At 63.1% G+C, this 55379-nt stretch carries 60 protein-coding genes (2 of these 60 only partly in view); 31 read left to right on the forward strand and 29 right to left on the reverse strand.

The features are described 5' to 3' along the window. Window positions 1–1112 carry the 5' portion of a flavin-containing monooxygenase gene (locus tag NKH13_RS06600; RefSeq protein WP_352911464.1) on the reverse strand. 55 nt of this gene lie to the left of the window's left edge, so 1112 of the gene's 1167 nt are visible here — the first part of the coding sequence; it begins with the start codon at window positions 1110–1112; its stop codon lies off the left edge, out of view. A 354-nt stretch (window positions 1113–1466) separates the two neighbouring features. Here NKH13_RS06600 and lptF point away from each other — a divergent pair, with 354 nt between their 5' ends. The 7 genes from lptF to NKH13_RS06635 all read left to right on the forward strand — a co-directional run bounded on the left by lptF (window position 1467) and on the right by NKH13_RS06635 (window position 9508). Next, a complete protein-coding gene (gene lptF / locus NKH13_RS06605; protein ID WP_292664502.1) occupies window positions 1467–2669 on the forward strand; it encodes an LPS export ABC transporter permease LptF in 1203 nt (400 codons plus the stop codon). Further along, entirely contained in the window at window positions 2666–3751 is a 1086-nt protein-coding gene (gene lptG, locus NKH13_RS06610; protein WP_352911633.1) for an LPS export ABC transporter permease LptG, read from the forward strand. Before lptF ends, lptG begins: the two co-directional genes overlap by 4 nt. Further along, complete coding sequence (locus tag NKH13_RS06615; protein ID WP_352911467.1) at window positions 3751–6168, forward strand: LPS-assembly protein LptD; 2418 nt, start codon at window positions 3751–3753, stop codon at window positions 6166–6168. Before lptG ends, NKH13_RS06615 begins: the two co-directional genes overlap by 1 nt. A 117-nt stretch (window positions 6169–6285) precedes the next feature. After that, on the forward strand, window positions 6286–7212 hold the full coding sequence (locus NKH13_RS06620; protein WP_352911469.1) for a peptidylprolyl isomerase: 927 nt from the start codon (window positions 6286–6288) through the stop codon (window positions 7210–7212). 12 nt (window positions 7213–7224) lie between these two features. After that, on the forward strand, window positions 7225–8244 hold the full coding sequence (gene pdxA / locus NKH13_RS06625; protein ID WP_352911472.1) for a 4-hydroxythreonine-4-phosphate dehydrogenase PdxA: 1020 nt from the start codon (window positions 7225–7227) through the stop codon (window positions 8242–8244). 55 nt (window positions 8245–8299) lie between these two features. After that, a complete protein-coding gene (gene rsmA, locus NKH13_RS06630; protein WP_352911474.1) occupies window positions 8300–9139 on the forward strand; it encodes a 16S rRNA (adenine(1518)-N(6)/adenine(1519)-N(6))-dimethyltransferase RsmA in 840 nt (279 codons plus the stop codon). A gap of 75 nt (window positions 9140–9214) precedes the next feature. Beyond that, complete coding sequence (locus NKH13_RS06635) at window positions 9215–9508, forward strand: DUF1330 domain-containing protein (RefSeq protein WP_352467161.1); 294 nt, start codon at window positions 9215–9217, stop codon at window positions 9506–9508. On the opposite strand, the gene gmk is transcribed toward NKH13_RS06635, so the two are convergent. From gmk to fabD, 9 genes are all read right to left on the reverse strand, one after another. Beyond that, window positions 9509–10165 (reverse strand): guanylate kinase, encoded by a 657-nt coding sequence (gmk, locus tag NKH13_RS06640; protein WP_023677701.1) that lies wholly within the window; start codon window positions 10163–10165, stop codon window positions 9509–9511. Window positions 10166–10198: 33 nt separating this feature from the next. Beyond that, window positions 10199–11089 (reverse strand): YicC/YloC family endoribonuclease, encoded by an 891-nt coding sequence (locus NKH13_RS06645; protein WP_352911478.1) that lies wholly within the window; start codon window positions 11087–11089, stop codon window positions 10199–10201. 136 nt (window positions 11090–11225) lie between these two features. Then, window positions 11226–12446: an endolytic transglycosylase MltG gene (gene mltG / locus NKH13_RS06650; RefSeq protein WP_352911481.1), complete on the reverse strand. Its 1221-nt coding sequence runs from the start codon at window positions 12444–12446 to the stop codon at window positions 11226–11228. A 93-nt stretch (window positions 12447–12539) separates the two neighbouring features. Beyond that, window positions 12540–13802 carry a beta-ketoacyl-ACP synthase II gene (gene fabF, locus NKH13_RS06655; RefSeq protein ID WP_352911483.1) on the reverse strand — a complete coding sequence of 421 codons (1263 nt, stop codon included), beginning with the start codon at window positions 13800–13802 and terminating at the stop codon, window positions 12540–12542. Between the two features lie 34 nt (window positions 13803–13836). After that, window positions 13837–14073: an acyl carrier protein gene (locus NKH13_RS06660; protein WP_006203723.1), complete on the reverse strand. Its 237-nt coding sequence runs from the start codon at window positions 14071–14073 to the stop codon at window positions 13837–13839. A 187-nt stretch (window positions 14074–14260) separates the two neighbouring features. Next, window positions 14261–14998, reverse strand: coding sequence for a 3-oxoacyl-[acyl-carrier-protein] reductase (gene fabG, locus NKH13_RS06665; protein WP_292663869.1), 738 nt, complete (start codon window positions 14996–14998; stop codon window positions 14261–14263). Window positions 14999–15052: 54 nt separating this feature from the next. Continuing rightward, window positions 15053–15319: a type II toxin-antitoxin system RelE family toxin gene (locus tag NKH13_RS06670; RefSeq protein ID WP_352911486.1), complete on the reverse strand. Its 267-nt coding sequence runs from the start codon at window positions 15317–15319 to the stop codon at window positions 15053–15055. Further along, on the reverse strand, window positions 15303–15524 hold the full coding sequence (gene relB, locus NKH13_RS06675; protein WP_352467166.1) for a type II toxin-antitoxin system RelB family antitoxin: 222 nt from the start codon (window positions 15522–15524) through the stop codon (window positions 15303–15305). Before relB ends, NKH13_RS06670 begins: the two co-directional genes overlap by 17 nt. Window positions 15525–15589: 65 nt before the next feature. Beyond that, window positions 15590–16555 (reverse strand): ACP S-malonyltransferase, encoded by a 966-nt coding sequence (fabD, locus tag NKH13_RS06680; RefSeq protein WP_352911489.1) that lies wholly within the window; start codon window positions 16553–16555, stop codon window positions 15590–15592. Window positions 16556–16803: 248 nt separating this feature from the next. Here fabD and NKH13_RS06685 point away from each other — a divergent pair, with 248 nt between their 5' ends. The 15 genes from NKH13_RS06685 to NKH13_RS06755 all read left to right on the forward strand — a co-directional run bounded on the left by NKH13_RS06685 (window position 16804) and on the right by NKH13_RS06755 (window position 30645). Next, window positions 16804–18729, forward strand: coding sequence for an LTA synthase family protein (locus NKH13_RS06685; protein ID WP_352911492.1), 1926 nt, complete (start codon window positions 16804–16806; stop codon window positions 18727–18729). A 24-nt stretch (window positions 18730–18753) separates the two neighbouring features. Next, entirely contained in the window at window positions 18754–19035 is a 282-nt protein-coding gene (locus NKH13_RS06690) for a hypothetical protein (RefSeq protein WP_352911495.1), read from the forward strand. Between the two features lie 187 nt (window positions 19036–19222). Next, window positions 19223–19723, forward strand: a complete 501-nt coding sequence (gene rpsF / locus NKH13_RS06695) for a 30S ribosomal protein S6 (RefSeq protein WP_292663863.1) — start codon at window positions 19223–19225, stop codon at window positions 19721–19723. After that, on the forward strand, window positions 19723–19971 hold the full coding sequence (gene rpsR / locus NKH13_RS06700) for a 30S ribosomal protein S18 (protein ID WP_006203718.1): 249 nt from the start codon (window positions 19723–19725) through the stop codon (window positions 19969–19971). The genes rpsF and rpsR overlap by 1 nt, the downstream gene beginning before the upstream one ends. A gap of 215 nt (window positions 19972–20186) precedes the next feature. Next, window positions 20187–20771, forward strand: coding sequence for a 50S ribosomal protein L9 (rplI, locus tag NKH13_RS06705; RefSeq protein WP_254820243.1), 585 nt, complete (start codon window positions 20187–20189; stop codon window positions 20769–20771). A gap of 153 nt (window positions 20772–20924) precedes the next feature. Continuing rightward, window positions 20925–22214, forward strand: coding sequence for a cyclopropane fatty acid synthase (locus NKH13_RS06710; protein ID WP_352567445.1), 1290 nt, complete (start codon window positions 20925–20927; stop codon window positions 22212–22214). Between the two features lie 82 nt (window positions 22215–22296). After that, entirely contained in the window at window positions 22297–22620 is a 324-nt protein-coding gene (locus NKH13_RS06715) for a YnfA family protein (RefSeq protein ID WP_352911499.1), read from the forward strand. 3 nt (window positions 22621–22623) lie between these two features. Beyond that, window positions 22624–23592 carry a small ribosomal subunit Rsm22 family protein gene (locus NKH13_RS06720; protein WP_352911501.1) on the forward strand — a complete coding sequence of 323 codons (969 nt, stop codon included), beginning with the start codon at window positions 22624–22626 and terminating at the stop codon, window positions 23590–23592. A 206-nt stretch (window positions 23593–23798) separates the two neighbouring features. After that, complete coding sequence (locus tag NKH13_RS06725) at window positions 23799–25289, forward strand: replicative DNA helicase (RefSeq protein ID WP_023677714.1); 1491 nt, start codon at window positions 23799–23801, stop codon at window positions 25287–25289. 231 nt (window positions 25290–25520) lie between these two features. After that, the gene (radA, locus tag NKH13_RS06730) at window positions 25521–26939 is read left to right on the forward strand and encodes a DNA repair protein RadA (protein ID WP_352911504.1); all 1419 of its coding nucleotides are present in this window, start codon (window positions 25521–25523) and stop codon (window positions 26937–26939) included. A gap of 47 nt (window positions 26940–26986) precedes the next feature. Further along, window positions 26987–27658 (forward strand): CvpA family protein, encoded by a 672-nt coding sequence (locus NKH13_RS06735; protein WP_352911507.1) that lies wholly within the window; start codon window positions 26987–26989, stop codon window positions 27656–27658. A gap of 118 nt (window positions 27659–27776) precedes the next feature. Then, a complete protein-coding gene (purF, locus tag NKH13_RS06740; protein WP_352911510.1) occupies window positions 27777–29246 on the forward strand; it encodes an amidophosphoribosyltransferase in 1470 nt (489 codons plus the stop codon). Between the two features lie 14 nt (window positions 29247–29260). After that, window positions 29261–29530 carry a hypothetical protein gene (locus NKH13_RS06745; RefSeq protein WP_352911513.1) on the forward strand — a complete coding sequence of 90 codons (270 nt, stop codon included), beginning with the start codon at window positions 29261–29263 and terminating at the stop codon, window positions 29528–29530. A gap of 22 nt (window positions 29531–29552) precedes the next feature. After that, a complete protein-coding gene (locus NKH13_RS06750) occupies window positions 29553–30299 on the forward strand; it encodes an SDR family NAD(P)-dependent oxidoreductase (protein WP_352647445.1) in 747 nt (248 codons plus the stop codon). 124 nt (window positions 30300–30423) lie between these two features. Then, window positions 30424–30645 carry a hypothetical protein gene (locus NKH13_RS06755; RefSeq protein ID WP_292662211.1) on the forward strand — a complete coding sequence of 74 codons (222 nt, stop codon included), beginning with the start codon at window positions 30424–30426 and terminating at the stop codon, window positions 30643–30645. A 181-nt stretch (window positions 30646–30826) separates the two neighbouring features. Here the strand turns inward: NKH13_RS06755 and NKH13_RS06760 are convergent, their stop codons facing one another. Continuing rightward, window positions 30827–31342 (reverse strand): OsmC family protein, encoded by a 516-nt coding sequence (locus NKH13_RS06760; protein ID WP_352911517.1) that lies wholly within the window; start codon window positions 31340–31342, stop codon window positions 30827–30829. Window positions 31343–31663: 321 nt separating this feature from the next. Between NKH13_RS06760 and NKH13_RS06765 the strand changes: the two genes are divergently transcribed. Beyond that, window positions 31664–32572 (forward strand): DMT family transporter, encoded by a 909-nt coding sequence (locus tag NKH13_RS06765; RefSeq protein WP_502908320.1) that lies wholly within the window; start codon window positions 31664–31666, stop codon window positions 32570–32572. A gap of 196 nt (window positions 32573–32768) precedes the next feature. Here the strand turns inward: NKH13_RS06765 and NKH13_RS06770 are convergent, their stop codons facing one another. After that, a complete protein-coding gene (locus NKH13_RS06770; protein ID WP_352911520.1) occupies window positions 32769–33623 on the reverse strand; it encodes a LysR substrate-binding domain-containing protein in 855 nt (284 codons plus the stop codon). 114 nt (window positions 33624–33737) lie between these two features. Between NKH13_RS06770 and NKH13_RS06775 the strand changes: the two genes are divergently transcribed. Both NKH13_RS06775 and NKH13_RS06780 read left to right on the forward strand, forming a co-directional pair. Further along, entirely contained in the window at window positions 33738–34145 is a 408-nt protein-coding gene (locus NKH13_RS06775; RefSeq protein WP_352467176.1) for a tautomerase family protein, read from the forward strand. Between the two features lie 141 nt (window positions 34146–34286). After that, entirely contained in the window at window positions 34287–36509 is a 2223-nt protein-coding gene (locus NKH13_RS06780) for an AMP-binding protein (protein ID WP_352911523.1), read from the forward strand. A gap of 18 nt (window positions 36510–36527) precedes the next feature. Here the strand turns inward: NKH13_RS06780 and NKH13_RS06785 are convergent, their stop codons facing one another. From NKH13_RS06785 to NKH13_RS06800, 4 genes are all read right to left on the reverse strand, one after another. Then, entirely contained in the window at window positions 36528–36791 is a 264-nt protein-coding gene (locus NKH13_RS06785; RefSeq protein ID WP_352911525.1) for a hypothetical protein, read from the reverse strand. A 236-nt stretch (window positions 36792–37027) separates the two neighbouring features. Beyond that, entirely contained in the window at window positions 37028–37843 is an 816-nt protein-coding gene (locus NKH13_RS06790) for a CDP-alcohol phosphatidyltransferase family protein (protein ID WP_023719846.1), read from the reverse strand. Between the two features lie 3 nt (window positions 37844–37846). Further along, on the reverse strand, window positions 37847–38545 hold the full coding sequence (locus NKH13_RS06795; protein ID WP_352615861.1) for a phosphatidylserine decarboxylase: 699 nt from the start codon (window positions 38543–38545) through the stop codon (window positions 37847–37849). A 127-nt stretch (window positions 38546–38672) separates the two neighbouring features. Further along, on the reverse strand, window positions 38673–39248 hold the full coding sequence (locus NKH13_RS06800; RefSeq protein WP_352911527.1) for a DMP19 family protein: 576 nt from the start codon (window positions 39246–39248) through the stop codon (window positions 38673–38675). Window positions 39249–39648: 400 nt separating this feature from the next. Between NKH13_RS06800 and NKH13_RS06805 the strand changes: the two genes are divergently transcribed. Further along, entirely contained in the window at window positions 39649–40515 is an 867-nt protein-coding gene (locus NKH13_RS06805; RefSeq protein WP_352911529.1) for an SMP-30/gluconolactonase/LRE family protein, read from the forward strand. 5 nt (window positions 40516–40520) lie between these two features. Here NKH13_RS06805 and NKH13_RS06810 read toward each other — a convergent pair whose 3' ends face one another. From NKH13_RS06810 to NKH13_RS06825, 4 genes are all read right to left on the reverse strand, one after another. Beyond that, window positions 40521–40868 carry an antibiotic biosynthesis monooxygenase gene (locus NKH13_RS06810; protein ID WP_352717518.1) on the reverse strand — a complete coding sequence of 116 codons (348 nt, stop codon included), beginning with the start codon at window positions 40866–40868 and terminating at the stop codon, window positions 40521–40523. Window positions 40869–40956: 88 nt separating this feature from the next. After that, window positions 40957–42843: an ABCB family ABC transporter ATP-binding protein/permease gene (locus NKH13_RS06815; RefSeq protein ID WP_292662189.1), complete on the reverse strand. Its 1887-nt coding sequence runs from the start codon at window positions 42841–42843 to the stop codon at window positions 40957–40959. A gap of 20 nt (window positions 42844–42863) precedes the next feature. Continuing rightward, a complete protein-coding gene (locus NKH13_RS06820) occupies window positions 42864–43223 on the reverse strand; it encodes an ArsR/SmtB family transcription factor (RefSeq protein WP_352911533.1) in 360 nt (119 codons plus the stop codon). A 59-nt stretch (window positions 43224–43282) separates the two neighbouring features. Further along, complete coding sequence (locus NKH13_RS06825) at window positions 43283–44728, reverse strand: LysM peptidoglycan-binding domain-containing protein (protein WP_352911535.1); 1446 nt, start codon at window positions 44726–44728, stop codon at window positions 43283–43285. A gap of 114 nt (window positions 44729–44842) precedes the next feature. On the opposite strand from NKH13_RS06825, the gene NKH13_RS06830 reads away from it, so the two are divergent. Next, complete coding sequence (locus NKH13_RS06830; RefSeq protein WP_352911537.1) at window positions 44843–45454, forward strand: LOG family protein; 612 nt, start codon at window positions 44843–44845, stop codon at window positions 45452–45454. A gap of 122 nt (window positions 45455–45576) precedes the next feature. Here the strand turns inward: NKH13_RS06830 and NKH13_RS06835 are convergent, their stop codons facing one another. After that, window positions 45577–46464 carry a LysR family transcriptional regulator gene (locus NKH13_RS06835; protein WP_352911540.1) on the reverse strand — a complete coding sequence of 296 codons (888 nt, stop codon included), beginning with the start codon at window positions 46462–46464 and terminating at the stop codon, window positions 45577–45579. 118 nt (window positions 46465–46582) lie between these two features. Here NKH13_RS06835 and NKH13_RS06840 point away from each other — a divergent pair, with 118 nt between their 5' ends. After that, window positions 46583–46873: a muconolactone Delta-isomerase family protein gene (locus NKH13_RS06840; RefSeq protein WP_352490924.1), complete on the forward strand. Its 291-nt coding sequence runs from the start codon at window positions 46583–46585 to the stop codon at window positions 46871–46873. A gap of 56 nt (window positions 46874–46929) precedes the next feature. Here NKH13_RS06840 and rarD read toward each other — a convergent pair whose 3' ends face one another. From rarD to cysS, 7 genes are all read right to left on the reverse strand, one after another. After that, window positions 46930–47862, reverse strand: a complete 933-nt coding sequence (gene rarD, locus NKH13_RS06845; RefSeq protein ID WP_352911543.1) for an EamA family transporter RarD — start codon at window positions 47860–47862, stop codon at window positions 46930–46932. 83 nt (window positions 47863–47945) lie between these two features. Next, the gene (gene cimA / locus NKH13_RS06850; RefSeq protein ID WP_352911546.1) at window positions 47946–49568 is read right to left on the reverse strand and encodes a citramalate synthase; all 1623 of its coding nucleotides are present in this window, start codon (window positions 49566–49568) and stop codon (window positions 47946–47948) included. Continuing rightward, window positions 49565–50521 carry a prolyl aminopeptidase gene (gene pip / locus NKH13_RS06855; protein WP_352911548.1) on the reverse strand — a complete coding sequence of 319 codons (957 nt, stop codon included), beginning with the start codon at window positions 50519–50521 and terminating at the stop codon, window positions 49565–49567. The genes cimA and pip overlap by 4 nt, the downstream gene beginning before the upstream one ends. After that, complete coding sequence (locus NKH13_RS06860) at window positions 50518–50994, reverse strand: GFA family protein (protein ID WP_352911549.1); 477 nt, start codon at window positions 50992–50994, stop codon at window positions 50518–50520. Before NKH13_RS06860 ends, pip begins: the two co-directional genes overlap by 4 nt. Further along, window positions 50991–51482 carry a GFA family protein gene (locus NKH13_RS06865; protein ID WP_352911552.1) on the reverse strand — a complete coding sequence of 164 codons (492 nt, stop codon included), beginning with the start codon at window positions 51480–51482 and terminating at the stop codon, window positions 50991–50993. The genes NKH13_RS06860 and NKH13_RS06865 overlap by 4 nt, the downstream gene beginning before the upstream one ends. A 6-nt stretch (window positions 51483–51488) precedes the next feature. After that, entirely contained in the window at window positions 51489–51875 is a 387-nt protein-coding gene (locus tag NKH13_RS06870; RefSeq protein WP_352911555.1) for a VOC family protein, read from the reverse strand. Beyond that, window positions 51872–53341, reverse strand: a complete 1470-nt coding sequence (gene cysS, locus NKH13_RS06875) for a cysteine--tRNA ligase (protein WP_352911558.1) — start codon at window positions 53339–53341, stop codon at window positions 51872–51874. Before cysS ends, NKH13_RS06870 begins: the two co-directional genes overlap by 4 nt. Before the next feature lie 410 nt (window positions 53342–53751). Between cysS and NKH13_RS06880 the strand changes: the two genes are divergently transcribed. Next, on the forward strand, window positions 53752–53901 hold the full coding sequence (locus tag NKH13_RS06880; protein WP_352911561.1) for a hypothetical protein: 150 nt from the start codon (window positions 53752–53754) through the stop codon (window positions 53899–53901). A 54-nt stretch (window positions 53902–53955) separates the two neighbouring features. Here NKH13_RS06880 and NKH13_RS06885 read toward each other — a convergent pair whose 3' ends face one another. Further along, window positions 53956–54717 (reverse strand): SOS response-associated peptidase, encoded by a 762-nt coding sequence (locus NKH13_RS06885; protein ID WP_352911562.1) that lies wholly within the window; start codon window positions 54715–54717, stop codon window positions 53956–53958. A 123-nt stretch (window positions 54718–54840) separates the two neighbouring features. Between NKH13_RS06885 and NKH13_RS06890 the strand changes: the two genes are divergently transcribed. Next, entirely contained in the window at window positions 54841–55266 is a 426-nt protein-coding gene (locus NKH13_RS06890; protein ID WP_352911565.1) for an NUDIX hydrolase, read from the forward strand. A 48-nt stretch (window positions 55267–55314) separates the two neighbouring features. Continuing rightward, window positions 55315–55379, forward strand: partial view of a TIGR02301 family protein gene (locus NKH13_RS06895; RefSeq protein WP_352467197.1) — the 5' end (the start) only. The gene runs 313 nt beyond the window's last position; only the first 65 of its 378 coding nucleotides appear in the window; its start codon is at window positions 55315–55317; its stop codon lies off the right edge, out of view.

Here is a 55379-nt window from a genome sequence, read left to right on the forward strand (position 1 = left end):
GCGAAACAACCGCGAATGCTCGGCCGCATGCCGGCAAACCACAGGCCGGGTAATTTCGGATCGGCATCGCCGCCGTTGAAAAGCGGAACGCCCTTGCCGTCGAGAACGCCGAGCTTGCCGACCATCTGCTCCAGACCGGTGCGATAGCCGGTCGCTGCAATGACGATGTCGGGCGTGATCAACCTGCCGTCATTCAGTATGATGCCGTCTTGGGTAAATTCCCGCAATGGTGGCACCACCACGATCGTGCCTGCCTTGATGGCGCGAACCGCGCCGTCATCGGCTGCGATCGCGGTGTAGTCGGCGCTCAGACGGCTCGCACCGCCTATGGGAGCCGGCGGAAGCCCAAATTTCGTCAGGTCGCCGAAAACCAGGCGCTGGGTTGTCGTCATCACCGCATCGGCAATCCGCATCGGCAAACGCGCCATGACAGGCGAAAGCCTGTGGACGGCGATCTTGCCGATGCGTTTCGGCAGCAGCGACGGGCCGTTGCGGGCCGACAGCCAGATGCTTTGGGCGTCTGCATTCGCAAGATGATTGAGTGCGTCGAACCCCGAATTGCCGGCACCGACCACCAGCACCTTTTTGCCGGCATAGTCCTTCGCCTTGCCAAAATCGGCCGAATGGATAATTCGGCCGGCAAAATCGTTCATGCCTTTCCACGCGGGAATAAACGGCTGCCGGTCGCGCCCGGTGGCGACGACGACATGGCGCGCCAGACGACGTCCGGCGTTCGTCCGCACGGTCCAGTGATCGCCATCGAACGTGATCTCTTCAACGGCAGCGCCGAATGCGATCGGCAGACCATGCGCCTGGCTGAAATCGTTCAGATGGCGAATGACGGCCGATTTGTGCGGAAAAGCCGGGGTGCCTGCGGGATAGCCGACGCCGGGCAGCGTCGAGAGATCGCGATGTGTATTGAGGTGCAGCCGCTGGTGCCGCCGATGCCAGGGTTCGGCAAGCCGGCTCTCCTTTTCCAGGACGAGCGTCGGTACGCCGGCCTTCACCAAGGCGTGGGCGGCGGCAAGGCCGGCCGCGCCGGCGCCGACCACGATCGCGCCGTCAAAGACGGTTTCCCGACCGGTTTGACTGCGCAATTTTTCCGCTTCCATGCTGGGGCTCAACAGATCCTGACCCGTCTTATCACGCCGCGGCGGTCGCGACCGGCGCGACATTTGGTCGTTTTGCCGCATTTGACAAGACTTTGGCCGAAATCGCTCCCATATGCGATATCGAACCATCTACGATTCGTCGCGGCACGGCCCCGCTTCCCGCCGCAACCTGTTGTTAACCAACAATGTTCGCCCTTTCTTATCCATTGCCGCCGACACTCCGGCCCAGCGGAATTTGCGATACGGGACAGAACCCAGATCGAACCGCCAAACTGAGCCAGTTGTGCAGCCGGCGCCGGACGACTACCTTGTTCCAAGGCATGATGCCGTTCGAAATCGCCGAGAAAAGCCTTCATGAAGGTCGTTGAACGTTACATCATGCGCCGTGCTTTCGCGGTATTCGCGCTGGCGCTCGTCTGGACGCTGGCGATCGTCTGGACGACTCAGGTGCTCGCCCGCATCGACCTCGTCACCGATAGCGGTCAGTCGGCCCTCACCTTCTTCGAAGTCGCAGCGTTGATCATCCCGACGATTGTTCCGATCGTCGTGCCGTTCGCCCTGGTGGTCGCGGTCGCTCAGATACTCAGTGTGATGAATTCGGATTCGGAGCTCGCCGTCATCAATGCCGCCGGCGCTTCACGCTGGACCATCGTCAGGCCGATCATGCTTCTGGCGCTCGCAGCCAGCGTTTTTTCGTTCGCCGTCGACAATGGCGTCGACCCTTACGCACGCCAGAAGAACCGCGAGTTGATTGCGTCGTCGCGTGCCGATCTGTTGTCGTTGATCATCCAGGAAGGCACCTTCCGCAAGATCGATGACGGCCTGTTCCTGCAGGTTGGCGAACGGCTTCCCGACAATCGCCTCGGCGGCATCTTCGTCGCCGATTCGCGCGAAGAAGGCGTCAATCTCGTCTATTACGCCAAGACCGGCAGCATCATCGAACGCGGCGACGAGAAGGTGCTGATGATGAATGACGGCGTCATCCATCGCAAAACCATGACCGGCGACCTCTCGGTGATCCGGTTCACCTCCTATGCCTTCGACCTGTCCGCTTTCATGTCGGCCTCATCTGACATCCTGCTTTTGCCGAAGGACCGGACGACCCAGTATCTGCTCAATCCCAGTCCGAACGACAAGCTGTACCAGCAAAAGCCGAACAGGTACCTGGCCGAGCTCAACCAGCGTTTTTCCGAGTGGTCCTATTCGCTCGTCTTCGCGCTGATCGCGCTTGCGGTCGCCGGAGATGCGCGCTCGCATCGCGAGGCGCGTGTGCACCCGCTGATCACGGCAATCGCGATTGCGCTGTTCGTGCGCTGGCTCGGGTTCTTTGCCGCCGGCAAGGCCGACAAGGTGCCGCAATATGCCTATATGGTCTACGGCGTCCCGATCGTGGCATCGGCGATCGCCATCTGGTTCATCGTGTCCAACCGGACCATGGAATTGCCGGTTGCCTGGGCCGATTGGATAACCAATCTTGCCGGCCGCTTCAGTGACGGCTGGAGCGCCATCAAGCTCCGTTTTGCCAGGCGTGGCGCATCCGGACAGGGGGCCGGCTGATGGGCTGGACTCTGGGTCGGTACTTCTTCTTTCGCTATGTGACGATCACCATCTGGTTCTTCATCGGCCTCTTGGCGCTGGTGTTCCTGATCGATTTCACCGAGCTTTCCGGCCGCACGACCGGCGTGCCGGGCTTCACCTACGCAACTGCGTTCGCCATTTCGGGGCTCAGGATGCCGATGATCATGCTGCAGACGGTGCCGTTCGTCGGCTTGTTCTCGGCGATGGCGACGTTGGTGTCGCTCAACCGCAAATATGAATTGGTCATCGCCCGTTCCGCCGGCGTCTCTGCATGGCAGTTCCTGCTGCCATGCTGCATCGGGGCGCTGCTGTTTGGAGCCTTGTCGGTCGGCGTCATCAATCCGGTAGCCGCGCACGCCTATTCCTGGTCCGAGGAGATCGAGACCCAGCTCCGTTCGGGCAAGTCGAACAGCGTCTCGGCCGATGCCGCGCCCTGGATCAGGCAGAAAACCAACGCCGGCGACACCATCATCGGCGCGCGCGCCATTCTCAACCAAGGCCTCGAGATGGCCGACGCGGTCTTCTTCAGTTTCAGCCCGCAAGGCGACATCATCGAGCGCAAGGATGCGGCGCGCGCCTTTTTGCGGGACGGCTACTGGGAATTGCAGGACGTGAAGGTGTTCCGGGACGGCACCATCCAGTCGTTATCCAGCGATCGGCTGCCGACCAATCTCAAGCCGGAATTCGTGCAAGAGCGGTTGGCGCGCCCTGAGACCATTCCCTTCTACGATCTGCCCGGCAAGATCGAGGTGGCCCGCTCCTTCGGCCTCAAGGCAAATGCCTTCGCCATGCAATTCAATTCCCTGATTGCGCTGCCTTTCCTGCTTGTCGCGATGACGCTGATTGCGGCAACGGTATCAATGCGATTTGCGAGGATGGGGCAGTCGGCAACGATGATTCTGGGTGGCATCGCGGCCGGCTTTCTGCTTTATGTCGTTTCGGTGCTGGTCAAGGCATTCGGCGTAGCGGGATTCGTACCCACTGCCGTAGCGGCTTGGGTCCCGGTTGTCGTGGCTATGTTCTTCGGGGTGACATTCCTGCTATACAAGGAAGACGGCTAGTGAGGGAGGCGGTTTTGCGCAGCCATAGGCACGCCGGTTTGGCACGCCTCTCTGCGGCGAGCGCCTTGGCATGCCTGCTTGCCAGCGTCGCCCCGGTTGCTCCGGCTTTTGCCCAGGACATCAGTGACCTGGCAACGAAGGTTCCGAGCGGCACGCAGATGCTGCTGGCAGCCGATACGCTGGTCTACGACAACGACAAGCAGACCGTGACGGCCGTCGGCGGCGTCCAGATCGACTATGGCGGCAACCGTCTGGTCGCCCAGCGGGTCGAATACAACCGCAACACCAAACGCCTCGTCGCCAGCGGCAATGTCGAGCTCGTCAATAGCGACGGAACCAAAATCTATTCGCAGCATGCCGACATCACCGACGATTTTGCCGACGGCTTCGTCAATGCGCTGCGTGTCGAGACCATAGACAAGGCGTATTTCGCCGCCGAAAGCGCGGAGCGCATGGGCGGCGTGCTGACGACGTTCCACAATGGCGTCTACACCGCCTGCGAGCCGTGCGAGGACAAGCCCGACAAAGCGCCGACCTGGCGTATCAAGGCCAGGAAGATCATCTGGAACGGCGAGAAGAAGACGGTTCGCTTCGAGAACTCGAATTTCGAGTTCTTCGGCTTTCCGCTGGCCTATCTGCCGGCTTTCGAGATCGCCGACCCAACGGTCAAGCGCAAGAGCGGCTTCCTGATCCCCGGCGTCGCCTACAAGAGCGATCTCGGCGTCGGTGTTAAAGTTCCCTATTATTTCGCGCTCTCGCCGACCTACGATCTCACTGTCACCGGCAGCGGCTATACCAAGCAAGGTTTCCTCGGTGAGGCCGAGTGGAGGCAGCGCTTCAACAACGGTCAGTACAGCCTGAAGATTGCGGGCATCCGGCAGGAGAATCCCGACGCCTTCATCGACGACAATGGCCACAACGTGAATTCGGGTACCGAAGGCGACCCGAACAGATTCCGCGGCATGATGGGCACCCAGGGCCAGTTCGCCATCAACCCGCGCTGGGACTTCGGCTGGGACATCCTGCTGCAGAGCGACAAGAATTTCGCGCGCACCTACGACATCGATGGCTTCAACGATAGCGTGCACCGCTCCGAGGTGTACCTGACGGGGCTCAACGATCGCAATTACTTCGATGTGCGCGCCATGCACTTCGACGTTCAGGAAGACACGCTCGCCAGCGATCCGACCGCACGCGCCGCCAAGCAGCCCTGGGTGCTGCCCTCGCTCGACTACGCCTATATCCCCGACATGCCGGTGGCCGGCGGGCAGCTGTCGTTCGACGTCAACGCGCGGGTCATTGACCGCGACAGGCTCGATACGGCTCTTGCAAATTCGGGCATCCCTTCGTCCGTCAACAACGTCCGCGGCATCGACGGTCAATCCGGCCGCCTTACCGCGGAAGCCGAATGGAAGCGCACCTTCACCACCGATGGCGGGCTGCTGCTGACACCGCTCCTGGCGCTGCGCGGCGACGCCGGCTACGTCAACGCCTCCTCGGCCTCGCTCGACGCCATCAACCAGATGGCGACCAATCTCGGCGTCGAGGACGATATGCGTTCATCGCTTGCCCGCTACATGGCGACCGCCGGCCTTGAGATGCGCTGGCCGGTACTGTTCTCGATGACCAGTTCCAGCCATGTCTTCGAACCGATGGCGCAAGTATTCATGCGTCCGAACGAGCAATATGTCGGCGGGCTGGCGGTCCCCAACGAGGACGCCCAGAGCTTCGTCTTCGACGCCACGACGCTGTTCGAGCGCGACAAATTCTCGGGCTATGACCGCATGGAAGGCGGCACACGCGCCAATGTCGGGCTGCGCTATTCCGGCGCATACGACAATGGCTGGGGCACTAATGCGGTGTTCGGCCAATCCTACCAGCTCGGCGGCCAGAACTCGTTCGGCACGCCGGACCTGGTCAATGTCGGCGCCTATTCGGGTCTTGAAACTGCAACCTCCGACTATGTCGGCCTTGTCGGCTTCAACAGCCCCAGCGGGTTTTCCGGCTCGGTCAGTGGCCGTTTCGACGAGCAAAGCTTCGAAATCCGCCGCGCTGAGGTAAAGGCCGCCTTTTCAGGCCTGCCGGTATCGCTGAGCGCCAAATACGCCTTCATCCAGGCGCAGCCGCTCTATGGGTTCTCGACCGATCGCCATGAAGTTACGCTCGGCGCCTCGACACATCTTGCCGAGAATTGGCGCGTCTTTGGCACCGGCACGTACGATCTGGAGCAGAGCGTTCTGGTCAAGGACGGGGTCGGCTTTGCCTATAGTGATTCGTGCTTTACCTATTTGATGACGTTTTCGGAAAGACGTGACCTGAACACCAAGGAAGTATCGCAGAACGTCGGCTTCAACCTGTCGTTCCGCACGCTCGGCGATTTCGGCTCGTCGCAACGCTCCATCGACACCATTCAATAACGGGCAGCGGTCGGCAACGGGGCGGCTGGCGGACGACATTGTTTCGCCGCATAGAGCAGGCACGAATTTCAGCGGCTTGAACTGGGATAGGTTGGGCCGAATCGGGATGGAATTGGGATGCTTTCGATGAGGAAATACCTCTTTTCGGCAGGGTTCGCGCTGCTGGTGGCGTTCTCGATCACCGCAGTGACGCGGCCAGTTTTCGCCACCGAGATCAAATACGTCGTCAACAATATACCGATCACCACCGGCGACATCCAGCATCGGGCCGCTTTCCTGCGCCTGCAGCACAGAAAGGGCGATGCCGGCCAGGAAATGATCGACCAGACGCTGCGTCTGGCCGAAGCCCGGCGGCTCGGCATCCGCATCAGCGACGCGCAGGTCGATGCCGCTTATCAGCGTTTCGCCACCAGCAACAAGATGCCGCTCAAGCAGCTTGACGGCGCCATGGCGCAATCCGGCGTCACCAAGGAGCATTTCAAGGAGTTTATCCGGGCGCAGATGGCCTGGAACCAGGCGCTGACCGCGCGTCACCGTTCTAGCGACGGCGGCGGCGCCATGAGCGAGCAGGACCTCGTCAAGCGCATGCTCGAAAAAGGCGGCAGCAAACCGAGCGCCACAGAGTACATGCTGCAACAGGTCATCTTCGTGGTGCCGGCCGCCGAGCGAAGCGCGACGCTGGCCAAGCGCAAACGCGAAGCCGACGCCATGCGCGCCCGCTTCAACGGCTGCAACACCACGCGCGAATTCGCCAAGGGCCTGATCGATGTCACGGTTCGCGATCTCGGCCGGGTGCTGGCGCCGCAATTGCCGGCGGACTGGGCCGAGCAGATAAAGGCTACAAAGGTCGGCGGCGCCACCACGACGCGCGAAACCGACCGCGGTGTCGAATTCATCGGCATCTGCTCGTCGCGCGAAGTGTCAGACGACAAAGCCGCGCAGATGGTGTTCCAGAGTGAAGGTTCGAACGACAAGAACGCCGACGAACTCTCGAAGAAATATGTCGAGGAGTTGCGGAAGAAAGCCCGCATAATCGAGCGCTGAAGTCGAAGCGCCGTGCCTGACGTAGAGCTTCCGCTGGCGTTGAGCGTCGGCGATCCGTCCGGCGTGGGGCCGGACATCGCCATCGCTGCTTGGCAGGCCCGCGATAGCGCTGGCGTTCCGTCTTTTTATCTCCTTGCCGATCCGGCACTGATTGCCGCGCGGGCGCACAGGCTCGGCACCGATATCGCGATTGCCGAGACGACGCCGGCGCTAGCGCCGGGGGTGTTTTCGCGCGCGCTGCCGGTGGTGGCGCTTGCTGCCCGTTTCGTCGACAGTCCCGGCCGCCCGGATCCAGCCAACGCCGCCGGCATCATCGAGGCGATCGACCGCGCCGTTGCCGACTGCCTGGCTGGCCGCGCTGCCGCGGTCGTCACCTGCCCCATTGCCAAGAAGCCGCTCTACGATGTCGGCTTTCGCTTTCCCGGCCACACCGAATACCTGGCGCATCTGGCATCGCTTCACACCGGCACCGAATTGACGCCGGTGATGCTGCTTGCCGGCCCGGACCTGCGCACCGTGCCGGTCACCATCCACATCGCACTGGCCGAGGTGCCGAAGGCGCTGACGACCGACCTGATCGTCGCCACCGGGCGCATCACCGCCGCCGACCTTGCAAACCGCTTCGGAATTGCCAAGCCGCGGCTCGCCGTTGCCGGCCTCAACCCGCATGCCGGCGAAGGCGGCGCGATGGGCACCGAAGACGAGCGGATCGTGCGCCCGGCGATCGACCGGCTGAGGCAGGAAGGGATCGACGCCTTCGGGCCATTGCCGGCCGACACGCTGTTTCACGCCCGCGCCCGCGCCGGCTACGACGTGGCGCTCTGCATGTATCACGACCAGGCGCTGATCCCGGCCAAGGCGCTGGCGTTTGACGAGGCGGTCAACGTCACGCTCGGCCTGCCCTTCGTCCGCACCTCGCCCGACCACGGCACCGCCTTCGACATCGCCGGCAAGGGCATCGCCCGTGCCGACAGCCTGATTGCGGCGCTGAAACTCGCTCGCCTGCTTGCCGATACCGGGAAAAGGCCGTAGGCCCCTGAGCCCAATGAGCCCAATTCCATGGCATTAACCCGATGAGCCCAGCCCGATGAGCATAGACGGCCTGCCGCCACTGCGCGAGGTGATCGAGCGCTATGGGCTGCAGGCGAAAAAGGCACTCGGCCAGAATTTTCTGCTCGACCTTAACCTGACAAGCAAGATTGCACGGATCGCCGGCGACCTGTCCGATGTTACGGTTATCGAGGTCGGTCCCGGTCCGGGCGGGCTGACCCGGGCCCTGCTCCTCAATGGCGCCCGGCGGGTCGTCGCGATCGAGCGCGACGAGCGCTGCCTGGCGGCCTTGGCCGAGATCGCGAACCACTATCCGGGTCGGCTCGAGATCGTAGCCGGCGATGCGCTGAAAACTGATTTTGCAGCGCTTGCCAAAGGAGTGCCGGGAAGCGGCGGGTCGGCGAAAATCGTCGCCAACCTGCCTTACAATATCGGTACCGAATTGCTGGTTCGCTGGCTGACCGTGACCGAGTGGCCGCCTTTCTACACATCGATGACGCTGATGTTCCAGCGCGAGGTCGCCGAACGCATTGCAGCCAGCCCCGGCAGCGAGGCCTATGGTCGGCTCGGCGTGCTGGCCGGCTGGCGGACGGAGGCGAGGATTGCGTTCGACGTGCCGCCGCAGGCGTTCACGCCGCCACCCAAGGTGACGTCCTCGGTGGTGCATCTGGTGCCGCGCCCCAACCCCTTGCCGGCAGAGGTGAAACGGCTCAGCCGCGTCACCGAAGCGGCATTCGGCCAGCGCCGGAAAATGCTGCGGCAGAGCGTGAAAAGCCTCGGCGGCGAGGCACTGCTCACCCGCGCCGGCATCGATCCGACCAGGCGTGCGGAGACGCTCAGCGTCGAGGAATTCGTTCGCCTGACCAACGCGGTGTGATGCAGGGAAGCGTCCGCGTGGAATTTCCGCTCTCATGGCATAGATAGCCTGACAAACCTTGCCCGGAGACAAACAGTGGCCGCCTATGTCATTTCCGACGTCGCGATCCGTGACGCAGAGGCTATCGAAGCCTATCGCGCCCGCGCGGCTGCCTCCATCGCCCAGCATGGCGGGCGCTATCTGGTACGCGGCGGCGAGGTGGAAATGTTGGAAGGCGACTGGTCTCCCGGGCCGCTGATCATCGTCGAATTCCCCGACATGGACACGGCGCGGCGTTGGTATCGCTCCGCCGAATATGCCGCGGCATTGGAACTGCGCGACGCCGCACTCAGTCGCAATCTGATCCTGGTCGCGGGGACAGCGCCTTGATCAATCCGTCTTTTCGTCGAGCAGCCCCGAGACGAAATCGAACAGGCCTGGCCGGCGATCGCGTCTGAGCCGTTCGGCCGTGACGATGCCCCGCACCTCGGCGAAAGCGCGGTCGAGATCGTCGTTGACTATGACGAAATCATATTCCTTCCAGTGCTCGATCTCGTTGCGGGCGTTCTTGAGCCGCGTCTCGATCACCGCTTCCTGATCCTCGGCGCGACGCTTCAGCCGCGCCTTCAATTCCTTCATCGATGGCGGCAGGATGAATATCGAGACGATGTCGGCGCGCATCTTCTCCTTGAGCTGCTGAGCGCCTTGCCAGTCGATGTCGAACAGCATGTCGCGGCCTTCGGCCAGCGCCTGTTCAGCCGGCTCGCGCGGCGTCGCGTAGCAATTGCCGTGCACCTCCGCCCATTCGAGCAGCGCATCGGAATCGCGCAGCCGCTCGAACTCGCGCATGGTGCGGAAGTGGTAATGGACGCCCTCGATCTCGCTGCCGCGGCGTGGCCGCGTGGTGACCGAGACCGACAATTCCAGGCTGGAATCGCTCTCCAGCAGATTGCGCGCAATCGTCGACTTGCCGGCGCCTGACGGCGACGACAAGACCAGCATCAGCCCGCGGCGCCGAATGCGGGAACCCACATCCCTAGCGGTCATGGGGCTTGGCAGTCATGTGGCTTGGCATCGGGATCATTCCAGATTCTGGACCTGTTCGCGAAACTGGTCGACGACCGCCTTCAGCTCCAGCCCGATGGCGGTGACCGCAGCGGCATTCGACTTGGAACACAGCGTATTCGATTCGCGGTTGAATTCCTGTGCTAGGAAATCGAGCTTGCGGCCGATGGCGCCACCGCCGGCGAGCAGCGCCCGGCCCGACGCCACGTGCGTCTTCAGCCGGTCGATCTCCTCGCGTATGTCGGCCTTGGTGGCCAGGAACGCCGCTTCCATATGCAGCCGGCTGGCGTCCAGGTTGGCGGACGCGTCCATCAACAGGCGGATCTGCTCGGCGAGCCTTTCGCGGATCGTGGCCGGCTCGCGTGATGGATCGGCCTCGGCCCGCAGCGTCAGCGCCTCGATGGCGTCGATATGGCCGGACAGCAGGGAACTAAGTGCGGCACCTTCGCCCTGGCGCGCCTGCTGCAGCCCGTTCAGTGCTGCTTCCAGCGCCGACAGTATCGCGGTATCGAGCACACTGCGCGCCTCTTCGGTTTCGATGGTTTCGGGAATGTCGAGGACGCCGCGCAGCGCAAGCAGCCCGTCGGCCGCCGCAGGTGCTACTCCGAACTGCTCCTGCAGTCGCTTGGCCAACCCCGCCAGATCCTTCAGGAAAGCCTCGTTGACCACGGGTTGCGCTTGAGCGCCGGCGGCGCGGCCAATGGTCAGCGTCATCTGGAAATTGCCGCGCGCAAAACGCTTTTGCACCGTCTGCCGGACGGCCGGCTCCAGCCGGTCGAAACCTTGCGGCAGCCGCAGCCTGACCTCGACGCTCTTGCCGTTGACGGACTTGGCTTCCCAGGCAATCGAAGTGCCGTCGTGTTCGGCGACACTGCGCGCAAAACCGGTCATGCTCTGCAAGTTCATGTAGCCGTGCGTCCCTTTGCCGAATGCTCTCAAGCCGGAACGATTTCTCCGGACAGGATCATGTGAATTTCAATGTCATAGCTGCCCTTGCACATCCACCCGGACATGCACAGGGCGAACCTGATGGCGTCCGGCCCTACTGGGCGGCGGTGGCGCCCGCATCGTCAACGATGGCTCCCGCCGGCGTGTCGGCTCCGGTATTGGTTGCCCCGGCCTTGGCGGCGTCCTGCGCCTGCTTTTTCAGCAGTGCCCGGTAGCGAGCGACATTCTCGTTATGCTCATCGAGGGTCGAGGCAAAGACGTGGCCGCCACTGCCGTCGGCAACGAAGTAAAGATCGCTGGTCTTCGACGGATTGGCGACTGCCTCCAGCGCCGCACGACCGGGATTGGCGATCGGCGTCGGCGGCAGGCCGTTGATCAGATAGGTGTTGTAGGGCGTCGGCTTCTGGATGTCCGACTGATAGATCGGGCGGTCGATGGGTTTGCCCTTGCCGCCGAACAGGCCGTAGATGATGGTCGGGTCCGACTGCAGCCGCATACCCTTGGCCAGCCGGTTGAGGAAGACGGCGGCTACGCGCGAGCGTTCATCGCCCTTGCCGGTCTCCTTCTCGACGATCGAGGCCAGGGTGATAAAATCCTCAACGTTGGCGATCGGCAGATCCGGCGCTCGGCGCTGCCAGACTTCGTCGACCAGCTTCTTCTGGTCGGCCAGAAGCTTGTCGACCATCTGCTGGCGTGTTGCGCCGCGGGTGAAGCGCAGCGTGTCGGTGGCGAGGCTGCCCTCGGGTGGAGTGGTCGACGGCATATCGCCGGTCAGCGCGTCCTGCTCGGCGATCCGTTGCAGCGCCTGCTCGACCGTCAGTCCCTCGGGGATAGTCAGCGAATACATCACCGACTTGCCGCTCTTCAACAGTTCCATGATATCGTGCATCGACGCCTGCGGCTTGATCTCGTATTCGCCGGCCTTCAGGGCGGAATCATTGCCAAAGGCGCGCACGCCAAGGCGGAAGATGCGGGCGTCGCTGATCAGCCCTCGCCGCTCAAGCTGGTCGGCGATCTCCTGGACGCCGCTATTCGGCTTGACCAGGAACGTGTCGCCATTGGCCGACGGGCCGGGCTCGTTGAACTCCTGCTTGCCGAAATACAGCGCAACGCCTGCCGCCAGAACCATCAGCATCACCGAAGAGATGACGAAGTTCATGAACACGACGAACTGGCTGCGCGAGGCACGCGAGCGCTTCGGCGGCGGCGTGCCGGCCTCGGGCCGCAACGCCTCGCTGGCCGTCTTCGGCACGATCGGGCCGGGCGTTGCTGGCCGCTGCCCGAATTCGCCGTTATCGGCCGGATTTGTGTTCATAGCGCCCTACCATTTGATCTTGCGACGAATCCCCTCGGGCAGAGTAGGGGCGAATATGGCAAAATTGACGGCAGACGGAAACCGGCGGAGCGGTCAGCCATTGTAGCGCTGGAAGACGAGCGAGGCGTTGGTGCCACCGAAGCCGAAGGAGTTGGACAGCGCCACCTCGATCTGCCGGGCCCGCGGTTTGTGCGGCACCAGGTCAATCGCCGTTTCGCGCTCCGGATTGTCGAGATTGATGGTCGGCGGCGCGATGTTGTCGCGAATGGCGAGGACCGAAAAGATCGCCTCGGCAGCACCCGCCGCGCCCAGCAGGTGGCCAATCGACGATTTGGTCGACGACATCGATATCTTCGAGGCGGCGTTGCCGACCAGCCGCTCGACGGCGCCGAGTTCGATCGTATCGGCCATGGTCGAGGTGCCGTGCGCGTTGATGTAGTCGACATCGGCCGGCGTCAGCTTCGCCCGGTTCAGCGCCGCGGTCATGCAACGGAAAGCGCCGTCGCCGTCTTCGGCAGGCGCGGTGATGTGATAGGCGTCACCGGTCAGACCGTAGCCGGTGACCTCGGCATAGATCTTGGCGCCGCGGGCCTTGGCGTGTTCGAGCTCCTCGAGCACGACAACACCGGCGCCCTCGCCCATGACGAAGCCGTCGCGATCGCGATCGTAGGGGCGTGAGGCCGTTTGCGGCGCGTCGTTGCGCTCGGTGGAGAGCGCGCGGCAAGCGGCGAATCCGGCGATCGAAAGCCTCGTCACCGGCGCTTCGGCGCCGCCGGCGACCATAACGTCGGCATCGCCCCAGATGATCAGCCGGGCGGCATCGCCGATGGCGTGCGCACCGGTCGAGCAGGCGGTGACGACGGCATGGTTGGGGCCTTTCAACCCATGCCGGATCGAGACCTGACCGGAGACGAGGTTGATGATCTGGCCGGGGATGAAGAACGGGCTGATGCGGCGCGGACCGCGTTCCTTGAGGATCATTGCATTCTCGGCGATGCCTTCGATGCCGCCGATGCCCGAACCGATCAGCACGCCGGTGGCGCACTGTTCCTCATGCGTCTTCGGCTGCCAGCCGGAATCCTTGAGTGCCTCGTCGGCGGCCGCGATCCCGTACAGGATGAAGTCGCCGATCTTGCGCAATTCCTTCGGCTCGAGAACGGCTTCAGGATTGAAAGTGGCATTGGAGCCGTCACCGCGCGGAATGACGTGGGCGACCTTGCAGGCAAGGTCTTCCACCTCAAATTCGGTGATGCGCTTGGCTGCGCTGCGGCCGGTCAGAAGCTCCTTCCAGCTGTGCTCGAAGCCCATGCCGAACGGCGAAAGCAGCCCAAGGCCCGTGACGACGACACGCCTCATCGCAGGTCCTCCCCGGTAATGACTGCAAATAGCGTCAGGCGGAGGCCTTGTCGATGTATTTCACCGCATCGCCAACAGTCAGGATGGTCTCGGCCGCATCGTCCGGGATCTCGACACCGAATTCTTCTTCGAACGCCATGACAAGTTCGACCGTGTCGAGGCTGTCCGCGCCCAGATCATCGATGAAGCTCGCCTGCTCCGTCACCTTGTCGGCATCGACGCCAAGGTGCTCGATGACGATCTTCTTGACGCGCTCTGCGGTGTCACTCATTTGGGCATCCTCGTCTTTTGGTTGTCTGTCTTCGTTAGCGGGCAGAATGCCGCTAATCAAGCTGAAAGATGGTCCTGCCGGAAACGCAACGGAACAGGACCGGTTTTTGCCCGAACCGCCGGGTTGCGGGCGGCATTACACGAAAAATCCCGTGCATCCAAGACGGAATGAAGCGTTTTCCCAAGTGTTAGATCATTGCCATGCCGCCATTGACATGAATGGTCTGGCCGGTGACGTAGGCTGCCTCGTTGGAAGCTAGGTAAGCGACGGCAGAGGCGACTTCGGCGCCCGTGCCCATGCGCCGGGTCGGGATCGCCGCCATGATCGCCTCTTTCTGCTTGTCGTTGAGCTTGGCGGTCATCGCCGATTCGATGAAGCCCGGGGCGACGCAGTTGACGGTGATATTGCGGGTGGCGATCTCCTGCGCCAGCGATTTGGAAAAGCCGATCATACCGGCTTTGGAGGCGCAATAATTGGTCTGGCCGGGATTGCCGGTGACGCCGACCACTGAGGTGATGTTGATGATGCGGCCATGGCGGCGCCGCATCATCGGATGGGTAAGCTCGCGGGTCAGCCGGAACACGGCGGTCAAGTTGACCTCGAGCACGCTATCCCAGTCGGCGTCAGCCATGCGTACGAACAACCCGTCCTTGGTGATGCCGGCATTGTTGACGAGGATATCTACGCCTTCGAGATCGGCCTCCGCCTTCTGGCCGAGCGCCTTGACGTCGTCGCGATTGGAAAGATTGGCCGGGAAAAGCTTTACCCGGTCGCCCAGTTCGGCGGCCAGCGCCTCCAGTTTCTCGATACGTGTGCCGTGCAGGCCGACGATGGCGCCCTGGGCATGCAGCACGCGGGCGATCGCCTCGCCGATGCCTCCCGATGCGCCAGTGACGAGCGCCTTGCGGCCGGTCAATTCGAACATGTTTTATCCTCTTCCCAAATCATACTGGCCAATCATAGGGGCTGGCGAGTTCGGCTATCTTAAAACGTCGCCGCGGTGGCCTATGGTTACCACCAGAATGACGAGCCGGTTATCCTGCACATCGCAAATGATGCGATAATCTCCGACGCGATATCTCCAAAAGGTTGCGAGCGGACCCTTCAGCGGTTTGCCGAGTTCACGCGGGTTGTCGAGAACGGCAATGCGGTTTTCGATAAAATCACGGATACGGTGACGTGTCTGCGGATCCAATTCTTCGACAAATTTTCGCGCCGAGCGGGCGTATTCAAGCGTCCAGGCCACGCCAGAAGTCCTCGGCTCTCATGACGTCTTCTTCACCACGCCTGATCCGCTCAACGACTTCGGCAGCCAAGTAGTAATCTTCCAAGTCCTCCAGACCACGTTCAATGAGCTCGCGCAGATAGTAGGCCTTGCTGCGACCAGTCTTGGCGGCGAGAAAATCCAGGCGCTGCTCGACTTCAGGAGAAAGGCGGATCGATGTGGGCATGCCGCACCTCGTTGCGATACATGTATTCATCTAGCGGCAAGCACCGATGAATTCAAGCTACGTGGTCACCCCAAGGCGGCAAGTGCCGTCTCGACCTCCGCCGCCGATCCGATGCTGCTGGTGGCAATGTCGCGGTTGATGCGGCGGGCCAGCCCCGACAGCACCTTGCCGGCGCCCACTTCGTAGAGCGTCGCAACGCCATTCGCGCCGAACCACTCCACCGTTTCGCGCCAGCGCACGCGCCCGACCACCTGTTCCACGAGGCGGCGGGCAATCTCGTCGGGATCGCTCGTCGGGGTCACCGTAACATTCGAGACCAGCGGCACGACCGGCGCAATCTTCGTCACGGCGGCCAGCGCCTCCCGCATGATCTCGGCCGCCGGCTTCATCAGCGCCGAATGGAAGGGCGCCGAGACCTGCAGCATCAGCGCCCGCTTGGCGCCCTTCTCCGTGCATAGCTTCGCCGCCAGTTCGACCGCCGGCCGGGCGCCGGAGATCACCAGCTGGCCGCCGCCATTGTCATTGGCGATCTGGCAAACCAAGGCTTGTGCGGGATCTTTAGCCGCGCCTTGGGCGGCCTCTGCGCAAGCGGCCTCGACGTCGGCTTGTTCCAGCCCGATGATCGCCGCCATGGCGCCCTCGCCTGCCGGTACCGCCGCCTGCATGGCGTTGCCGCGGATGCGCAACAGCCGGGCAGCGTCCGCGACCGAAACGAAACCGGCGGCCGCAAGTGCCGAATATTCGCCGAGCGAGTGGCCGGCCACATAGGTGACCTTGCCTTTCAGGGAGAAGCCGCGCGCCTCCAGCGCCCGGATTGCGGCAAGCGACACCGCCATTAGCGCCGGCTGGGCATTGGCGGTCAGCGTCAGCATCTCTTCCGGCCCTTCCCAGATCAGCTGCGATAGTTTTTCGCCGAGCGCGTCGTCGACTTCCTCGAAGATCTGCCGCGATTCCACAAAGGTTTCGGCGAGGTCCTTGCCCATGCCGACAGCTTGGCTGCCCTGCCCCGGAAAGGTGAATGCGATGGCCATCGTCGGCTCCCAGCTGCTGGTTCTCGTTGCCTGTGACGCAAGGCGTGCGGCCAAGTCAAGTCCAACCTTCACCTCGTAATGGCGGCCGAGTGCCTGTTTCGGCAGGCCTTTTTGGCGATCACTCATGATGAAAACCGCTCACGATTTGTTTGCTGGCTCTTCTTATTTTCGCCGCAGGCGCTAGGCTTTGCGTCACAGTTCGATGACAATCGAGTGACGCTTTTGTTGCGGGCCGGGGAACTATTGAAGTGGCAAAGACCAAGCAGAGCGCAGCCGAGGCGGCGCCACAGTTTCTTGAAGGCGATCCGTCGACCGGCTATCTACCGGAGCGCAAATGGCCTGTCATCCGCTATGGCCTTATCAGCTTGCTGGCCGCGGCCATCCTGGTGTTTGCCATCGAACTGATCGTGCGCGGCAACTTTGCCGGCACTGTCGATTTCTTTCTGCAGCCTTTCAAACCCGGCTGGACCACGATCATCATTTTTGCGCTGATCCTCATCGGCCTCGACGCCGTGCTCGGCCGCAGTCATCAGAGCCTGATGATAGTCGCGCCGCTGACGCTGTCGCTGGCGTTCGTCGGCCACCAGAAGTCGCTCTATCTCGGCGATCCGCTCTATCCGACCGATTTCCTCTATTCCCGGCAGATCGTGGCACTGATGCCGCTCCTGGTCCGCGATCGCCCGGGAACCGCCATTGCCCTGGCGATCGGCATTGTCGGCGGGCTGTCGCTGCTCGTCTATGGCTGGCGGCTATGGCGCCGCCGCGTTCCGGCACTCAGCCATAAGGGCCGCCTTGCCCGGCTGACACTGACGGTGCCGCTGATCGCCTTCTTCGTCTCCATCATGGACTATGCCACTTTCTCGTGGACGCGCGACCGGCTGCAGATCATCCCGATCATGTGGGACCAGAAGGAAAACTACGCTTCGAACGGTTTTGCGCTCGCCTTCGCGCTGAACGTCCCGATGGCCCATGTCTCGGCGCCGCCCGGCTATTCCGACAAGGCGATCGAAGCGATCGGCAAACCGCAGGTGACGGCCTCGGTACCTGCTGAAAAGCCCGACATCATCGTCGTCATGAGCGAATCCTTCTGGGATCCGACCAAGCTGCCCGGCGTCACCATCACACCCGACCCTATCCCCAATGTGCGGGCACTGCGCACGGGCTACATGTTCTCCCCCGAATTCGGCGGCATGACGGCCAACATCGAGTTCGAGGCCCTGACCGGCTTTTCCAACGCCTTCCTGCCGGCGGGCAGCATTCCCTACCAGCAATATGTGCGGACACCGACCCCTTCGCTGGCGACCTTCCTGAAAAGTCAGGGCTACCGGGCGCGTGCCATCCATCCCGGCACCAACTGGTTCTGGAACCGAGGGGCGGTCTATGCCGATTTCGGCTTCAACGACTTCAAGTCCGAGGAGACGTTGCCCCCCATGCAAAAACGCGGACCGCTCGCGTCGGACGCAGCTATGACGGACGAGATCATCCACGAGGCCGATACCAGCGCCGAGCCGGTCTTCTTTTTCGCCGTCAGCCTGCAGAACCACGGACCATATGAGCCGTATCGCTATAACAATCCGACCCATAAGGTGCAGGCGCCGATCAGCCAATGGGCGCGTGAATCGCTGTTGAGCTATGCCGAAGGCTCTTCCGACGCGGACCGCGGCCTCGAGCGGCTGATCGAATGGGCGAAGAAACGCGAGCGGCCGACGGTCATCGCTTTCTTCGGCGACCATCTGCCGCCGCTTGGGCCGGTCTACGTCGAGACCGGTTTCCTGAAGGACAATGTGGCGCCGCGCAAGGAGGCGGCCGACCAGATGCTGCTGCACCACCAGACGCCGCTGATCGTCTGGTCGAACCGCAGTGGCCCGGCCGAGGATCTGGGTGCCGTCAGCCCGGCCTTCCTGCCCTACCATATCCTGAAGACAGCCGGCATCACCCATCCCTATTACACCGGCTTCCTCGGCCAGTTGCGGGACCGTTATCGCGTCATCGACCGCAATTTGCTGTTGGCACCGGGGGGCGACGCCACCCCCGATTGGTCGCGTCGGAAAGAGATCGACCCGGCAATCCGCGACTTCCGTCTGCTGCAATACGACATGATGTTCGGCAAGCGCCATGCGGCGCCCGATTTCTTCCCCGAAACCACAGGCAAAGTGGCTGCGCATACGAGTTGAGCAGCGGCGGCGGGAGAGCGGCCTGTGGCCGGCGACATTGGTCTGGAAATAACGGTCGAAGACGTCCTTGCGCGTAGCGTCGATGTCGCCGAGATGCGAAGATGCAAGCCACGCCCGCCGGTGCTGGAACTTCGCATGGTGGTTAAGGTCCGGTTTCAGGAAATCCGTAAAACCTTGCCGTCGAGGCCCGTGGCGCTCTGGGACGGTGGGACACTAATCGAGCCGTTTGCCCTGTCGTTTGGCCTTGCTTTGCGGTCAAATTCCTGTATAGACGCCCGCAATCTGCCGGTCCTTGCTGGGGGCTGAACGGAGGGCCGGAGGTTTTTCGAACCTTCGCGTGAAGCCAGAAGCGCTTCCGCCTCCCGTGTCTCCGCTCTCGACCGTCTCGTCATGCTCCTTTCTTCCCCGCCTTCGCAAGGATTGCGGGTCAGAGAAGTTGCAGAGGCTTTTGCCGCCGGGAACCGGGAGAGAAACGAAGAAAGGCACGAACACTATGGCTCTATACGAACATGTGTTTCTTGCCCGGCAGGACCTCTCGCAGCAGCAGGTCGATGCGCTTGTCGAACAGTACAAGGGCGTCATCACCGCGAATGGCGGGTCCGTCGGCCGGGTCGAGAACTGGGGACTGAAGTCCCTCACCTACCGGGTCAACAAGAACCGGAAGGCATATTATACACTCATGGACATCACCTGCCCGCCGGCCGCGCTCAATGAAATGGAGCGCCAGATGGGCCTGTCCGAGGACGTACTGCGTTTCCTGACCATCAAGGTCGATGCGCATGAGGAAGGTCCGTCGGCAATGATGCAGAAGCGCGAAGAGCGCTCGGAACGCGGCGGCTTCGGCGATCGCGACCGTGGCGATCGTGGCCCGCGCTCATTCGGCGACCGCGATCGCGGTGACCGTGGTGATCGTCCGCCGCGCAGCTTCGGCGATGGCGGTGCCGATCGTGGCCCGCGCCGTCCGCGCGAAGGCTTTGAAGGAGCCGCAGAATAATGGTCGACATCAATCAGATCCCAACCCGGCGCCCCTTCCATCGTCGCCGCAAGACCTGCCCGTTCTCCGGCGCCAACGCGCCGAAGATCGACTACAAGGACGTGCGGCTTCTGCAGCGCTACATTTCCGAGCGCGGCAAGATCGTGCCATCGCGCATCACCGCCGTCAGCCAGAAGAAGCAGCGCGAACTCGCCAAGGCGATCAAGCGTGCCCGCTTCCTCGGCCTGCTGCCCTACGTGGTCCGCTAAAATTTACGCGGGCGGTTCGCCGCCCGCTTTTTTTCACCGGCCACGACGGGCGTAGCCGGATCGAACACTAAATCCCGGGTTGGATTTCGACAAGAGATCCTAACTGCCGCGACAGGCAGGACAGCGACACAGGCGGCGACGCCCCAGCTTCCTGACCTGTTCCAGACAATTCGGCGCCGATCCTGAGGATAGCGCCCAAGCGAAGGAACAAAACCATGGAAGTCATTCTTCTCGAACGCGTTTCCCGCCTCGGTCAGATGGGCGACACCGTCAAGGTCAAGGACGGATTCGCCCGCAATTTCCTGCTGCCGCAGGGCAAGGCGCTGCGCGCCAACGAAGCTAACAAGAAGAAGTTCGAAGGACAGCGGGCCCAGCTCGAAGCCCGCAACCTCGAGCGCAAGTCCGAGGCCGCGCAGATTGCAGAAAAGCTCGACGGCAAGAGCTTCATCGCCGTGCGCTCGGCCGGCGAAACCGGTCAGCTTTATGGTTCGGTCTCGACGCGCGACATCGCCGAGCTGGTGACGGCGGAAGGTTTTTCGGTCAACCGCAACCAGATCCTGCTCAACCAGCCGATCAAGACCATCGGCGTCACCAATGTGGCGATCGCGCTGCACCCGGAAGTCGAGGTTACCATCACGCTCAACATTGCCCGCACGGCCGACGAAGCCGAGCGCCAGGCCAAGGGCGAAACGCTGACCACCGCCGAAGCCATCTACGGCGAGGACATCAACGATAATGCGCGGCCGGAAAACTTCTTCGATCCGAATGCGGAGTTCGAGGGCGGCGAAGACAACGGCTGATCGTCATTCGTCGGCATTCGCCGGCTAATCGCTATTCTGGACCAATGCCCGGGCCTCGTACCCGGGCATTTTTATGCCAAATGGAACTTTTCGAACCCCTATATCTTGATGCAGAATAAGACAGCCTGTCTGACCGAGAGGGGACATTTGGTCATGAATATTCTGCTGAAACGCGTTCTCGACCGCCTGGTCCGCACAGGCAATCTCAAGGTGACAGGGCCGCAAGGCTCGATGGTGACTTTCGGTGACGGCAGCGGCGAGCCGGTGCACATGCATATCAAGACAAGGCATGCCGAGCGCGCCATCACTTTCGATCCGATGCTGGCGGTGCCGGAAGCCTACATGGACGGTGAACTCGACATTCTCGAGGGCGGCGTGCTGGGGGTGATGCGCATTGCGTTCCAGAACATGGGCAGCGGCGGTATCGATGCCACCTGGTCGAAGGCGATCGAGGGTCTGCGCCACGCCTTCCGGCGCCTGCAGCAGATCAACACGGCGTCGCGGGCGCGCCGCAACGTGCAGCGCCATTACGATCTGTCGGGCGACCTGTACCGCCTCTTCCTCGATGAGGACATGCAGTATTCCTGCGCCTATTTCGAGCAGCCGGACATGACGCTCGACGAGGCACAGGCAGCCAAGAAGCGCCATATCGCCGCCAAGCTCAGGCTGAAAGCGGGCCAGACGGTACTCGACATCGGCTCCGGCTGGGGTGGACTTGGGCTCTATCTCGCCAAGGCGTTCGACGTCGACGTACAGGGCGTGACGCTGTCGACCGAGCAGCACGGCGTCGCCACCGACCGCGCCCATGCGCAAGGCCTGCAAAACCGGGTTCATTTCGACATCAAGGACTATCGCGAACTCAATGAACGTTTCGACCGCATCGTCTCGGTCGGCATGTTCGAGCATGTCGGCGTCAATCATTTCCGCACCTTCTTCGACAAGTCGGCGACGCTGCTGAAGCCGGACGGCGTCATGCTGCTGCATACGATTGGCCGCTCCGGCGTGCCGTGGGCGACCAGCGCCTTCATCCGCAAATACATCTTCCCGGGCGGTTACATCCCGTCGCTCTCCGAAGTGATGCCGGCCATCGAAAAATCGGGGCTCGTCGTCACCGACATCGAGGTTCTACGGCTGCATTATGCCGAGACACTGAAGCATTGGGGCGAGCGCTTCGCCGCCAATCGCGACAAGGCCAAAGCGATTTATGACGAGCGCTTCTGCCGTATGTGGGAGTTCTATCTTGCCGCCTCGGAAGCTGCCTTCCGCTGGCAGGATCTCGTGATCTTCCAGATCCAGATCGCCAAGAAGAACGACACGCTGCCAATGACACGCGACTACATGGCCAGTTGCGAGAAGGCGCTGGAGATGCGCGATCTTGGACGTCGTGAAAAGGCTCCGGCGGCCAAGCCGGCTCGCCGCCGCAAGGTGGCGGATCCGGAGTAGACGGTCGGCGATCGCGCCATTGCCGCTTGCCATCGCCGGCTGGCACGCTGAAAAGGGTCCCGTCAACGCGGGACCTTTTTTCATGACCTACCTCCTCTACGTCGCCGCCGCACTTGCCGAGATCGCCGGCTGCTTTTCGTTCTGGGCGTGGTGGCGGCTGGACAAGTCGCCGCTGTGGTTGGCGCCCGGTCTCGTCTTGCTGGTGCTATTCGCGTGGCTGCTGGCGCTGGTCGACACCAGCGCGGCGGGCCGGGCCTACGCCGCCTATGGCGGCATCTACATTGCCGCCTCGCTGGCCTGGCTGTGGCTGGCGGAAGGCGTGCATCCCGACCGCTGGGACCTTGCCGGTGCCGCGATCTGCATCGTTGGCGCCTCGGTCGTTCTGCTCGCACCCCGGGCTGCGTGAGCGATGGAACTGCCCGTCCCGCTTAGACAAGGCGTCGACCGCCTTCTCGAACAGGTGCCGTTGCCGATGCTTAAGCAAGCGGCAAAGACGCTGTCGGACCGCTACCGCGCAGAGTTGCGCGACGGTCGCCTGCACATGGCCGAAGACATGGCGGTGAAGGCCTATCTGGCAACGCGGCTGCCGGCGACCTATGCGGCCGTTCGCGCCAGCCTCGATGCGGTGGGCGAGTCTCGACCCGACTATGCTCCGAAGACCTTGCTCGATGTCGGCGCCGGCCCTGGCACGGTGCTTTGGGCCACAATCGATCTCTGGCCCGATCTCGAACAGGCGGTGCTACTCGAGGCCGGCGCCGCGGTGCGACGGGTCGGCGAAGTACTTGCCGCGGATGCGATCACGGCCAGGACCGCCTGGCGGACCGGCGACGTCACCGTCGACCTGGTCGATCTGGAGCCGGCCGAGCTGGTGACTTCAGCCTATGTGCTGGATGAGATCGCGCCGGCATCGCTGGCAAAACTCGTCGATCGACTCTGGCAGCTGACCGCCGACACGCTGCTGGTCGTCGAGCCGGGCACGCCGGCCGGCTGGCAGCGCATCCTTGCCGTGCGTCGGCAACTGATCGAGGCGGGGGCGCACGTGCTTGCGCCTTGCCCGCATGAGGCGCCCTGCCCGCTCGTCGCGCCCGACTGGTGCCATTTCGCCCGCCGCGTCGCCCGCTCGCGCCTGCACCGTCTGGCCAAGGATGCCGAGGTGCCGTGGGAGGACGAGAAATTCATCTTTGTCGCCGCTTCCCGCCATCCGGCCGCTCCGCCTCGAGCGCGAGTGATCGCACCGCCGAAGTCGGGCTCCGGCAAGGTCTTGCTGAAGCTTTGCCAACAGGATGGGGGTGCTGCCGAGCGACTGTTCACCAAGCGCGACGGCGAGACATTCAAGGCCGCGCGGCGACTGGACTGGGGTGATGCCTTGCCGGAATGACCGGCAGCTATTTTCCTGTTTTGTTCTCGCCTGAGAACGGCTAGGCTCGCCATCTTGATTCGAGTCAACCGAGATTCTTTCCACCGAAAGATCCTGGCTGTGAATCGCGGGCATCAAAGTTGGTTGGTTGGGGACTGATGCAGATAAGTCATCACCGACTTGTCTCGTTCTGATATCGAGAGACGGGGATCAGGACCGGGGACATCATGGCAGAGGCAGCACGAAAATTCGGCGTGGCGGAAACACCGCTCTATCGCGAGGCGCCGAACAACATCGAGGCCGAGCAGGCACTGCTCGGCGCCATACTGGTCAACAACGATGCCTTCTACCGCGTCTCCGACTTCCTGAAGCCCGGCCATTTCTACGAGCCGCTGCATAGAAAGATCTTCGAGGTCGCGGCCGAGCTCATCCGCATGGGCAAGATCGCGACGCCGATCACGCTGAAGACCTTCCTGCCGGCCGACGAGAAGGTCGGCGACATGACGGTGGCGCAATATGTCGTGCGGTTGGCGGTCGAGGCCGTCACCGTCGTCAACGCCACCGACTATGGCCGCGCCATCTACGACCTGGCGACGCGGCGCGCGCTGATCACTGTCGGCGAGGACATGGTCAACATCGCCTATGACGCGCCGGTCGACATGTCGCCCTCCGACCAGATCGAGGATGCCGAGCGGCGCCTGTTCGAATTGGCCGAAACCGGCCGCTACGATGGCGGCTTCGAGAGCTTCACCGATGCCGTCAAGACGGCCGTCGACATGGCCAATGCGGCTTATATGCGCGACGGGCATTTGTCGGGCGTTGCTACCGGCTTGCGCGACCTCGACCGCCGCATGGGCGGCCTGCAGTCGTCCGACCTGATCATCATTGCCGGCCGCCCCGGCATGGGCAAGACCTCGCTCGCCACCAATATCGCCTTCAACATCGCCGAGGCCTATGTCCCGGCGCAGCAGGCGGACGGCTCGTTCAAGGCGGCCAATGGCGGCGTCGTCGGCTTCTTTTCGCTCGAAATGTCATCCGAACAGCTGGCCACCCGCATTATTTCCGAACAGACGGAAATCCCGTCGTCGAAAATCCGGCGCGGCGAGATCAGCGAGATGGATTTCGAAAAGCTCGTCGCCTGCTCGCAGACCATGCAGAAAATCCCGCTGTTCATCGACCAGACCGGCGGCATTTCCATCGCTCAGCTGTCGGCCCGCGCACGTCGCCTGAAGCGCCAGCGCGGCCTCGACGTCATCGTCATCGACTATATCCAGCTGATGCAGGGATCGAGCGCGAAATCGTCGCAAAACCGCGTCCAGGAAATCACCGAGATCACCACCGGCCTCAAGGCACTAGCCAAGGAGCTGGCGGTGCCGATCATCGCCCTGTCGCAGCTGTCGCGCCAGGTCGAAAGCCGCGACGACAAGCGCCCGCAGCTTTCGGATCTGCGCGAATCGGGCTCCATCGAGCAGGACGCCGACGTAGTGCTGTTCGTCTACCGCGAGGAATATTATCTGAAGAACCGCGAGCCGAAGCCGGGCACCGACGAATACATCAAGTGGGAACATGAGATGAACGAAATGCGCGGCAAGGCCGAAGTCATCGTCGCCAAGCAGCGCCACGGTCCAACGGGATCGGTCAGCCTCGCCTTCCAGGGCGAATTCACCCGCTTCTCGGACCTTGCCGAGGAACATCATTTGCCGGATCGGTTCGAGTAGCTTTTTGACCAACCGTCGCGCTCCGCCACACCCCCCTCTGGCCTGCCGGCCATCTCCCCCGCAAGGGGGGAGATCGGCAGTTTTGCCGCCGGTTCTCCTCTTGCGGCATCGGAGATTGGTGAAAGCATCAATGACAGCCAATCTCCCCCCTTGCGGGGGAGATGTCCGGCAGGACAGAGGGGGGTGCGAAGGATCGCCAGCCCTCGACCATTTGCGAACGGTATCCGCCTGATGGCCAAATCTCGCATTCAGTTCATCTGCCAGAATTGCGGTTCGGTGCATCAGCGCTGGGCCGGCAAATGCGATGCCTGCGGCGAGTGGAACACGCTGGTCGAGGAAGGCACGTCGGGCGGTATCGGCTCTGGCCCGGCCAATACGCGCAACGCCCGCAAGGGCCGCGCGGTGGTGCTGACCAGCCTCTCCGGCGACATCGAGGACGCGCCGCGTATCGTCTCCGGCATCGGCGAGCTCGACCGCGCCACCGGCGGCGGCTTCGTGCGTGGCTCGGCGCTGCTGGTCGGCGGCGATCCCGGCATCGGCAAGTCGACACTGCTCACCCAGGCCGCCGCGGCACTGGCAGCAAAGGGCCACCGCATCGTCTATGTCTCGGGTGAAGAAGCGGTCGCCCAGATCAGGCTGCGCGCCCAGCGGCTCGGCGTCGCCGGCACCTCCGTCGAACTCGCCGCCGAGACCAATGTCGAGGACATCCTCGCCACCATTGCCGACGGCAAGCGGCCGGATCTGGTCATTCTCGATTCGATCCAGACGCTGTGGACCGACATGGCCGATTCGGCACCCGGCACGGTCACCCAGGTGCGTGCCGCCGCCCAAGCGATGATCCGCTATGCGAAATCCACAGGAGCGGCGATCGTTCTGGTCGGCCACGTCACCAAGGAGGGCCAGATCGCCGGACCACGGGTGGTCGAGCACATGGTCGACGCGGTGCTCTATTTCGAGGGCGAAGGCGGCCACCACTACCGCATCCTGCGCACGGTCAAGAACCGCTTCGGGCCAACCGACGAGATCGGCGTGTTCGAAATGTCGGACAAAGGCTTGCGGGAAGTCGCCAACCCGTCCGAGCTTTTCCTCGGTGAACGCCATGCGAAGTCGCCGGGTGCCGCGGTTTTCGCCGGCATGGAAGGCACACGGCCGGTGCTGGTCGAGATCCAGGCGCTGGTGGCGCCGTCGACGCTGGGCACACCGCGCCGCGCCGTCGTCGGCTGGGACGGTGCCCGGCTGTCGATGATCCTGGCGGTTCTGGAAGCCCATTGTGGCGTCCGCTTCGGCACGCACGACGTCTATCTCAACGTTGCCGGCGGCTACCGAATTTCGGAGCCGGCGGCCGACCTGGCGGTGGCGGCGGCACTGGTTTCCTCGCTCACCGGTCTTGCCCTTCCCGCCGATTGCGTCTATTTCGGCGAAATCAGCCTTTCGGGTGCAGTGAGGCCGGTTGCGCATGCGCAGCAGCGCCTCAAGGAAGCCGAAAAGCTGGGTTTCGGAAGCGCGGTTCTGCCCTTGGGCAGCGAGGAACTTGTTGGTGGTAATGGAGCCGGGGGGATCGGAGCCGGCGCTTTCCAGCCCACCGAGCTGGCCGATCTCGTGGCGCGCATAGCCGGCTCACGGCGCAGCCGCGCCGACGAGCAAGAGTGATGCGGCTCGTCGAGCCGTGAAAAAGAGATCGGAGTGGGGCGAAAAACATGCCGATTACGCTGCTTGACGGAATTCTCGTCGGCTTCACCCTGGTCTCGGCGATGCTCGCTATGGTTCGCGGCTTTTCGCGCGAGATCCTGTCGATCATCTCCTGGGCAGCCGCCGCGGCGGCCGCCTTCTTCTTCTACAAGCCGGTGCTGCCTTACATTCAGCCCTATATCGATAACGAAAAGGCCGCCATGGCGGCGGCCGCCGGTATCGTCTTCATTGTCGCGCTGATCGTCGTTTCGGTCATCACCATGAAGCTCGCCGACTGGATCATCGATTCCAGGATCGGCGCGCTTGATCGCACACTTGGCTTCCTCTACGGCGCGGCGCGTGGCATCCTGGTCGTCGCTGTCGCGCTGCTTTTCTTCAATTGGTTGGCCGGCGCCAAAGCTCCAGGCTGGATTGCCAATGCCAAGTCAAAGCCGCTGCTCGAATCGATCGGCGCAAAGCTGGAAAGCCTGCTGCCCGAGGACCCGGAAAACGCCATCCTCAACAAGCTCAACCCGAATCAACCGGCCACCGAGACGCCTCTGGGCCCCGATGCGCCCGCAGCAGAAGCCCCTGCCGCCGGCGACGACGCCACTGCTCCAGCACCCGACGACAGCGACGCGCCGCCGGCCGACAATGCGCCCGCGACGCCGGCACCTGAAAACCCGGCGCCGGCAAACTGATTTCGGCAGACTTGCGAGGCTCAAGACTGCCGATCATGTGCACGACGTGCGTTGCTTTCGATGCGCTATGACCTTATATGGCGACTTTAGCGGAGCTTGAGCCCCAATGGCAGCCTCAGTGGCAGACGCAGACGACGTGCTTTCCGCCGAAGCCGACGACCATTTCCACGACGAATGCGGCGTGTTCGGCATTTTCGGCCGCCAGGACGCCGCAGCCATCGTCACACTCGGCCTCCATGCGTTGCAGCATCGAGGCCAGGAAGCGGCCGGCATCGTTTCTTATGACGGCACCCAATTCCATGTCGAACGCCATGTCGGCCTGATCGGCGACACCTTTACCAAGCAGCGTGTCATCGACAGCCTGCAAGGCAACCGTGCCATCGGCCACACACGCTATGCCACCACCGGCGGCGCCGGCATGCGCAATATCCAGCCTTTCTTCGCCGAACTTGCCGATGGCGGCTTTGCCGTCGCCCACAACGGCAATCTCACCAACGCCATGACCGTGCAGCGCGCGCTGCAGAAGCAAGGCGCCATCTTCTCTTCCACCTCCGATACCGAGACGCTCTTGCATCTGGTAGCCACCAGCAAGGAGCGCGACCTGAATTCGCGCTTCATCGATGCGGTGCGCCAGGTCGAAGGCGCCTTCTCGCTGGTGGCAATGACGTCCAAGAAGATGATCGGCTGCCGCGACCCGCTCGGCATCCGACCGCTGGTGCTCGGCGATCTCGACGGCGCCTGGATCCTCGCCTCCGAGACCTGCGCGCTCGACATTATCGGTGCGCGTTTCGTTCGCGACCTGAAGCCCGGCGAAATGGTCGTCGTCACCAGCAAGGGCATCGAAAGCCTGTTCCCGTTCGAGCCGCAAAAGACCCGCTTCTGCATTTTCGAATATGTCTATTTCGCGCGGCCGGATTCGTCAGTCGAAGGCCGCAACGTCTACGAAGTGCGCAAGCGCATCGGCGCCGAGCTGGCACTGGAAAGTCCGGTCGAGGCCGACATCGTCGTGCCGGTGCCGGATTCGGGTACGCCGGCGGCGATCGGCTTTTCGCAGGCCGCGGGCATTCCGTTCGAGCTCGGCATCATCCGCAATCACTATGTTGGCCGCACCTTCATCCAGCCCGGCGATTCGATCCGCCACATGGGTGTCAAGCTCAAGCACAACGCCAACCGCCGTATGATCGAAGGCAAGCGCGTGGTGCTAGTGGACGATTCGATCGTGCGCGGCACTACCAGCCAGAAGATCGTGCAGATGGTGCGCGATGCCGGCGCCAAGGAAGTACATATGCGCATCGCTTCACCGCCGACGCGCGCGTCCTGCTTTTACGGCGTCGACACACCGGAAAAGTCGAAGCTGCTGGCGTCGCGCATGTCGGTGGAGGAGATGGCCGAGTTCATCCGCGTCGATTCGCTCGGCTTCCTCTCGATCGACGGGCTCTACCGGGCCGTCGGCGAAACCGGCCGCGACAACGAGCAGCCGCAATTCTGCGACGCCTGCTTCACCGGCCAGTATCCGACCCGGCTTGCCGATTTCGAAGGCTCCGACAATGTGCGCACGCTGTCGCTGTTAGCGGCCGGCGGGTCTTAGCAGACGTCGCTTCAATGCTGAAGCTGTTCTGGCTGGATTTTGAAGCAGGACGCCGCCACGGTTTTCCGATGGGCGTCGGCATCACCGCAGAAGACGAAACGGATGCGGTAGATCTCGCCAAAACGCGGTTGTTTGCCAGCGGAAGATTTCCGACCCCCTACAGGATCAAGATCATCCCCGATCTCGACACCCTGGACCCGAACCATGTCAGGCCGAATATCGGCCACTACCTGCGTCGAGGAATCTGGTTTCCAACCGGTTATGATAGTAGCTGGTCTCCGTAACCTTTGATCTCAGAGTGACCTCATGATTTCTGCCCTCGATCTCTCCGGCCGCGTAGCGGTCGTCACCGGCGCCTCGCGCGGCATCGGCTATTTCATCGCCAGGGAGCTTGCCGCCGCCGGTGCGCATGTGATTGCGGTTGCTCGCACCGTCGGCGGGTTGGAAGAACTCGACGACCAGATCAAGGCAGGCGGCGGACAAGCGACGCTCGTCCCGCTCGATCTTGCCGACATGGCGGGGATCGACCGGCTGGGCGGCGCCATCCACGAGCGCTGGGGCAAGCTCGACATACTGGTCGCCAACGCCGCTGTGCTCGGCGTCATCGCCCCGATCGGCCATGTCGAGGCCAAGACCTTCGAGAAGGTGATGACCATCAACGTCACCGCAACATGGCGGCTGATCCGCTCGGTCGACCCGCTGCTCAGGCTTTCCGATGCCGGCCGCGCTATCGTGCTGAGCTCCAGCCTTGCCCACTCCGCACGCGCCTTCTGGGCGCCTTATGCGGCGTCGAAGGCGGCGGTCGAGGCCATGACGCGTTCATGGGCGCATGAGACCGAAAACCTGCCGCTCAGGGTCAATGCCGCCGATCCCGGGGCAACGCGCACCGCGATGCGGGCGCAGGCTGTACCCGGCGAGGATCCTGAAACGCTGCCGCACCCTTCGGAGATCGCCAAGCGTATCGTGCCGCTGGCCAGCCCTACGCTCAAGGAGACCGGGCTGATCTTCCAGGCCAAGCACAACCGCTTTGTCGCTTACCGGCAGCCGGAGTAAGCGGCCTAACATCACGCGGCTGTGATGCCGTGGCTTAACGCCGCGCTTTGGCCCAGCTTTCGCCGCTGGGCCGGAGTTGCTAGGATCGTGCGACTCCCAAAACAAGCAGAGCGAGGAAATACCCATGGCGGCACCGAGCGTAGCGTTAGTCTGGTATCTGGTGATCGCCGGCCCGCAAGGCGGCATGGTCGTGTTGCCCAGCACATTCGACACCCGCGAACAGTGCACCTTCGCCATAACCGAATACCAGAAGCAACCGACGCCGGCCGGCTGGTCGGTGCAGTGCGTGCCGAGCGCCTCGCCCTTCGCCGACGAGGGCGACGCCGAGGAGCCGTCGGCGCAGTAGGACAGCGTGATCTCCCCCCCTTGAGGGGCCCTTGAGGGGGAGATGCCAAGTTTTGGCAAAGAGGGCAGGCCAGAGGGGGTCGCCACGCGTGGAGCGCCGGCCTCCATCTGCTGCAGCGGGCCGAGCCCGGTCGGACCAACCCCCTCTGCCCTGCCGGGCATCTCCCCCTCAAGGGGGGAGATCAGCAGCCCCAGCGTCGTGCGCTTACCGCCAGCTCCGGCTTCTGGCTGATGGTCTGGAACACGACGCAGTAGCGCTCGGTCAGCTTGATCAGCGCATCGACGCGCTCCTGCGGCTCGTCGGTGTCGAGGCCGAATGTCAGCCGGATGGCACGGAAGCCAACCGGCGCATCCTTTGCCACACCAAGCGTGCCGCGAAAGTCGAGATCGCCTTCGGCTTCCACCGTGGCGGCCCCAAGCTTGAATTCCAGCGCCGTCGCTACCGCCTTCAGCGTGACGCCGGCGCAAGCCACCAGCGCCTCCAGCAGCATGTCGCCGGAGCAGAGTTCGAGCCCGGTGCCGCCGGTCGCCGGATGCAGCCCGGCAATGGCGATCGCCGTGCCTGTCTCGACCTTGCAGGCGATCGATTGGTCGTCGATCGAGCCTTTGGCGCGGAGAGTAATCAGCGCGCGCGAGGCGTCGTCGCGATAGGCCTCCTTCAGCGGCGCCTGCATGGCCTTCAATGCGATCGCATCCATTTCGTCGTCTCCTATAGTTGCCTGGCTTCGCTGCTTAACGGCTATGCCGCCTGCCCCAAACGCAAGCGCGCGCTGGCGTAGCGCTTAGCAGGGTCTCGCCCGTATAGCCTGACGATACGGGGGCATCCAACGCTTTCACACCGTCTCTCGCAACACATTCGTAAGGCCGCCGGACAATGGCCGACATCGCCATCCTGGAAACGCGCGAAAGGCTTTCGCCGGCATCCTGTTCACCGGGGCTGCCGGTCTGCTGTTTCGATGCACGACGCCTCGATCAAGCTGACACTATGGTGTCAGGACGGGGCAGAGTAGGCTGGTGAGATGACGGAATTGCTGGACATGCCAGGCACAGTGGAAAGCGCCCGCGAACGTACCCTCGGCATCATCCTGGTCTCGGCATCGGCGGCCGTCTTCGGCCTCACCGGCGTGCTGACCAAATCGATCCATGCCGACCCGCTGACCATTACCTGCTGGCGCGGCTTCGTCGGCTCGATCCTGATCAGCCTCTATGTGCTATGGCGCCGCCAGCGCTCCGGCGGTCGCGACAGCCTGCGGCTCGGCTGGCGAGGCTGGCTGCTGGCGATCGAAGGCGCGCTCGCCAGCATCGCCTTCATCTCGGCGTTCAAGTTCACCTTTGTCGCCAATGTCGCGATCATCTATGCCACGGCTCCGTTCGTCACCGCGCTGCTGGCCCTCCTGTTGGTCCGCGAGCCGTTCCGGCTGCAGACGCTTGCCGCCGCCGCCGTGTCACTATGCGGGGTGGCGATCATGGTCTGGTCCGGCTTCGGCACCGGCCATTTGTTCGGCGACGGGCTGGCGCTGCTGATGACGATCGGCAGCGCGCTCTACATGATCATGGTGCGCGCCTTCCGCGACACGCCGGTGGTGTGGGCGGGTGCGGTGTCGGCATTCCTTCTGTTCGTGCTCGGCTGGTTCGTCGCCGATCCGCTGGCTGTCTCGGCCAGGGACGCTGTGCTTCTAGCCACCTTCGGCTCCTCGTTCGCGCTGGCTTCGATCCTGTGGACGGAGGGCACCCGGCTTATTCCGGCGGCCGAGTCCGGATTGCTGGGTTCAGCTGAAGTGCCATTCGCGATCCTGTTTGCCTTCCTGTTCCTGGCGGAGATCCCGCCGGCAGCCAGCATGGTCGGCGGCGCCATCGTGCTTTGCGCTGTGTTCGCCCACGCCGGCCGCGACTGGCTGATGGCCAGGCAGCGCGCAGCGGATGCATGACCAATCCTCGCCGCGTCCGAGCGCGAGTTGGTGGTCCGATCACGAGAAATCCGTTCCTGAAAATAAATTTTAAAAGTCACGGAACCATCATAGGGCTCAGGCATTATGGCTGCGACGGGCCACCCCAAGTCCCCCCAAACCCCTCGGCCCGTCTTACTCAGAAGCCGACCGCAAGGTCGGCTTTTTCTTTGCTGGCTCAATTGGCCAAGGCCAGGTTGCCGCTGAACAACGCGGCCAGATCCTGCGCCGGCCGGTCGGCATCCTCACGCAAGCGGACGGCGAATTCGGCGACCGGCACCGGCGGCAGATCAAGATCGCGCGGCGCCTCGACGATGCCGGAATGAGCGAAGCGCGCCGTCCTCAACGTCAAGGCGATGCCGGCGTGCACCGCCGTGCGCAGGCCGGCAAGGCTGGCACTGCCGGCAGCAATGCGGTAGCGACGGCCGGCCGCATCGAGTGCACTGGTCGCCGCTTCGCGAAACCCGCAATGGGGATCGAGCAGCGCCAAGGGCAGTTCGTCGTGGCGGGCGGCCAGCCCGTTCTGTGAGCAAAGCCAGATCATTGGTTCCTTGAGCACACCGACTTCGTCCCGTGTCGGCACCTGCCGCATGGCAATGGCCAGATCAAGGGTGCCGGCCTGCAAAGCCTGCGCCAGTTCGGCGGAACGGCCGACGCGCAGTTCGATCCTGACGCGCGGATGGCTGACAGCAAAAGCCCTGAGAAGCTGCGGCAAGCCGCTATCGGCGAAATCCTGCGTGGTGCCGATGGCGACGCGCCCGTCGGCGTGCGCCCCTTTGAGGGCCAGCCACGCCTCGCGGTGCGCGGCAAGGATGCGACGCGCGTGAGCGATCAGATCCTCGCCTGCCGGCGTCAGGCCGCGCCCTCGCCCCTGCGGCACCAGCAGCGGTTCGCCGACAACATCCTCCAGCCGCTGCATCTGCGCGGTCACTGCGGACGGCGAGCGACCGACGATCGACGCGGCCCGCGCCAGGGAACCGCCATCGACGAAAGCGAGGAAAGTCTTGAGGAGGTCGGGATCGAACATCTGCATAATTCGATATTATCAAAGTGTTTATCAAAAACAATTCGATTTTTTTGATCAAAGGACGATGGCATGATTTTCTCGACGGCGAAGAGGCGCCGCTTGAAACCGAGGAGAAGAAATATGCCGATCATCAATGTCAGCGTTACCGGCAAGCCCGATGCCGCTTTGTCCGCCGCCATTGCCAAGGAAGTGACCGAACTGACGGCCACGCATCTGCGCAAGGACGCGACGATTACAGCTGTTGCCATTTCCTATCACGACCCCGAGCACTGGTTCGCCGGCGGCAAGTCGCTGGCCGAGCATGGCGCCAACACGGCTTGGCTCGACATCAAGGTTGTCGACGGCACCAACACCAAGCTCGAACTGGAGGCGTATCTGCAGGCAATTTTCGCCGCATTCGGCCGGCTGCTGGGCAAGGTGCATGAGGAAAGCTACGCCCTCGTGCATGAAGTGCCTGCGGCCGCCTATGGCTTTGGCGGCAAGACGCAGGAATTCCGCTTCATCAGCGGAAGGATGAAAGCGGCGTAGCTGCGATAGGCAGCCGAGCCCAATTAAAGATAGGAGAGAAGGAAAAATGGAGCCGCATTGACGTTGATCCAACTTCGGCTAGGTTCTCACCCGAAGCGGCCACTGAAGAGCCGTGACGTGAGATCGTTGGGAGATGCGGCGATGATCCTGACACTGGCGCTGCTTGCGGGTCTTGTCGCGGCCTGTCTGCTGATCGGCGTGGTGGAGAAGTTCCGCCTCGGCCTGCGCTTGAGCCAGGCGCTGCTCTACGTGCCGTTCAAGCTCGCCTACCGGATCAGCGACGAGCGCATCAAGATTGCCCGCAAGTCGGCGGCCCCCGTCATCTACGTCATTTGGCATCAGTCACGCATCGAGCCGGCGCTGATGCTGTCGCTGCTGCCGGAGGACACGCTGCACATCCTCGATCAGGCTTCGGCCGGATCGCCGTGGCTGGAGCCGTGGCGCGAGCTCGGCCGCACCATCGCCTTCAACGCCGAGCATGTCTTCGTCAGCCGCAGATTGGTGCGGGTGCTGAAGGGCAAGGGCCGGCTCGCCGTTTACCTGCCGGATGCAGTCGAGCCCGACGTCAAGTCGTTTCGGTTGTTTCGCGCCATCACCCGTATCGCCATGCAGGCCGACGCCCGCATCGTGCCGGTCTTTGTTGCCGGCGCACGCAGCCTGCCGGCTTCGCTGACGCCGGCAGACAAGGCGCCGCGCCATTGGTTTCCGCAGCTGTCGATCAGCGCGCTGGAGCCGATGACCATCGCCGAGCTGGTGGCGCGGAACCCAGATCAGGCCTCCAACACCAATGCGCTGTTTGACCGCTTCGCCGAGGCCAGGCTTTTCGGCAGCGATCTCGATCGCGGCCTGTTTCTCGCCATGCGCGATGCCGCCGACCGTGTTGGCGCTTCGCACCCAATTATCGAGGACGTCATTGGCGGTGCGCTGAGCTACCGGAAAATGTTCATCGGCGCCAGGGTTTTGGGCCGCCGCTTCGAGGCAATAACAGCGCCGGGCGAAGCGGTTGGGCTGCTCCTGCCCAACGCCAATGGCGTCGTGCTGTCGTTCGTCGGACTTTTGTCGGCTGCGCGGGTGGCAGCGATGATCAACTATACCTCCGGCCCGGCGAGCGTCACCGCCGCCATCCGCACGGCGGTGATCCGGACCGTGGTCTCCTCACGCGCCTTTGTCGAAAAGGCCAACCTCGTCGACATCGTCGAGGCGGTGGAAAAGGGCGGGGCGAAACTGCTGTGGCTGGAGGATGTTCGCGCAAGTGTGACCGTCCTGGACAAGGCCGCAGCCGCGTTGCTGTGGCGCTGGCCGTTGCAGCGCCAGGATGCGGCCAAGCCGGCGGTGATCCTGTTCACCTCCGGCTCGGAAGGCACGCCCAAGGCCGTGGTGCTGTCGCACCGGAACCTTCTTGCCAATGCGATGCAGGCGGAAGCCCGCATCACTATCTCGCCGGCCGACATCCTGCTCAACGTGCTGCCGGTGTTCCACTCGTTCGGGTTGACCGGCGGCACCATCCTGCCGCTGGTCACCGGAGTAAAGCTGTTCCTCTACCCCTCACCGCTCCACTACAAGCTTATTCCGGAGGTGGCGCGCAAGGTCCGGCCGACGGTGATGTTCGGCACCGACACGTTCCTCGCCAACTATGCCCGCACCGCCAAGGACGGCGATTTTTCCAGCCTGCGCTTCGTCGTGGCCGGTGCCGAAGCGGTAAAGCCGGAGACGCGCCGGGTTTATCGCGAACGCTTCCAGGCCGAGATCATCGAAGGTTTTGGCTTGACCGAGGCCGCACCGGTGGTTGCCGTCAACACAGCCATCCACGGCCGCGACGGCACGGTCGGGCGGCTGCTGCCGGCCATGCGCATGAAACTCGAACCGGTCGAAGGCATCAGCGACGCCGGCCGGCTGTGGCTCGACGGGCCGAACCTGATGATGGGCTACATGACTGGCGACCGGCCTGGCGAGCTGCAGCCGCTCGAAGGCTGGCACGACACCGGCGATATCGTTTCGGTCGATCGCGAAGGCTTCATCACCATTCGCGGCCGCGCCAAGCGCTTCGCCAAGATAGCCGGCGAGATGGTATCGCTTGGTGCGGTCGAGATGCTGGTGCAGTCGCTATGGCCGGAAGAGCATCACGCCGTGGTGGCGGTGCCAGACAAGCGGCGCGGCGAGCGCCTCGTTCTCGTCACCACCGCCGACAATGCCGATCCCGACGAATTGCGCGAATTCGGCAAAAAAGCCGGCGCGGCCGAACTGATGGTGCCGAACGACATCGTCAAGGTCGAGGAGATCCCGGTACTGGGCTCCGGCAAGACCGACTATGTCTCGACTAGAAAGCTGGCACTCGAGAGGCTGGGACTGAGCGCAGCCGCCTGAGGTTTGCTGTCGAGAACTCTAGAGGACCACCACCGACAACAGCAGAATGGCGCCGACGGCCATCATCAGCAGGCCCGGCCAGTTCTGCGACAGGCCGAGAAAACGGAGCCCGCGCCGCCGCGGCTCCAAGGTTGGACCTGGTGTTGCGAGATTAGGCGTCGCACTATCCGGCGCGGTGGAGACAGCGGTCGGCTCACTGAGCCGCCCGCGCATGATGACTGCTACCGCCATATAGACAAAGCCGGCGACAGTCAGTAACACGCCAATGAGGATGACAGCCATTTCTCCTCGTTTTCCGATGGTTCTGCCGCCCGATGCGGCAGCTTGCGCGACGCTGACGACGTATCACGAGCAGCCGCTCAAACGAATCTACCGATACAAACGGTCAGGCGCCCAGCAAGTTCCGAAAACGCGGCGATGCCCCCACAGCGCCGCGTCCCCTGCGAGCCGCTCCCTGATCTAAACTGGTGACCCTTTTCGTGCACTGCCAGGCGCAGGAGGAATTGGCACCAAATCTGTCAGCCAATGTCCGAGGACGGCACCTTCTCGCCTTCGCGCTTGGCGCGTCTCGAATAGGCGCGCACGCTGAACGGCAAGAAGAGCAGATAGCCGGCAACCGAGGCCGTCAGCGTGTACCAGGGATAGGTCATCAAAAGCAGGACGTAGAGGACGACTGCGAGGATGATCGGCAGCACCCTGTCGCCTGGTATCCTGACGCTCTTGCCGGAATAGACGGGCAGTCTGCTGACCAGCAGGAACGCCACCAATATTGTAAAGCCGGTGGCAATGAAGGCTGCCAGGCGGCTGGGTTCAAGGCCAAGCCTGAGGAAGAACAGATAGAGCGGCAGCATCACCAGCACCGCACCCGCCGGCGCCGGCACGCCAACGAAATATTCGGTCTGCCACTGCGGACGGTCGAGCTCTTCGTCGAGCACGTTGAAGCGGGCAAGCCTCATCCCACAGGCGATGGTGAACAGCAGCGCCGCGATCCAGCCCGGCGAACCTGCCCTGTCGAGCAGAAAGGCATAGAGCACCAGCGCCGGTGCCACGCCGAAATTGACGATATCGGCCAGCGAATCCATCTGGGCGCCGAATTTGGAAGTCGCCTTCAGCATTCGCGCCAGACGGCCGTCGATACCATCGAGGAAGGCGGCGAGCAGCACCATCACCACCGCCGGCTCGAAGCGGCCCTCGAAGCCGAAGCGGATGCCGGACAGGCCGGCGCAGATGGCGAGCACCGTGACCAGATTGGGCAGCACCATGCGCATCGGGATTTCGCGAATGCGAGGGCCACCGCCGCCATGCGCCTCGAATTTCTTGAACGGCGGCGCCACCGGTCAGGAGACCCGCACGAGCGGCGTTGCGGCAACGCCGCCGAATTCCGCCAGCACCGTCTCACCGCCAACCGCGGTCTGGCCGACGGCGACACGCGGCGTCGCGGTCGAGGGCAGGAATACATCGACGCGCGAGCCAAAGCGGATCAGCCCGAAGCGCTCGCCGGTCCCGATGGCGCCGCCGGGCTCGGCCCAGCAGACGATGCGCCGCGCCACGAGGCCGGCAATCTGCACCGCGGCGACCGTTCCATTGGGGCTTTCGATGACCAGCCCGTTGCGCTCGTTCTCGGTGCTTGCCTTGTCGAGTTCGGCGTTGAGGAATTTTCCTGGCCGATGCTCGATCCTGGAAATGCGGCCACGCACCGGGGAGCGGTTAACGTGGCAGGAAAAGACGTTCATGAACACCGAGATGCGGGTCATTTCACCGCCGCCGAGGCCAAGCTCGCGCGGCGGCACGGCCGGGCCGACCGCCGAGACGATGCCGTCGGCAGGGCTGACAACCAGCCGGTCGTCGATCGGCGTGACACGCTCGGGATCGCGGAAGAAATAGGCGCACCAGGCGGTCAGGATGAGACCGATCCAGAACAGGGTCGAGGAGAAATAGCCCAGAAAGAGCGTCGCCGCGCCGAACGCAGCGATAAAGGGATAACCCTCGCGATGGATCGGAACGAACGCATTCTTGATCGTGTCGACGAGGCTCATGGGATGAGGACAACCTTGGTTCCAAGTCCGGCCTCAATAGCGGAAACACCCCGCGGTCGCAACGCGACAATGGGAGCGCTTGGAGGTGGCGGTCGTCGCCGTCTCAGAACGGCCAAGCGAAATCCACTCAGGCACCCGCTGCCGCCGCTTGGTCGAAATACTCCTCGAGCTCGCGCCGATCGGCCTCCGCCAAGCTCTCTTCGTGGGTGCCGCGTAGCACGCCGCCTTTCAGGGTCGACTGGAGGAGGAATACATGCTCGTCGGCCATAACCACCCAGTTCACAACCGCGCCGCCTTCCCTAGGCACGACCGAGTTCGCAGAGACGACAGCATCGGTCGGATCGAACCCGGCCCTGCGCAGCAAGAGGTCGACAGCGACCGGCGCATGATAGGCTGCGGCCAATTCGAGCACCGTTTCTATTGCCTGCGCTTCAACACGGCCAAGTCTCTTGCCGACGAGGGCGGTGCGTGCGTCGGCAATGACGGTGTCGAGTTCTTCGCCAGAATTATAGATGAACTGGCTATGGCCGCCATTGTTGACCTCAGCCAAATAGTCATCGGCATGACAGGCCTGCATTGCCTTGGGGCTGATTTCGGTGGAACGGTAAAGGCCTTGGGAGACCATGGCTTCGACGAATTCTCTGACGGCTACAATGAGACCGAAAGGATTGTCGGCCGCGTCTTCCACGACTGAGCGCGGCACGATCACCGAAGATGATGGCTTGCCTGGGAATGACTGCTTGGACCGAGCCGGTGAAATGGTCGCTGATCGCTGAAATTTCTTCTTGGCCCAGCGGGAAAATCTTTCGAACACGCCAAACGCCCTTCATGCTTGCCACAACAGGATTTCTGCGGGCCAACGTGATTCTTGCATTTGACTTTCCCGTCCGCAAGCACCGGCCGGTTATACTTCATTGAAGAAGGATGAGTGGAGGCGCACGGCGCATCGCGCGGTTCCGTGCGGCTACTCAGGTCAAATATAAACGACGCCGTCGCCATCCTCATTGTCGGAACGCAGCACTCTGGCCCGTCCTTGGCAAGACAGCGCCTCTCATCGGCCTTTCAGCCATGACGATTTGCGCAAACCCGGAGGTTCTCGGCCCATGCAGGAATTAGCAGCTAGGCAAGTGCAAGTGGTGATGAACGGCTTGGCCTTCGGCGAGTCGCCGCGCTGGCACGATGGCCGGCTGTGGTTCTGCAACTGGGGCACAGGCCAGATCATCGCCGTTGACGCTCTGGGCAACAGCGAGATCGTGCTCACCGTGCCGGCCACCCTGCCCTACTCCATTGACTGGCTTCCGGACGGGCGCCTGCTTGTCGTCTCCGGCCGCGAAGGGCTGATCCTCAGGCAGGAGGCAGACGGAACATTGGTCACCCATGCCGATCTGAGACAATTATCAAAGGGCCCGTGGAACGAGATCGTCGTCGATGGACGCGGCAACATCTATGTCAATGGCGGTGGGCCTGCTCCGGCTCCCGGCCAGCATTTCGGCCCCGGCACCATCGTGCTGGTTGCACCTGACGGCTCGGTTCAGCAGGTGGCTGAGAACCTCGCCTTCGCCAATGGCATGGCAGTGACGCCTGACAACAAGACGCTGATCGTTGCCGAGTCCCACGCCAACCGGCTGACCGCCTTCGACATCGCTGCCGATGGCCACCTTTCCAACCGCAGGATCTGGGCCAATCTCGGCAACGGTTTTCCCGACGGCATCTGTCTCGATGCCGAAGGTGCGGCCTGGTACGCCGACGTTCCGAACCGGCATTGCGTGCGGGTGCGCGAAGGCGGCGCGATGATCGAAAGCGTCGATGTCGACCGCGGCTGCTTTGCCTGCATGCTCGGCGGCAGCGAGGGAAAAACGCTGTTCATCGTCGCCGCCGAATGGCGCGGCTTCGAACATATGATCAGCGATGCCCGTACCGGCCAAGTGCTCAGCGTCGAGGCTACTGCGCCGGGCGCCGGCTGGCCGTAGAGAGCTTACACCCCGGGAATCCGCTGATAGTTGGCAATATCGGCCTTGACGCCAAGTCGCGCAATGGTCTCCTGAGGATTGAAGCCGATGCGCTCATGCGCAGCCTTGATGATCGGCACGACCTTGTCGACAGCGGCCTGCCCTTCCCATTCGACAATGGTCACGAGGTTGAACTCGCCCGGCCCCGAGAATTGCTCAAGCAGGAAATCCTGGACGAACCCTTGCTGCTGGCGCAGCAATTCATGCGTCATCCGGACCTTGGCAAGAATCTCCTCGCGGGCGTTGGCCGGAACAACAAACTTGTCCACCCGGAATACGCTGCCGCCACTAACTGCCTGATTTATCTCACTCATATCGATTGTCTCCGTTTTCAACGACGCATCTTGCTGCGATCCAAAACGGTCTACGATCTCAACTTAAGTTGAGGTCAAGCACGAATTTTCAGCTCACCTCCGAGGTGCGGCGGCGGACGACGACGCCGAACTCGTCGCTTTCGCGGGCAATGCGCAGCCGCTCCTCGGCCTCGCTTGCCTCGCGCTGGCGGTCCCACATCGATGCATAAAGGCCGCGCTTGGCCATTAAGGCGGCATGGGTGCCGCGCTCGGCGATCTGGCCGTCCTGCAGGACGATGATCTCGTCGGCCGAAATCACTGTAGACAGCCGATGGGCGATGACGAGGGTGGTGCGGCCTTGGCTGACCAGGTCGAGTGCCGCCTGGATCTCCTGCTCGGTGTGGCTGTCCAGCGCCGAGGTCGCCTCGTCGAGCATCAGGATCGGCGGTGCCTTCAAGATGGTGCGGGCAATCGCCACCCGCTGCTTCTCGCCGCCGGACAGTTTCAACCCGCGCTCGCCGACCATTGAGCGATAGCCGTCGGGCAGCCGCTCGATGAACGGTCCGATCTGGGCCAGTTCTGCCGCCTTGCGCACATCCTCCTCGCTGGCGCCGATGCGGCCGTAGCGGATGTTGTAGGCGATGGTGTCGTTAAACAGCACCGTGTCCTGCGGCACCATGCCGATGGCGGCGCGCAAGCTCTCCTGCTTGACGTCGCGAATGTCCTGGCCGTCGATCAGAATCTTGCCGCGCTGAATGTCGTAGAAACGAAACAAAAGCCGCGAAATGGTCGACTTTCCGGCTCCGGAGGGGCCGACGATGGCCACCGTCTTGCCGGCCGGCACCTCGAAGCTGATGCCCTTCAGTATCTTGCGGTTGGGGTCGTAGGAAAAATGCACGTCACGGAACTCGACCTTGCCGGCTTCGACGACCAGTGGCTTGGCGCCCGGCCGATCGACGATCTCGCGCTTGACGTCGAGCAGATCGAACATGTTTTCGATGTCGGTCAGGCCCTGGCGAATTTCGCGGTAGATCATGCCGATGAAATTCAGCGGCACCGAAAGCTGCATGAGCATGGCGTTGACGAAGACGAAATCGCCGACGCTCTGTGTGCCTGCCTTCACCTCGAGCGCCGACAGCACCATGACGACGGTCATGCCGATGCCGAAGATGACGCCTTGGCCGAAGTTCAGCCAGCCAAGCGAGGTCCAGGTCCTGGTCGCCGCCACCTCATAGCGCGCCGTGGAACGGTCGAAGCGCTCGGCCTCCATGGCTTCATTGTTGAAATATTTGACTGTTTCGTAGTTGAGCAGCGAATCGATCGCCTTCGTGCTGGCTTCATTGTCGCTGTCGTTCATCTCGCGGCGGATCGAAATACGCCAATCGCTCGCCCTGACGGTGAACCAGACATAGAGCCAGACCGTGACCGCGATCACCAAGACGTATAGCCAGCCATAGGTGACGGCGAAGATGCCGGCGGTGAGCGCGAATTCGACGATCGTCGGCGCCGTCGCCAGCATGGTGAAGCGGACGATCGTCTCGATGCCCTTGGTGCCGCGCTCGATGACGCGCGACAGTCCGCCGGTGCGCCGTTCGAGGTGGAAGCGCAGCGACAGTTCGTGCATGTGCACGAAGGTGCGGAAGGCGAGCCGGCGCACCGCATGCTGGCCGACCCGTGCAAACAGGGCGTCGCGCAACTGGTTGAAGCCGAGCTGCACCAGCCGCACGGCATTGTAGGCGACGACCAGCATGACCGGCGCCAGCAGGAAGGCCGGCAGCGGCGGCGGCGATTTGCTATCGCCGGCCAGCGCGTCCGTCGCCCATTTGAAGAAATAGGGTCCGGCCACCAGGGTCAGCTTGGCGACAACCAGCAGTACGGTTGCCCACACCACGCGCGCCCTCAGATCGGCGCGGTCGGCCGGCCACATATACGGCCAGAGATTGCGCAACGTTCTGAAGGTCGAGCCGGAATCGGCGGAAACGGTTTTCTCGGCCATTCTTGTTTACCTTTTATATCTTAGCGGCCGGAGCAGCAGGAATCGACCAGCGCGGCTAACGATGCGGAAACATCGGCGAGCGCGGCACGGTCGAGTTCATAGCGCGAGCGCTGGCGGTCAGGCTCGAAGCGGATCAGCCCGGCCTCGACCAGTATCTTCAAATGCTGGGAAACGGTGGACTGCGCCAGGTCGAGATGCTCGACGACCTCGCGGCAGCAGCAGGAACGGCTGGCGGAAAGGTGTTTGAGAATGTCGATCCGCGCTGGATGCGAAAGGGCCGCGAGCTGGACAGCGACGGCGCGGCTATCCGGCGTGCAGTTGGCCGGCGCGTGTTCATCTGCCGCGCGGCGTCGGTCCGTTACGAGGGGGGATTCGGTCATCGTCCATCGGCGATAAACGATGACTGGCCCTGCCGCAAGCTATCCTGATGGGCAGAACGCTACTCGGTCTTGGCTGGCGCCGTCGTCATTTGGTCACCCATTGCCTTGAGATCGGCGGGCTCGCCTTCCTTCGATTTCTCCGGCACCTTGAACACCTGCCCCGGCCAGATGCGGTTCGGATTGCTGATCTGGTCCTGGTTGGCGAGATAGATGGTCGAGTAGCGCATGCCCTGGCCATAGACCCGCCGCGAAATCCGCCACAGCGTGTCATGGCGGCGGATAATGACTGCGCCATCGGCATGTTCGAGCTTTGGAGCCACCGTCTCGGGAGTTTCGCCCGAAGGCGTTGTGGCGGCCATTTCGGCCGGGGCCTCGGTGGCAGGAGTGGGCGCAGTTGCGGGCGTTTCGGCGGCTGTTGCCGGCGTAGCCGGCGCGGCTTTGGTCGCCGGAGCATTCGGCTCGGCTGGTTTTATCTCGGCAGGCTTTGGCTCGGCGGGCGCGACGGCGGCAACCGCCTCGCCCGGCTCGCGCTCGAACGGCACGGCGGCACGAGCCACCACCGTCACCCCGTCGGCGTCGAGCGCGTCGACATGAATGGTGTAGGTGCCGACCGGAATGTCGCGTGTCGCTTCGACCAGGAAGTGGCGGTCGGGCGAGGTCTTCGCGTCGCCGAGCAGGATATCGTTGGCATAGGCGCGCACCTTGCGGCCGGGATCAGCGACGCCGGCAACGAAAATCTTGTTGCCGTCGATTTCGACGGCTTCGACGACGATCTTGGGCTCCGCCACGGGAGCAGCAGGCGCTGCCGGTGTGGCGGGCGCTGCCGGAGCCGGTGGGGCTTCAATGGCGGCCGGGGCGGCTGGCGCCGGCGCGGCGGCGGCCGGCAGTTCGGTGCCGGTGGCAGGCGGCGAGGCATCAGATTTTGCCTCAGGGGCTGGAACAGTGAGCAGTTCGGACGGCTTGCCCGGCTCCTCGACCATTGCCAGCACTTGGCCGGTGGAATTCTGGGGGATCGAAACGACGGCGGTCTGCGCCGAGGCGATCACGACATTGCCAGCCGTCGAGCGCAGCGTGATCGTGTAGTCGCCGGGCTTCAGCGGATCGTCGAGAATAATGGCAAAGGCGCCGTCGGGACCGGCCACCGTCGAGCCGAGCACAGTCGAACCGTTGAGAATCTCGACCTTGGCGTTGGGCGCCGCATTGCCGGCGACGACGATCGAGCCGTTGCTTTCGACACGCACGATATCGAAGGTCGGCACGATTGCACCTGCTGCGGCCGGGGCGGCGGGCGCTGCCGCATCGGTGGACGCGGCAGGCGCAGGCGGCAGCCGGCCCTCGGTCGCCGGAGCGGCCGGTTTCGAAGCCGGCGGCGTCAGCGCCGCGACCTCCGCAGGCGGGGCGGAATTGAGATACGGGTCGAGTGCGCCCGATACATAGGCGGTTCCCGCCGCGGCGACAGAGCCGCCAGCCGCGAACAAAAACGCCTTCAATGGATTAATTGCCATGTTTCCCTGCCCCTTAGCCACCTAATTTCGGTCTAGCCTGTTTTACCAAAGCCGACAAGAAAAAGCCCGCCCCAGGGCTTGACCATGCCAATAGTCCCTATCACCAATCATAACATGAACACGATTCGATCTGTCTGCGTCTATTGCGGCTCGTCCCCGGGCCGAGATGAGACCTATATCAAGGCCGGACACCTGCTTGGCCGCTCGATCGCCAAGTCCGGCCTGCGTCTGATTTATGGCGGCGGCACTAAAGGGATCATGGGTGCCGTCGCTGAAGGGGCATTAAAGGCCGGCGGCAAGGTAACCGGCATAATTCCACGTTTTCTGATCAACCGGGAGGCGACCGAAACCGCACTTAACCGGCTCGACGAACTCGTCATCACCGACAACATGCACGAGCGCAAACACAGGATGTTCGAGAAATCCGACGCCTTTGTGGCGTTGCCCGGCGGCATCGGCACCGTCGAGGAGATCGTCGAAATCATGACTTGGGCGCAGCTCGGCCATCATCGCAAGCCGATCGTCTTCGGCAACATTGGAGGGTTCTGGGATCCGATGCTGGCGTTGCTCGACCACATGGCAACGGAGGGCTTCATCCACACGGCGCAACGGGTCAAGCCGCTGGTGGTCGAGGACCCGGAAGCAATCGTCGCCGCTATCATGGTGGCGGGCTCCTCCGTAGATGCACCGACGGAGGGCGTGCAGTCGGTGATTGATAAGATGTAGAGTGAATGGTGAATGGTGAAGTACAAGACCTTCCGAACCGGCGCCTGTCTATCCCCTACTGACTATTCACTATTCACTATTCACTATTCACTATTCACTATTCACTATTCACTATTCACTATTCACCCCTGCCCTACCGCCCTCCTTAAGTCGGCAATGACCGCACGCTTGTCCTGACGCCGCCAGGCGAGATGGATCGAGACCGTGCGTTCGAACCACGGCAGATCACGAAACACGATCTGAGGCGGCGCGGCACTCCGCAGGCTGGCCTGCACCGTCGCCAGTCCAAGCCCGGCGCTGACCAAGCCCAATGACGTCAACGGATCGGTCGTCTCATAGGCAATGTCGGGCAGGAAGCCGGCCTTCGCACAGGCGGCGAGAAATTGGCTGCGGTTGGTGTCGTCAGGCTGGCGCACCACCGTGATCCAGGTGCGTCCGTCCAGTTGCTGCGGCAGCATCTCCGCGATATCGGCCAATGGATCGCTTTCCGGCATCGCCAGAACCAGCGGCTCGCGCATGATGAGCATGGCGGCGATGTCGGGATCATCGGCAGAAGGAGGCGTGTAGACGAGGCCCAGATCGAGCGATCGTTCGCGCAGCGCTTCGATCTGCGCGGCGGAACGCTGGCCCTTCAGTTGAAGATGAAATTCGGGCCGGTCGCGGCGAAACTGGCGCAGCATCCGAGCGACAAGCCCGGCATGGACCGCGCCTTCGACATAGCCGATGGCGAGACGGCCGACCGTACCGCTGGCGAGATTGCGGCCGAGCTCCTCCAGCCGTCTTGCATGGGCCAGCAGCGCACGCGCCTCGGCAAGAAAGGCGCGGCCTTCGGGATTGAGATGAACACGCTGCCTCGCCCTCTCGAACAATGCGACGCCCAGTTGCTCCTCCAGCTGCATGATCTGACGGCTGAGCGGCGACTGCGAGATGCGGAGCAATTCGGCGGCACGCCCGACATTGCCGGTTTCGGCCACCGTGATGAAATAGCGGAGCTGGCGCAGGTCGAACATTGTTGCTCCGATGCTAAAGTCCCGTAAGGTCTCAACTTTAGCCTAATCAGTCTTGGACTGTCTGGCCAGTCGAAGCGAATATTTTCGCCATTCCAACGGCCAACATCAGGAGATTCCGATGCAGTTCTTTGCCCTTCTTGCGCGCAACACCGAAAAGTTCACCGACGCCGATTTCGCGCCACTGCTGCCTGGCGAGGCCGAGCAGCGCCGCACGCTCTATGCCGAAGGCGCCGTGCGTCAGGTGTGGAATCGAGGCGACATTCCCGGCAGCGGCATGATGTTCGAGGCCGGCAGCGATGCCGACGTGCGCAACCATCTCGCAACCTTGCCGCTGGTCAAGGCCGGCATGATGGACATTGCCGCCGTCGTGCCGCTGCAGCCCTATCCCGGCTTCGGGCCGAAGCGCTGAGCGATCGTGAAAGAGGCGGCTGCCGGCATTAAGACTGGCCAGCCGCCTTTTCTTCGTTAGGTGGCTCGAGCGGATGCGGCAACGATCTTGCGCGCCGAAGAAAACATCGACCAGGAGTACATCGCCAGCGCCGCCCAGATCAGTCCGAAGGCTATGGCCTGAACGGTGCCGAAGGGTTCGCCGAAAATCAGCACCGCGATCAAAAAGACGATCGTCGGCGCGATATATTGCATGATGCCGATGGTGGAGAGGCGCAGCAGCCGGGCGCCGAACGCAAACAACAGCAGCGGCACGGCGGTGACCGGACCGCAGCCGATCAGCAAGGCGGTGTCGTTCAGCGAGCTGGAGACGAAATGATCCTGTCCTGTGGCGATCAGGAAGATGATGTAACCGAGTGCCGGCACCGACAGCAGCAGCACTTCAAGCAGGAAGCCCTGGCTCGGGCCGATTGGCAGCGTCTTGCGGAAGAAGCCATAGGCGGCAAAGGAAAAGGCCAGCACCAGCGACACCCAGGGCAGCTTGCCGGCGTCGATGGTCAGCACCGCGACCGCGATTGCCGCCAGCACCACCGCCGCGATCTGCAGGCGGTCGAGCCGCTCCCCGAGCAGCAGCGCGCCGACAACGACGCTGACCAGCGGGTTGATGTAGTAGCCGAGCGCCGTCTCGATGGTGCGGTTGACCGCGATCGCCCAGACATAGATGCCCCAGTTGACCGAGATCAGCGCCGCCGTCAGCACCGCCATCGAAATGATGCGCGGCGAACGAACTGCCGCTTTGAAATCGGCAGTGCGGCCGGCCCAGACCAGGACAGCGGCCGCGATTGGCACCGACCAGACGATGCGGTGGGCGATGACTTCGGCCAGCGGCAGATGCGCGACAGCCTTCATGTAGAAGGGCAGCAGCCCCCAAAGCAGGTAGGCCCCGAGCGCCAGCAGGAAGCCGCGACGAGCTTTGGTATCGGCCTCGATTTGAAGTGCTTGGGTAGCCATGGCCCAAGGCTATGCGCCAGCGGCTTGCCCAAAACCATCGCAAATTGCTGATGGATCAATGGAGTCTCGCTGATGGTTCAACGCTACTCCGCCGCCGCCAATCCCGCCATGTCGCGGTTCTTCATCAGCTTGTAGACGATCGAATCCATCAGCGCCTGGAACGAAGCATCGATGATGTTTTCGGAGACGCCGACCGTCCACCAGCGCGCGCCGGTGCCGTCATGCGATTCGATCAGCACGCGGGTGATCGCCTCGGTGCCACCATTGAGGATACGCACCTTGAAGTCGGCCAGCTCGAGATCGGCGATCTCGCTCTGGAATTTGCCGAGATCCTTGCGCAGCGCAATGTCGAGCGCGTTGACCGGGCCATGGCCTTCGGCGACCGACATCTTCTCCTCGCCCTCGACCAGCACTTTCACGATCGCCTCCGAGACCGTCTTCAGCTGGCCGTTGGCATCGAAGCGGCGCTCGACCATGCAGCGGAACGAGGTGACGCGGAAGAATTCCGGCAGGCCGTGCAGCATCTTGCGCGCCAGAAGCTCGAAGCTGGCGTCGGCACCTTCGTAGGCGTAGCCCTCGGCCTCGCGCTCCTTGACCACAGCGATCAGCGCGTCGAGGCGATGGTCATCCCGGGGCATGTCGATGCCTCGCCGCTTCAGCTCGGCGAGGAAATTGGCCTTCCCACCTTGGTCCGAAACCATGACGCGGCGGCGGTTGCCGACAGTCTCTGGCGGCACATGCTCGTAGGTCGCCGGCTCCTTGGCGAGCGCCGAGGCATGGATGCCGGCCTTGGTGGCGAAAGCGGAGGCCCCGACATAGGGCGCCTGCGCTTCGGGCGCGCGGTTCAGCAACTCGTCGAAGGCGCGGGACAGGCGCGATATACCGGTCAACGCCTCTGCCGAAATGCTTGTAGCAAAGCGGCCCGAAAAGGCCGGCTTCAACGCCAATGTCGGCACGATCGAGATCAGGTTGGCGTTGCCGCAGCGCTCGCCGATGCCGTTCAGCGTGCCCTGGATCTGGCGCACGCCGGCCTCGACGGCGGCAAGCGAATTTGCCACCGCCTGACCGGTGTCGTCATGGGCGTGGATGCCGAGATGGTCGCCCGGTATGCCGGCCGCGATCACCTTTTCGACGATGGCGCGCACCTCGGAGGGCTGCGTGCCGCCATTGGTGTCGCACAGCACCACCCAGCGCGCGCCGGCTTCATAAGCCGTCCTGGCGCAGGCCAGCGCATAATCTGAATTGGCCTTGAAGCCGTCGAAGAAATGCTCGCAGTCGACCATCGCCTCCTTGCCGGCAGTGAGCGCCGCCTCGACCGAGGCCTTGATCGCCTCGAGGTTCTCCTCATTGGTGCAGCCGAGCGCGATGCGGACATGGTAGTCCCAACTCTTGGCGACGAAGCAGATGGCGTCCGACTTCGACTGGACCAGCGCGGCAAGGCCGGGATCGTTCGAGATCGACACTCCTGCCCGTTTGGTCATGCCAAAGGCGACGAACTTGGCATCGGCCGTGCGACGCTCGGCAAAGAAGGCGGTGTCGGTTGGATTGGCGCCGGGGTAGCCGCCCTCAACGTAGTCAATGCCGAACTCGTCGAGCAGCTTGGCGATGGCGATCTTGTCCTCCACGGAAAAGTCGATACCCGGCGTCTGCTGACCATCGCGCAGCGTGGTGTCGAACAGATAAAGGCGCTCGCGAGCCATGGTCATTTCCCGGCAAACATGTCCGTCGCGCGGATCAGCCTGTCGAGGATGCCCGGCTCCGAATAGGCGTGGCCGGCGCCTTCGATCAGATGGAAATCCGCTTTCGGCCACGCCTTGTGCAGCGCCCAGGCATAGCGCGCCGGGCACGGCATGTCGTAGCGGCCGTGAACAATGGTACCCGGGATATCCTTAAGCTTCCATGCATCGCGCAGCAGCTGTCCCTCTTCCAGCCAGCCGGCATGGACGAAGTAGTGGTTCTCGATGCGGGCGAAAGCCAGGGCATAATCATCCTGGCCGAAGGGACCGCTGGTTTCCGGTTCCGGCAGCAGCGTGATCGTCTCGCCCTCCCACAGGCTCCAGGCGCGGGCGGCCTCGACCTGCGCCACAGGATCGCTGCCGACCAGCCGTTTGCGGTAGGCGGCCATCATGTCGCCGCGCTCAGCCTCCGGGATCGGCGCCACAAACCGCTCCCACTTGTCGGGGAACATCTCTGACACGCCGAACTGGTAGTACCATTCGAGTTCGGCGCGGGTCAGCGTGTAGATGCCGCGCACGACCAGTTCGCTGACCCGCTCGGGGTGGGTCTCGGCATAGGCCAGCGCCAGCGTCGAACCCCACGAGCCGCCGAACACCAGCCATTTGTCGAAGCCGCACATTTTTCGCAGGCGCTCGATGTCGGCGACCAGGTGCCAGGTGGTGTTGGCTTCAAGCGAGGCATTGGGCGTCGATTTTCCGCAGCCGCGCTGGTCGAACAGGATGACATCGTACAGCTTCGGATCGAACAGCCGCCGGTGCTTTGGCGAAATGGTGCCGCCCGGCCCGCCATGCAGGAACACAGCCGGCTTGGCACCGCGGGTGCCTGAGCGCTCCCAATAGACCTGATGGCCATCGCCAACGTCGAGCATGCCGGACTCGAAAGCCTCGATCTCGGCATAGAGGGTACGGAATTCGCTGCTCATAATTTCAGGCCCTGCTGCGGCCAGTTGGCCGTCTCGTGATCGGGATGCTGGAAGGAGATGATGGATTCCTGTCGCGCGTAGAAATCCGGGTCGTCATGGACCGGCGCGTCGAAGATCGTCTCGACCCAGGGCAGCCTGGCGGCGTAGTTGACCTGGATCTGCGGCGCCAGATCGGAACGGTCGTCGAAGGCGCCGATGGCGATCTCCAGCGCGCCGGGCTGGCGGTAGGTCAGCGGTGTGCCGCAGCGGGCGCAGAAGCCGCGATCGATGTTGACCGACGACTGAAAGTAACTCGGCTCCTCGCGCAGCCATTCGACGCCGTCGCTCGGCACCGTCACCAGCGCGCCGAAAAACGAGCCGAACTGTTTCTGGCACATGCGGCAATGGCAAATCGAGGGGCGGCCGAGCGCGCCGTGGATGCGGAAGCGCACGGCGCCGCACTGGCAGCCGCCGGTACGAACGGTTTCGGTCATGATCTTTCCTCCGTCGGCCATTGTTCGGTGTCGTGGTCGGGATGCTGGTAAGAGACGAGGTCGGCGAGATAGGAGGCAGACGAGACGTCGGCCATCGTTTCCTCACCGGGCAATTCGTGAACATGATCCACATAGGGGAGCTTGGCTTCGACACCCCATTGGATCGTCGGCGCGATCTCCTCGGGGTGGTCGAATGCGGCGATGGCGAGCGCCACGCCGTCGGGCGCTTCGAAGGTCAGCGGCGTGCCGCATTCGGCGCAGAAACCGCGCAAAGCCGCGTTGGACGAGCGGAAGCGTTTGGGCTCACCGCGCGTCCAGTCAAGCTTTGCGCCGCGCACCGAGACCAGCGGCAGGTAGAAATTGCCGCTCGCCTTCTGGCACATGCGGCAATGGCAGACGGAAGCATCGCCGAGCGTGCCTTCGACGCGGAAGCGCACCGCGCCGCACTGGCAGCCGCCTGTATACACCGGTCTGTTGTCGAGGCTCATCGCGCACTACTCCGGAGCATGGCAGACCGCCTCGACATTGTTGCCGTCGGGATCGAGGACGAAGGCAGCGTAATAGTTCGGATGGTAGTGCGGGCGCAGGCCAGGCCCGCCATTGTCCTTGCCGCCGGCGGCGATCGCCGCGGCGTGAAAGGCATCGACCTCGGCGCGGCTGCGCGCGGTGAAAGCGACATGCTGATGATCCTTCGGCTTGTCCTTGCCGGCGTGCAGCCAAAACACCGGCCGGTCGCGGCCGTAGCCGCCGACCTTGGCGCCGCCGGTATATTCCTGCGGCACCATGTAGAGCAGCGAGGCGCCGAGCGGCGCCATCGCCCTGTCGTAAAAAGCCTTCGACGCGTCGAAATCTGAAACGGTGATGCCGAGATGATCGATCATCTTTTTACCTCCCAGGTGGTGATGCGTTCGCCGGTGACGGGGTCCTTGCCGTCCTTCAACTGGATGCCTTGCGCCAGCAACTCGTCGCGGATGCGGTCGGCGTCGGCCCAGTTCTTGGCGGCGATCAACGCGAGGCGTTTGGCGATCGCCTTGGCAATGGCGTCTTCATCCACCTTGGCTGTTGCGACATCGAAGCCGAGGAACAACAGCGATGTCTTCAGTGAAGCGGCAGCATCGTTGTCTTCGGCGGCGGCGTTGCCGCTACCAACGGCGAAATCAACAGCATCGCCAGCCAACTGCGTCAGCAACTGGAATGCGGCATAGGTGGCCAGGTCGTCCGACAGCGCTTCGATCACATCCGCCGGCACCGGCTTTGCCGTCGGCGGCGCCAGATCGGCCGCCCGCTTCCATTTACGCAGCGTATTCTCCGCCTCTTCCAGCTTGCGCACCGAAAAGTCGATCGGCTCGCGATAGTGCGTCATCAGCATCGCCAGCCTGAGCACCTCGCCCGGCCATTTGCGGCCGCCAAAGGTCTCCGTCTCCAGCAATTCGGTGATCGAATAGAAATTGCCCAGGCTCTTGGACATCTTCTGACCTTCGACCTGCAGGAAACCGTTGTGCATCCACACCTTGGCCATCGTTTCGGTGCCGTGGGCGCAACGCGACTGCGCGATCTCGTTCTCGTGGTGCGGAAAGATCAGGTCGAGACCACCGCCATGGATGTCGAACACCTCGCCGAGATAGGCGGCCGACATCGCCGAGCACTCGATGTGCCAGCCCGGCCGACCCCTGCCCCACGGGCTGTCCCAGCCCGGCTCCTCGGGCGAAGACAATTTCCAGAGCACGAAATCCTGGGGGTTTTTCTTGTGCGCATCGACGGCGACGCGGGCGCCGGCCTGCTGCTCGTCGAGATTGCGCTTCGACAACTGCCCGTAGTCCGGCATGGAAGCGGTGTCGAACAGGACTTCTCCAGCCGCGACATAGGCATGGCCGCGTTCGATCAAGCGTTGAATCAAGAAGATCATGTCGACCTTGCCGTCGGGCCTAGGCTCGACGAACTCGGTGGCGCGCGGCTCGACCGTCGGCTCCAGGCAACCGAGCGCCGCCACGTCCTTGTGGAACTGACCGGCGGTCTTTTCGGTGACCCGCCTGATCGCTTCGTTCAGCGACAGCTTGCCCGATGCAATCTCGTCGCCGAAATCACGCAGTGCGCGGGCGTTAATCTTGTCGTCGACGTCCGTGATGTTGCGGACGTAAGTGACGTGCGCTTGCCCGTAGAGATGGCGCAGCAAACGGAACAGCGCGTCGAAGACGATCACCGGCCGCGCATTGCCGATATGGGCGAAGTCGTAGACCGTCGGGCCGCAGACGTACATGCGCACGTTGCGCGGATCGATCGGGAAGAAATCCTCCTTGCTCCGCGTTAGCGTATTGTAGAGGCGCAGGCTCTTCGATGCGTCAGACATACGTGCGTTCCCGGTGCGTTACTTTGGCATGATCTTTTGGGATCGTGCTCTGGATGGAGTCGGTTACGCCGAGGCGCAAATCGGGGTCCAGCCTGCTGGCCGGGGCGTTTGTCCAATCTGGGAGGAAGGCGAAAACGTCCAGGACCAGCGCGAGGCTAGCCGATAATGCAAATGCCACAAATGGCGAAAGACGTTCTCATGGCGGGCTTTATCGCCTTGCCCGGTGTTGCCGTCAAGTCGCTACCTTCGCCAAAAATATCGTTGCCTCACAGGAATTGAGCTATTGAAACATTTTATTAAACAGGTCGGCACTGTCATGAAACATTCGCCGGCTAGATCAGCAAGCGTCACGATTTGGTCGGATTCGGCCAGCAAATGCAGACACGAAGACGTTACCAGGGAAGAGAACAATGGCTAAGCAAGAATCCAACCGCGCCAAGCAACCGGCGCTCGCCAGCCACTACCGGGCGATCGGCCCGGCAGCAATCGTCGCAGCTCTTCTGCACACCGCGAAGAAGAAGAAGCCGGCGCAGAAGATCGTTTCGCCGCGCGCTGCCTGAGAATGCCGTCGGGAAGATTGAGGCGCTCACGGCGTACCGTAATAGTAGCTTTTGCTAAAATAAACTCATCTGCCTGTCGTTCGCGCCGGACTTCTGGCGCCTGACCTTCTCGGGCTCAGGCTCGACGACGCCCTTCTCCTGAATCTCCGGCCCGGTATTGGCGACCTTGTTGACGAGGTCGGAAACCGGGACCGCTTCGAAGAAATCGGGCTGGGCGGGTCTCAGCAGATCGGCCACGTCGCGCGGCTCGAGCGTGCGGCAATCCAGCCAGCGCGCGAAATCCTCGGGATGGATCACCACCGGCATGCGGTCGTGGATATGGGCAGTATCGGCATTGGCATGGGCGGTCAGAATGGCGCCGGTGTCCATTTCCGACCCGCCCGGCTCGGCATAGGTCTCAATCAGCCCGGCGAAGGCGACAAGCCGGCCATGCCTTGGCCGCACCCAATAGGGCTGCCCTCTTCTGCCACCCGTTTGGTGCCATTCGTAGAATCCCGAAGCCGGTACCAGGGCGCGGCGATGGCGCATGGCAGCGCGAAACGACGCCTTTTCCGAAGCGCCCTCAGAACGCGCGTTGAACAGCAGCGGGAAGTTACCCGTATCCTTGACCCAGGCCGGGATCAGGCCCCAGCGCACCAGCATCGAGCGGCGGTCGGGCAGGTTCGAGCCCGGCGCCTGCGGCAATCCGGCGAGCGCCATCAGCACCGGCTGCGTCGGCGCGATGTTGTAGCGGGCCGGAAACCCCTCAAGTTCCGCCAGGCCGAGAAAGGCGGCGGTCTGGTCCGGAGTGGCTGTCAAAGCAAAGCGTCCGCACATGAATTCAGCTCTCGAATTGGTGGCATGTGAAAGTGGCCATGGAACCCGCCTTTCGCAACCGCTAAAGCTGTTCGCCGACGGCCGGTCCACAACGGGCTATGCCAATCGAGCGATCCGGAGCCCATGGAAGCACGCAAGATCATTCCGGCAGTCTCGGTCTGCGTCGTGCGCGAGAACACGGTGCTGCTGGTCAAGCGGGCCAGGCCGCCCTCGCAAGGCCTCTATGCCTTTCCCGGCGGCAAGGTCGAAGCCGGCGAGACGCTGGCACAGGCAGCACGGCGCGAATTGCTGGAAGAGACCCGATTGCAGGCGCGCGGCTACCGGCCGCTGCGGGAAATCCACATCGACGGCAGCGGCGACGGGCATCCGGTCGACTACTGGCTGACGGTGTTTGGGGCCAATTATGCCGGCGGCGAGGCGGTTGCCAGCGACGACGCCGAAACCGCGGCTTTCTATACGCTGGCCGAAATGACGGCGATGCCGCTCGCCGATGCAGTGTTTGAAATTGCCGACGATCTACTCGGCCCCAACAAAGACGGCGAGACCTGAGCCAGAGAATCGCCTTGCAGGCGACAAATTGTTTCAGCACAAAGCCTCATGAGCCGCACGTCCTCGTTTCTCGCCGCCTGCCTCGCCGTCAGTGTGAGTTTCGGCGTGCGTCC

Origin of the sequence: Mesorhizobium sp. M1348 (assembly GCF_040317925.1) — a bacterium.
In the GTDB taxonomy this organism is placed as follows: Bacteria; Pseudomonadota; Alphaproteobacteria; order Rhizobiales; family Rhizobiaceae; genus Mesorhizobium.

What these genes read in the sequence shown, in the direction of transcription:
- lptF (WP_292664502.1), top strand. Translation starts at nt 1,467, where the DNA reads ATGAAGGTCGTTGAACGTTACATCATGCGCCGTGCTTTCGCGGTATTC.
- NKH13_RS06620 (WP_352911469.1), top strand. Translation starts at nt 6,286, where the DNA reads ATGCTTTCGATGAGGAAATACCTCTTTTCGGCAGGGTTCGCGCTGCTG.
- rsmA (WP_352911474.1), top strand. Translation starts at nt 8,300, where the DNA reads ATGAGCATAGACGGCCTGCCGCCACTGCGCGAGGTGATCGAGCGCTAT.
- gmk (WP_023677701.1), bottom strand. Translation starts at nt 10,165, where the DNA reads ATGACCGCTAGGGATGTGGGTTCCCGCATTCGGCGCCGCGGGCTGATG.
- NKH13_RS06645 (WP_352911478.1), bottom strand. Translation starts at nt 11,089, where the DNA reads ATGAACTTGCAGAGCATGACCGGTTTTGCGCGCAGTGTCGCCGAACAC.
- mltG (WP_352911481.1), bottom strand. Translation starts at nt 12,446, where the DNA reads ATGAACACAAATCCGGCCGATAACGGCGAATTCGGGCAGCGGCCAGCA.
- fabF (WP_352911483.1), bottom strand. Translation starts at nt 13,802, where the DNA reads ATGAGGCGTGTCGTCGTCACGGGCCTTGGGCTGCTTTCGCCGTTCGGC.
- NKH13_RS06660 (WP_006203723.1), bottom strand. Translation starts at nt 14,073, where the DNA reads ATGAGTGACACCGCAGAGCGCGTCAAGAAGATCGTCATCGAGCACCTT.
- fabG (WP_292663869.1), bottom strand. Translation starts at nt 14,998, where the DNA reads ATGTTCGAATTGACCGGCCGCAAGGCGCTCGTCACTGGCGCATCGGGA.
- relB (WP_352467166.1), bottom strand. Translation starts at nt 15,524, where the DNA reads ATGCCCACATCGATCCGCCTTTCTCCTGAAGTCGAGCAGCGCCTGGAT.
- fabD (WP_352911489.1), bottom strand. Translation starts at nt 16,555, where the DNA reads ATGGCCATCGCATTCACCTTTCCGGGGCAGGGCAGCCAAGCTGTCGGC.
- rpsF (WP_292663863.1), top strand. Translation starts at nt 19,223, where the DNA reads ATGGCTCTATACGAACATGTGTTTCTTGCCCGGCAGGACCTCTCGCAG.
- rpsR (WP_006203718.1), top strand. Translation starts at nt 19,723, where the DNA reads ATGGTCGACATCAATCAGATCCCAACCCGGCGCCCCTTCCATCGTCGC.
- rplI (WP_254820243.1), top strand. Translation starts at nt 20,187, where the DNA reads ATGGAAGTCATTCTTCTCGAACGCGTTTCCCGCCTCGGTCAGATGGGC.
- NKH13_RS06710 (WP_352567445.1), top strand. Translation starts at nt 20,925, where the DNA reads ATGAATATTCTGCTGAAACGCGTTCTCGACCGCCTGGTCCGCACAGGC.
- NKH13_RS06715 (WP_352911499.1), top strand. Translation starts at nt 22,297, where the DNA reads ATGACCTACCTCCTCTACGTCGCCGCCGCACTTGCCGAGATCGCCGGC.
- NKH13_RS06720 (WP_352911501.1), top strand. Translation starts at nt 22,624, where the DNA reads ATGGAACTGCCCGTCCCGCTTAGACAAGGCGTCGACCGCCTTCTCGAA.
- NKH13_RS06725 (WP_023677714.1), top strand. Translation starts at nt 23,799, where the DNA reads ATGGCAGAGGCAGCACGAAAATTCGGCGTGGCGGAAACACCGCTCTAT.
- radA (WP_352911504.1), top strand. Translation starts at nt 25,521, where the DNA reads ATGGCCAAATCTCGCATTCAGTTCATCTGCCAGAATTGCGGTTCGGTG.
- NKH13_RS06735 (WP_352911507.1), top strand. Translation starts at nt 26,987, where the DNA reads ATGCCGATTACGCTGCTTGACGGAATTCTCGTCGGCTTCACCCTGGTC.
- NKH13_RS06745 (WP_352911513.1), top strand. Translation starts at nt 29,261, where the DNA reads ATGCTGAAGCTGTTCTGGCTGGATTTTGAAGCAGGACGCCGCCACGGT.
- NKH13_RS06750 (WP_352647445.1), top strand. Translation starts at nt 29,553, where the DNA reads ATGATTTCTGCCCTCGATCTCTCCGGCCGCGTAGCGGTCGTCACCGGC.
- NKH13_RS06755 (WP_292662211.1), top strand. Translation starts at nt 30,424, where the DNA reads ATGGCGGCACCGAGCGTAGCGTTAGTCTGGTATCTGGTGATCGCCGGC.
- NKH13_RS06760 (WP_352911517.1), bottom strand. Translation starts at nt 31,342, where the DNA reads ATGGATGCGATCGCATTGAAGGCCATGCAGGCGCCGCTGAAGGAGGCC.
- NKH13_RS06765 (WP_502908320.1), top strand. Translation starts at nt 31,664, where the DNA reads ATGACGGAATTGCTGGACATGCCAGGCACAGTGGAAAGCGCCCGCGAA.
- NKH13_RS06770 (WP_352911520.1), bottom strand. Translation starts at nt 33,623, where the DNA reads ATGCAGATGTTCGATCCCGACCTCCTCAAGACTTTCCTCGCTTTCGTC.
- NKH13_RS06775 (WP_352467176.1), top strand. Translation starts at nt 33,738, where the DNA reads ATGCCGATCATCAATGTCAGCGTTACCGGCAAGCCCGATGCCGCTTTG.
- NKH13_RS06780 (WP_352911523.1), top strand. Translation starts at nt 34,287, where the DNA reads ATGATCCTGACACTGGCGCTGCTTGCGGGTCTTGTCGCGGCCTGTCTG.
- NKH13_RS06785 (WP_352911525.1), bottom strand. Translation starts at nt 36,791, where the DNA reads ATGGCTGTCATCCTCATTGGCGTGTTACTGACTGTCGCCGGCTTTGTC.
- NKH13_RS06795 (WP_352615861.1), bottom strand. Translation starts at nt 38,545, where the DNA reads ATGAGCCTCGTCGACACGATCAAGAATGCGTTCGTTCCGATCCATCGC.
- NKH13_RS06805 (WP_352911529.1), top strand. Translation starts at nt 39,649, where the DNA reads ATGCAGGAATTAGCAGCTAGGCAAGTGCAAGTGGTGATGAACGGCTTG.
- NKH13_RS06810 (WP_352717518.1), bottom strand. Translation starts at nt 40,868, where the DNA reads ATGAGTGAGATAAATCAGGCAGTTAGTGGCGGCAGCGTATTCCGGGTG.
- NKH13_RS06815 (WP_292662189.1), bottom strand. Translation starts at nt 42,843, where the DNA reads ATGGCCGAGAAAACCGTTTCCGCCGATTCCGGCTCGACCTTCAGAACG.
- NKH13_RS06820 (WP_352911533.1), bottom strand. Translation starts at nt 43,223, where the DNA reads ATGACCGAATCCCCCCTCGTAACGGACCGACGCCGCGCGGCAGATGAA.
- NKH13_RS06825 (WP_352911535.1), bottom strand. Translation starts at nt 44,728, where the DNA reads ATGGCAATTAATCCATTGAAGGCGTTTTTGTTCGCGGCTGGCGGCTCT.
- NKH13_RS06830 (WP_352911537.1), top strand. Translation starts at nt 44,843, where the DNA reads ATGAACACGATTCGATCTGTCTGCGTCTATTGCGGCTCGTCCCCGGGC.
- NKH13_RS06835 (WP_352911540.1), bottom strand. Translation starts at nt 46,464, where the DNA reads ATGTTCGACCTGCGCCAGCTCCGCTATTTCATCACGGTGGCCGAAACC.
- NKH13_RS06840 (WP_352490924.1), top strand. Translation starts at nt 46,583, where the DNA reads ATGCAGTTCTTTGCCCTTCTTGCGCGCAACACCGAAAAGTTCACCGAC.
- rarD (WP_352911543.1), bottom strand. Translation starts at nt 47,862, where the DNA reads ATGGCTACCCAAGCACTTCAAATCGAGGCCGATACCAAAGCTCGTCGC.
- cimA (WP_352911546.1), bottom strand. Translation starts at nt 49,568, where the DNA reads ATGACCATGGCTCGCGAGCGCCTTTATCTGTTCGACACCACGCTGCGC.
- pip (WP_352911548.1), bottom strand. Translation starts at nt 50,521, where the DNA reads ATGAGCAGCGAATTCCGTACCCTCTATGCCGAGATCGAGGCTTTCGAG.
- NKH13_RS06860 (WP_352911549.1), bottom strand. Translation starts at nt 50,994, where the DNA reads ATGACCGAAACCGTTCGTACCGGCGGCTGCCAGTGCGGCGCCGTGCGC.
- NKH13_RS06865 (WP_352911552.1), bottom strand. Translation starts at nt 51,482, where the DNA reads ATGAGCCTCGACAACAGACCGGTGTATACAGGCGGCTGCCAGTGCGGC.
- NKH13_RS06870 (WP_352911555.1), bottom strand. Translation starts at nt 51,875, where the DNA reads ATGATCGATCATCTCGGCATCACCGTTTCAGATTTCGACGCGTCGAAG.
- cysS (WP_352911558.1), bottom strand. Translation starts at nt 53,341, where the DNA reads ATGTCTGACGCATCGAAGAGCCTGCGCCTCTACAATACGCTAACGCGG.
- NKH13_RS06880 (WP_352911561.1), top strand. Translation starts at nt 53,752, where the DNA reads ATGGCTAAGCAAGAATCCAACCGCGCCAAGCAACCGGCGCTCGCCAGC.
- NKH13_RS06885 (WP_352911562.1), bottom strand. Translation starts at nt 54,717, where the DNA reads ATGTGCGGACGCTTTGCTTTGACAGCCACTCCGGACCAGACCGCCGCC.
- NKH13_RS06890 (WP_352911565.1), top strand. Translation starts at nt 54,841, where the DNA reads ATGGAAGCACGCAAGATCATTCCGGCAGTCTCGGTCTGCGTCGTGCGC.